Source organism: Micromonospora sp. USAFONa4, assembly GCF_057197825.1.
Genome location: NZ_CM170072.1, coordinates 3,637,711 through 3,693,797, shown reverse-complemented (window position 1 = coordinate 3,693,797; position 56,087 = coordinate 3,637,711). Strand labels below are relative to the sequence as shown.

52 protein-coding genes, 1 tRNA gene and 1 pseudogene (1 of these 54 running past the window's edge) are annotated in these 56,087 nt (G+C 72.9%); 16 read left to right on the top strand and 38 right to left on the bottom strand.

The features are described from left to right. Window positions 1–875: the 3' portion of a hypothetical protein gene (locus AC0OO9_RS16285; protein WP_484510992.1), read on the top strand. The gene continues 454 nt to the left of window position 1, outside the view; only the last 875 of its 1,329 coding nucleotides appear in the window; the start codon falls outside the window, past its left edge; it ends in the stop codon at window positions 873–875. A 180-nt stretch (window positions 876–1,055) separates the two neighbouring features. On the opposite strand, the gene ccsB is transcribed toward AC0OO9_RS16285, so the two are convergent. The 6 genes from ccsB to hemL are packed head-to-tail and all read right to left on the bottom strand — an operon-like array spanning window position 1,056 to window position 7,132. Then, window positions 1,056–2,033 carry a c-type cytochrome biogenesis protein CcsB gene (gene ccsB, locus AC0OO9_RS16280; RefSeq protein ID WP_484510991.1) on the bottom strand — a complete coding sequence of 326 codons (978 nt, stop codon included), beginning with the start codon at window positions 2,031–2,033 and terminating at the stop codon, window positions 1,056–1,058. Next, window positions 2,033–3,697, bottom strand: coding sequence for a cytochrome c biogenesis protein ResB (gene resB / locus AC0OO9_RS16275; protein WP_484510990.1), 1,665 nt, complete (start codon window positions 3,695–3,697; stop codon window positions 2,033–2,035). The genes ccsB and resB overlap by 1 nt, the downstream gene beginning before the upstream one ends. Next, complete coding sequence (locus AC0OO9_RS16270; RefSeq protein WP_484510989.1) at window positions 3,697–4,566, bottom strand: cytochrome c biogenesis CcdA family protein; 870 nt, start codon at window positions 4,564–4,566, stop codon at window positions 3,697–3,699. The genes resB and AC0OO9_RS16270 overlap by 1 nt, the downstream gene beginning before the upstream one ends. Continuing rightward, window positions 4,566–5,141, bottom strand: coding sequence for a TlpA family protein disulfide reductase (locus tag AC0OO9_RS16265; protein WP_421456871.1), 576 nt, complete (start codon window positions 5,139–5,141; stop codon window positions 4,566–4,568). The genes AC0OO9_RS16270 and AC0OO9_RS16265 overlap by 1 nt, the downstream gene beginning before the upstream one ends. Beyond that, on the bottom strand, window positions 5,141–5,788 hold the full coding sequence (locus tag AC0OO9_RS16260) for a histidine phosphatase family protein (protein WP_421456870.1): 648 nt from the start codon (window positions 5,786–5,788) through the stop codon (window positions 5,141–5,143). The genes AC0OO9_RS16265 and AC0OO9_RS16260 overlap by 1 nt, the downstream gene beginning before the upstream one ends. 6 nt (window positions 5,789–5,794) lie before the next feature. Next, the gene (hemL, locus tag AC0OO9_RS16255; RefSeq protein WP_484510988.1) at window positions 5,795–7,132 is read right to left on the bottom strand and encodes a glutamate-1-semialdehyde 2,1-aminomutase; all 1,338 of its coding nucleotides are present in this window, start codon (window positions 7,130–7,132) and stop codon (window positions 5,795–5,797) included. 342 nt (window positions 7,133–7,474) lie between these two features. On the opposite strand from hemL, the gene AC0OO9_RS16250 reads away from it, so the two are divergent. After that, window positions 7,475–7,810, top strand: a complete 336-nt coding sequence (locus AC0OO9_RS16250) for an STAS domain-containing protein (RefSeq protein WP_121397135.1) — start codon at window positions 7,475–7,477, stop codon at window positions 7,808–7,810. A gap of 171 nt (window positions 7,811–7,981) precedes the next feature. Here AC0OO9_RS16250 and AC0OO9_RS16245 read toward each other — a convergent pair whose 3' ends face one another. After that, on the bottom strand, window positions 7,982–8,536 hold the full coding sequence (locus AC0OO9_RS16245; protein WP_151455014.1) for a response regulator: 555 nt from the start codon (window positions 8,534–8,536) through the stop codon (window positions 7,982–7,984). Further along, entirely contained in the window at window positions 8,533–12,900 is a 4,368-nt protein-coding gene (locus AC0OO9_RS16240) for a HAMP domain-containing protein (RefSeq protein ID WP_132232224.1), read from the bottom strand. Before AC0OO9_RS16240 ends, AC0OO9_RS16245 begins: the two co-directional genes overlap by 4 nt. 275 nt (window positions 12,901–13,175) lie before the next feature. On the opposite strand from AC0OO9_RS16240, the gene AC0OO9_RS16235 reads away from it, so the two are divergent. Both AC0OO9_RS16235 and AC0OO9_RS16230 read left to right on the top strand, forming a co-directional pair. Beyond that, entirely contained in the window at window positions 13,176–15,251 is a 2,076-nt protein-coding gene (locus tag AC0OO9_RS16235; protein ID WP_484510987.1) for a SpoIIE family protein phosphatase, read from the top strand. A gap of 160 nt (window positions 15,252–15,411) precedes the next feature. Next, entirely contained in the window at window positions 15,412–15,843 is a 432-nt protein-coding gene (locus AC0OO9_RS16230; RefSeq protein WP_484510986.1) for a hypothetical protein, read from the top strand. 64 nt (window positions 15,844–15,907) lie between these two features. Here AC0OO9_RS16230 and AC0OO9_RS16225 read toward each other — a convergent pair whose 3' ends face one another. Further along, on the bottom strand, window positions 15,908–17,257 hold the full coding sequence (locus AC0OO9_RS16225) for an FAD-binding oxidoreductase (RefSeq protein WP_311412210.1): 1,350 nt from the start codon (window positions 17,255–17,257) through the stop codon (window positions 15,908–15,910). 90 nt (window positions 17,258–17,347) lie between these two features. Between AC0OO9_RS16225 and AC0OO9_RS16220 the strand changes: the two genes are divergently transcribed. Further along, window positions 17,348–19,444 (top strand): S9 family peptidase, encoded by a 2,097-nt coding sequence (locus AC0OO9_RS16220; RefSeq protein ID WP_484510985.1) that lies wholly within the window; start codon window positions 17,348–17,350, stop codon window positions 19,442–19,444. A gap of 89 nt (window positions 19,445–19,533) precedes the next feature. Here the strand turns inward: AC0OO9_RS16220 and AC0OO9_RS16215 are convergent, their stop codons facing one another. Genes AC0OO9_RS16215 through AC0OO9_RS16205 form a run of 3 tightly spaced genes read right to left on the bottom strand, consistent with a single transcriptional unit; the run spans window position 19,534 to window position 21,528 of the window. Beyond that, a complete protein-coding gene (locus AC0OO9_RS16215; protein ID WP_484510984.1) occupies window positions 19,534–20,475 on the bottom strand; it encodes a threonine ammonia-lyase in 942 nt (313 codons plus the stop codon). A gap of 29 nt (window positions 20,476–20,504) precedes the next feature. Then, complete coding sequence (locus AC0OO9_RS16210) at window positions 20,505–20,942, bottom strand: VOC family protein (RefSeq protein ID WP_484510983.1); 438 nt, start codon at window positions 20,940–20,942, stop codon at window positions 20,505–20,507. 1 nt (window position 20,943) lies between these two features. Continuing rightward, window positions 20,944–21,528, bottom strand: a complete 585-nt coding sequence (locus tag AC0OO9_RS16205; RefSeq protein WP_484510982.1) for a DinB family protein — start codon at window positions 21,526–21,528, stop codon at window positions 20,944–20,946. Between the two features lie 61 nt (window positions 21,529–21,589). Between AC0OO9_RS16205 and AC0OO9_RS16200 the strand changes: the two genes are divergently transcribed. Both AC0OO9_RS16200 and AC0OO9_RS16195 read left to right on the top strand, forming a co-directional pair. After that, a complete protein-coding gene (locus AC0OO9_RS16200; protein ID WP_484510981.1) occupies window positions 21,590–22,549 on the top strand; it encodes a helix-turn-helix transcriptional regulator in 960 nt (319 codons plus the stop codon). A gap of 23 nt (window positions 22,550–22,572) precedes the next feature. Next, window positions 22,573–22,761, top strand: a complete 189-nt coding sequence (locus AC0OO9_RS16195; protein WP_151452603.1) for a hypothetical protein — start codon at window positions 22,573–22,575, stop codon at window positions 22,759–22,761. Between the two features lie 25 nt (window positions 22,762–22,786). Here AC0OO9_RS16195 and AC0OO9_RS16190 read toward each other — a convergent pair whose 3' ends face one another. The 10 genes from AC0OO9_RS16190 to AC0OO9_RS16145 all read right to left on the bottom strand — a co-directional run bounded on the left by AC0OO9_RS16190 (window position 22,787) and on the right by AC0OO9_RS16145 (window position 31,854). Further along, window positions 22,787–24,310 carry an FtsX-like permease family protein gene (locus AC0OO9_RS16190; RefSeq protein WP_484510980.1) on the bottom strand — a complete coding sequence of 508 codons (1,524 nt, stop codon included), beginning with the start codon at window positions 24,308–24,310 and terminating at the stop codon, window positions 22,787–22,789. Continuing rightward, window positions 24,307–25,008 (bottom strand): ABC transporter ATP-binding protein, encoded by a 702-nt coding sequence (locus AC0OO9_RS16185; RefSeq protein WP_132232244.1) that lies wholly within the window; start codon window positions 25,006–25,008, stop codon window positions 24,307–24,309. The genes AC0OO9_RS16190 and AC0OO9_RS16185 overlap by 4 nt, the downstream gene beginning before the upstream one ends. Next, entirely contained in the window at window positions 25,005–25,541 is a 537-nt protein-coding gene (locus AC0OO9_RS16180) for a PadR family transcriptional regulator (RefSeq protein WP_484510979.1), read from the bottom strand. Before AC0OO9_RS16180 ends, AC0OO9_RS16185 begins: the two co-directional genes overlap by 4 nt. Before the next feature lie 84 nt (window positions 25,542–25,625). Next, on the bottom strand, window positions 25,626–26,201 hold the full coding sequence (locus AC0OO9_RS16175) for a TIGR03086 family metal-binding protein (protein ID WP_484510978.1): 576 nt from the start codon (window positions 26,199–26,201) through the stop codon (window positions 25,626–25,628). A 52-nt stretch (window positions 26,202–26,253) separates the two neighbouring features. Next, window positions 26,254–27,792: a SpoIIE family protein phosphatase gene (locus tag AC0OO9_RS16170; RefSeq protein ID WP_484510977.1), complete on the bottom strand. Its 1,539-nt coding sequence runs from the start codon at window positions 27,790–27,792 to the stop codon at window positions 26,254–26,256. 1 nt (window position 27,793) lies between these two features. Further along, window positions 27,794–29,122 carry an ATP-binding protein gene (locus AC0OO9_RS16165; RefSeq protein ID WP_484517965.1) on the bottom strand — a complete coding sequence of 443 codons (1,329 nt, stop codon included), beginning with the start codon at window positions 29,120–29,122 and terminating at the stop codon, window positions 27,794–27,796. A gap of 29 nt (window positions 29,123–29,151) precedes the next feature. Then, entirely contained in the window at window positions 29,152–30,180 is a 1,029-nt protein-coding gene (locus AC0OO9_RS16160) for a SpoIIE family protein phosphatase (protein ID WP_484510976.1), read from the bottom strand. Next, on the bottom strand, window positions 30,168–30,587 hold the full coding sequence (locus tag AC0OO9_RS16155; protein WP_484510975.1) for an ATP-binding protein: 420 nt from the start codon (window positions 30,585–30,587) through the stop codon (window positions 30,168–30,170). The genes AC0OO9_RS16160 and AC0OO9_RS16155 overlap by 13 nt, the downstream gene beginning before the upstream one ends. Then, the gene (locus AC0OO9_RS16150) at window positions 30,584–30,997 is read right to left on the bottom strand and encodes an STAS domain-containing protein (RefSeq protein WP_357576874.1); all 414 of its coding nucleotides are present in this window, start codon (window positions 30,995–30,997) and stop codon (window positions 30,584–30,586) included. The genes AC0OO9_RS16155 and AC0OO9_RS16150 overlap by 4 nt, the downstream gene beginning before the upstream one ends. Beyond that, window positions 30,997–31,854, bottom strand: coding sequence for an STAS domain-containing protein (locus tag AC0OO9_RS16145; protein WP_484510974.1), 858 nt, complete (start codon window positions 31,852–31,854; stop codon window positions 30,997–30,999). Before AC0OO9_RS16145 ends, AC0OO9_RS16150 begins: the two co-directional genes overlap by 1 nt. 162 nt (window positions 31,855–32,016) lie before the next feature. On the opposite strand from AC0OO9_RS16145, the gene AC0OO9_RS16140 reads away from it, so the two are divergent. Then, the gene (locus AC0OO9_RS16140; protein ID WP_092381119.1) at window positions 32,017–32,373 is read left to right on the top strand and encodes an STAS domain-containing protein; all 357 of its coding nucleotides are present in this window, start codon (window positions 32,017–32,019) and stop codon (window positions 32,371–32,373) included. 10 nt (window positions 32,374–32,383) lie between these two features. Here the strand turns inward: AC0OO9_RS16140 and AC0OO9_RS16135 are convergent, their stop codons facing one another. Continuing rightward, the gene (locus AC0OO9_RS16135; protein WP_484510973.1) at window positions 32,384–33,712 is read right to left on the bottom strand and encodes a CynX/NimT family MFS transporter; all 1,329 of its coding nucleotides are present in this window, start codon (window positions 33,710–33,712) and stop codon (window positions 32,384–32,386) included. A gap of 50 nt (window positions 33,713–33,762) precedes the next feature. Between AC0OO9_RS16135 and AC0OO9_RS16130 the strand changes: the two genes are divergently transcribed. From AC0OO9_RS16130 to AC0OO9_RS16115, 4 genes are all read left to right on the top strand, one after another. Next, window positions 33,763–34,446 carry a FadR/GntR family transcriptional regulator gene (locus AC0OO9_RS16130; RefSeq protein WP_357576876.1) on the top strand — a complete coding sequence of 228 codons (684 nt, stop codon included), beginning with the start codon at window positions 33,763–33,765 and terminating at the stop codon, window positions 34,444–34,446. Window positions 34,447–34,485: 39 nt separating this feature from the next. Then, the gene (mscL, locus tag AC0OO9_RS16125) at window positions 34,486–34,959 is read left to right on the top strand and encodes a large conductance mechanosensitive channel protein MscL (protein ID WP_484510972.1); all 474 of its coding nucleotides are present in this window, start codon (window positions 34,486–34,488) and stop codon (window positions 34,957–34,959) included. 81 nt (window positions 34,960–35,040) lie between these two features. Next, a complete protein-coding gene (locus tag AC0OO9_RS16120) occupies window positions 35,041–35,277 on the top strand; it encodes a hypothetical protein (RefSeq protein ID WP_132232264.1) in 237 nt (78 codons plus the stop codon). Between the two features lie 105 nt (window positions 35,278–35,382). Next, window positions 35,383–35,757 carry a hypothetical protein gene (locus tag AC0OO9_RS16115; RefSeq protein WP_484510971.1) on the top strand — a complete coding sequence of 125 codons (375 nt, stop codon included), beginning with the start codon at window positions 35,383–35,385 and terminating at the stop codon, window positions 35,755–35,757. Here AC0OO9_RS16115 and AC0OO9_RS16110 read toward each other — a convergent pair. Further along, a complete protein-coding gene (locus AC0OO9_RS16110) occupies window positions 35,699–37,090 on the bottom strand; it encodes a benzoate/H(+) symporter BenE family transporter (protein WP_484510970.1) in 1,392 nt (463 codons plus the stop codon). The two genes, AC0OO9_RS16115 and AC0OO9_RS16110, sit on opposite strands and share 59 nt — an antisense overlap. 148 nt (window positions 37,091–37,238) lie before the next feature. On the opposite strand from AC0OO9_RS16110, the gene AC0OO9_RS16105 reads away from it, so the two are divergent. After that, a complete protein-coding gene (locus tag AC0OO9_RS16105) occupies window positions 37,239–37,706 on the top strand; it encodes a helix-turn-helix domain-containing protein (protein ID WP_484510969.1) in 468 nt (155 codons plus the stop codon). A gap of 24 nt (window positions 37,707–37,730) precedes the next feature. On the opposite strand, the gene AC0OO9_RS16100 is transcribed toward AC0OO9_RS16105, so the two are convergent. Next, complete coding sequence (locus tag AC0OO9_RS16100; protein WP_484510968.1) at window positions 37,731–38,768, bottom strand: AAA family ATPase; 1,038 nt, start codon at window positions 38,766–38,768, stop codon at window positions 37,731–37,733. 63 nt (window positions 38,769–38,831) lie between these two features. Between AC0OO9_RS16100 and AC0OO9_RS16095 the strand changes: the two genes are divergently transcribed. Next, complete coding sequence (locus AC0OO9_RS16095; RefSeq protein ID WP_421456844.1) at window positions 38,832–39,551, top strand: PP2C family protein-serine/threonine phosphatase; 720 nt, start codon at window positions 38,832–38,834, stop codon at window positions 39,549–39,551. 126 nt (window positions 39,552–39,677) lie between these two features. Continuing rightward, window positions 39,678–40,862 carry a GNAT family N-acetyltransferase gene (locus AC0OO9_RS16090; protein ID WP_484510967.1) on the top strand — a complete coding sequence of 395 codons (1,185 nt, stop codon included), beginning with the start codon at window positions 39,678–39,680 and terminating at the stop codon, window positions 40,860–40,862. 28 nt (window positions 40,863–40,890) lie between these two features. Here AC0OO9_RS16090 and AC0OO9_RS16085 read toward each other — a convergent pair whose 3' ends face one another. The 10 genes from AC0OO9_RS16085 to AC0OO9_RS16040 form a co-directional block, all read right to left on the bottom strand. Next, window positions 40,891–41,973 carry an NAD-dependent epimerase/dehydratase family protein gene (locus tag AC0OO9_RS16085; protein ID WP_484510966.1) on the bottom strand — a complete coding sequence of 361 codons (1,083 nt, stop codon included), beginning with the start codon at window positions 41,971–41,973 and terminating at the stop codon, window positions 40,891–40,893. A gap of 78 nt (window positions 41,974–42,051) precedes the next feature. After that, complete coding sequence (locus tag AC0OO9_RS16080; protein WP_484510965.1) at window positions 42,052–42,354, bottom strand: hypothetical protein; 303 nt, start codon at window positions 42,352–42,354, stop codon at window positions 42,052–42,054. A gap of 200 nt (window positions 42,355–42,554) precedes the next feature. After that, the gene (locus AC0OO9_RS16075; RefSeq protein WP_484510964.1) at window positions 42,555–43,658 is read right to left on the bottom strand and encodes a Gfo/Idh/MocA family protein; all 1,104 of its coding nucleotides are present in this window, start codon (window positions 43,656–43,658) and stop codon (window positions 42,555–42,557) included. Window position 43,659: 1 nt separating this feature from the next. Further along, the gene (locus AC0OO9_RS16070; protein ID WP_484510963.1) at window positions 43,660–44,721 is read right to left on the bottom strand and encodes a Gfo/Idh/MocA family protein; all 1,062 of its coding nucleotides are present in this window, start codon (window positions 44,719–44,721) and stop codon (window positions 43,660–43,662) included. Beyond that, window positions 44,718–45,605, bottom strand: coding sequence for a sugar phosphate isomerase/epimerase family protein (locus AC0OO9_RS16065; RefSeq protein ID WP_484510962.1), 888 nt, complete (start codon window positions 45,603–45,605; stop codon window positions 44,718–44,720). The genes AC0OO9_RS16070 and AC0OO9_RS16065 overlap by 4 nt, the downstream gene beginning before the upstream one ends. A 30-nt stretch (window positions 45,606–45,635) precedes the next feature. Then, the gene (locus tag AC0OO9_RS16060; protein WP_484510961.1) at window positions 45,636–46,478 is read right to left on the bottom strand and encodes an ATP-binding cassette domain-containing protein; all 843 of its coding nucleotides are present in this window, start codon (window positions 46,476–46,478) and stop codon (window positions 45,636–45,638) included. Continuing rightward, on the bottom strand, window positions 46,475–48,256 hold the full coding sequence (locus AC0OO9_RS16055) for an ATP-binding cassette domain-containing protein (protein WP_484510960.1): 1,782 nt from the start codon (window positions 48,254–48,256) through the stop codon (window positions 46,475–46,477). Before AC0OO9_RS16055 ends, AC0OO9_RS16060 begins: the two co-directional genes overlap by 4 nt. After that, window positions 48,253–49,194 (bottom strand): ABC transporter permease, encoded by a 942-nt coding sequence (locus tag AC0OO9_RS16050; RefSeq protein ID WP_484510959.1) that lies wholly within the window; start codon window positions 49,192–49,194, stop codon window positions 48,253–48,255. Before AC0OO9_RS16050 ends, AC0OO9_RS16055 begins: the two co-directional genes overlap by 4 nt. Window positions 49,195–49,276: 82 nt before the next feature. Next, window positions 49,277–50,797: an ABC transporter substrate-binding protein gene (locus AC0OO9_RS16045; RefSeq protein ID WP_484510958.1), complete on the bottom strand. Its 1,521-nt coding sequence runs from the start codon at window positions 50,795–50,797 to the stop codon at window positions 49,277–49,279. 73 nt (window positions 50,798–50,870) lie between these two features. Continuing rightward, a complete protein-coding gene (locus AC0OO9_RS16040) occupies window positions 50,871–52,016 on the bottom strand; it encodes an ROK family transcriptional regulator (RefSeq protein WP_484510957.1) in 1,146 nt (381 codons plus the stop codon). A 521-nt stretch (window positions 52,017–52,537) separates the two neighbouring features. Here AC0OO9_RS16040 and AC0OO9_RS16035 point away from each other — a divergent pair. Beyond that, window positions 52,538–52,609 (top strand) — tRNA-Lys (locus AC0OO9_RS16035). Window positions 52,610–52,693: 84 nt separating this feature from the next. On the opposite strand, the pseudogene AC0OO9_RS16030 reads toward AC0OO9_RS16035, so the two are convergent. The 3 genes and pseudogenes from AC0OO9_RS16030 to AC0OO9_RS16020 form a co-directional block, all read right to left on the bottom strand. Next, window positions 52,694–53,913, bottom strand: a pseudogene (locus AC0OO9_RS16030) (tyrosine-type recombinase/integrase). Next, entirely contained in the window at window positions 53,913–54,110 is a 198-nt protein-coding gene (locus AC0OO9_RS16025) for an excisionase family DNA-binding protein (protein ID WP_113973362.1), read from the bottom strand. Before AC0OO9_RS16025 ends, AC0OO9_RS16030 begins: the two are co-directional and overlap by 1 nt. Beyond that, window positions 54,107–55,675, bottom strand: a complete 1,569-nt coding sequence (locus AC0OO9_RS16020) for a replication initiator (RefSeq protein ID WP_484510956.1) — start codon at window positions 55,673–55,675, stop codon at window positions 54,107–54,109. The genes AC0OO9_RS16025 and AC0OO9_RS16020 overlap by 4 nt, the downstream gene beginning before the upstream one ends. Window positions 55,676–56,087: the final 412 nt, after the last annotated feature.

The window sequence follows — 56,087 nt, the reverse complement described above, 5'->3', positions numbered from 1 at the left end:
CCTTCCTCGGCAACCGCGAGAACCGGCTGTGGCAGGCCACCGTCGCCGTGGCGCAGGCCGGCATCGAGGAACGCAAGCCGAACGTACGCAAGTACTTCGTCCGCACGCCCGTGCCGCCCGCGACCGGTGGCGCGCAGGCCATGATGGTCGCCGGTGGCATCGGGTTGGTCCTCGCGCTGATCCTCGTGATCGCGTCGTTGTCGGAGTCGGGTTACCTCTGCCTGGCGGTGCTCGTGGGTGTGGGCGGCCTCGTCCTGCTGGTCAAGGGATTCGGCCAGTACAACACGCTCACCTCGGCGTACGAGCGTGACCTGGCGGCGGCCGAGCCGAAGCCGAGCGACGAGCAGATGGACGTGTGGCTGCACTTCGACAAGTTCGGAGTCCTCGATCACGCCCTCCGGCACCTCGACCGCGAACTGGACGATCTGATCTGCGAGCCGCAACTCGTCATCGGTCCCGCCTCGCCCACCGAACAGGCGGTGGGAAAGGACGGCATCCGTCGGTTCTCGCGGTACAAGTTCGTCATCCTGCTCCTCGGACAGACCCGCATCTCGGTCTTCTCCTGCGAGTGGGACTTCGTCAAGTGCATCGTGTCGAACGCCGACGCCTTCGACTTCCGCTACAAGGACATCACCGGCCTGCGAATGCGGCAGTTGCACGAGGCGACGCACGGCAGCCGACTGGTGATGACCGGCGACGACGGCAAGGAGATGGAGGTACGGTTCGCCAAGATATTCGAGATGATCATCGCGGGTACGGACCGGATCGCGGTGACCATCGACGTCCAGGCGCAGAACGCCGGCGCCGGGTTGCAGCCCACGGGGGCCACCGCCACCGAACGGCTCGTCCGGCGGCAGTTGGACGACGCGGCCTGACCGCCCGGTCGCGGCTGCTCGGTCTCGCGCCTACGTGCCGGAGTAGAGCCGGTCAGGATCGACCAGCACCACACGCCCGCTGGTAGGACCAGGTGGGGCCGGCCCCGCAGCCGGCCCCACCTGCCTTCGCCGATGGCGAGCAGCGGGCGCGGACCGTCCCCGAGCGGTTGCCGGGTCGGCTCAGTCCAGGCCGCCGTAGGAGTGCAGGCCCTCGAAGAAGATGTTCACGCCGAAGAGGTTCATCAGCATGGTGAGGAAGCCGACGACGGCGAGCCAGGTCGCGACGTTCCGCTTCACGCTCGGCGTGGCCCGGGCGTGCAGGTAGCCGGCGTAGATCACCCAGGAGATGAACGACCAGGTCTCCTTCGGGTCCCAGCCCCACGGCCGCCCCCAGGCCGCCTCGGCCCAGATCGCCCCGGCGATCACCGCGAAGGTGAAGACCGGGAACGCGAAGGCGTGCAGCACGAAGGTCAGCCGCTCCAGCGCCGCCGCCGCCGGCAGCCGCTTCGCCAGCGTGTACGGGAAGCTGCGCCGACCCTGCTCGTAGCCGGAGCGCATCAGGAACGCCACCGCCGGCACCGCGCCCAGCAGGAAGATGCCGGAGGCGAAGACGATCGTCGAGACGTGGATGACGAACCAGTACGAGTTGAGCGCCGGCACCAGCGGCACGATCGGGGTGTAGAGCACCAGCTCGGCGGTCGCCACCAGCAGCACCATCACCAGCGACATGAACAGCCCGAGGCGGCGCAGCTGCGGCCGCTTCCAGAGCACCACCAGCCAGGCGGCGACCCCGATCCAGGTGCCCGTGAGCACGAACTCGTACATGTTGCCCCAGGGCATCCGGTCCGCGGCGAGACCGCGCGTGACCAGCGCCCCCAGGTGCAGCAGCGCCCCGAGCGCGGTGGCCGCGACGGCGACCAGGCCACCCAACCGGGCGCGTCGGGCCGTACGCTCGGCCGCCGCCGCGCCGGTGTCGACGGGCGCGTCGGGAGTGCTGCCCCCGGCCGCGCCGACGCCGGCGCCGACCAGCTCGCGGGCGGGTGCCGCGGCCATCCGGGCGCGGGAGTTGCCCAGCGCGTACTCGACGGCGTGGCTGATCATCGCGATCAGGTACGCCAGGATCGCGAACGACACCAGCTGGTCGGAGAGTGCGGACATCACTCGGCTCCTTCTCGCGCTCCGGCCCGGTCGCCGCCGTCGCGGTCGACACCGGCCTCCTCGTCCGACCGCCCGTCGCCGCCGATGGCGGCCACGAGCTGCGCGAACTCGTCGGCGAACCCGGGATGGTCGGTGCGCGGCAGGCCACCGGCCTCGACCAAACTACTACCGCTCGTCGGAGATCCACTCGTGGGGTCGGCGGCACCGGCCGGCAGCACCCGGAAGAAGACCCGGCGACGCCGCCCGAACAGCGAGCCCATCAGCCCGACCAGCAGGACGGCGGAGCTGACCAGCAGCAGCGTCGAGCCGGGGTCGTACCGGACCGACAGCGTGATGTACGGCACGGTGCCCAGGAACTCGAGCGTGGTGCCGTCGTCCAGCTTCCAGCTCTCGCCCTTGCGGAGCAGCTTGGTGCCGACCTCCTTGACCTTGCCGGCCTCCACCTGCCGCTGGTCCAGCTCGTAGACCGAGCCGGGGATGCCGGCGTCCATGCCCAGGTTGCCCCGGTAGGCGACGAGGTTCAGCGCCGGATTCCGCTCGGTCGGGTACTCGGAGCGGGCGAACGGCGCGGCGGCCGGCGCCGTCGGCAGGTAGATACCGGAGAAGGCCATCTGCGTGTTCGCGTCCCGCTCACCCGTGGCCGGGTCCACGTTGATGTCCGGGAACGCCGCCAGCCCCTCGCTGGTCAGCCCGACGTCGCCGGTCGTCAGGAACGGGAAGTTGCTGGTCTGGGACTGGCCGAACCGGTCGGTGTAGCGGATCACCGGGGCATAGCCGTGACCGAGCAGGTAGACGTTCGCGCCGTCGAGGCGCAGCGGGGAGTTGACCGAGAAGTTGGCCTGCCGCCGCTCGCCGTCGGCCTCGTCCACGGTCACCCTGGCGTCGAAGAACTCCGGCTGGCCGGACTCCAGGAACCGGGCGTCGAAGTCGTCGAGCTGGATGCAGAAGCCCGGCAGGTCGGCGCTGCTGACGCGGGGGCCGAGCTTGCTCTCGGCGTACTGCTGGCGGGTGTTGCAGAACGCGTTGTCCTTGCCGGCCACCAGCAGCTTGTTGCCGCTCCAGCCGTACCAGGAGCCGAGCGCGACGCCGACCAGCACGAGCACCAACGAGCTGTGGAAGAGCAGGTTGCCGGTCTCCTTGAGGTAACCCTTCTCGGCGGAGACCTCGTCGCCACGGACCACCACCCGCCAGCGCCGCCGGCGCAGCACCTCCGCGATCGCCGCCGCGCCCCCCTCGGGCGCGGACAGCACGGTGTGCTGCGGCAGCCGGTCCAGCCGCCTCGGCGCGGCCGGCGGCTTCGACCGCAGCGCCCGCACGTGGTCGCGCAGCCGGGGCGTGATGCAGCCGATCAGCGAGGTGAAGAGCAGCACGTAGATCGCGGAGAACCAGACCGAGCCGAACGCCTCGAAGGCGCCGATCCGGTCCAGCACCGGGGCCAGGTCGGGGTGCGCGGTGAAGTAGTCCCGCACGTCCTCCGGGTTGACCCCGCGCTGCGGCAGCACCGAGCCGGGAATGGCGGCCACCGCGAGCAGGAAGAGCAACACCAGGGCCGTACGCATGCTGGTGAGCTGCCGCCACGAGTTGCGCAGCAGGGCCAGCAGGCGGTTGGGCCGGCGCCGTGGGGTCTCGGCCGGCGGTGCCGGCCGCTCGTCGACGGCGGTCATCAGATGCTCACCTCGCCCACCCCGACGGTGGTCTGCAACCAGATCACGAAGTTCGTCCAGCCGCCGGTGACCAGCGCGAGGCCGATCAGGATCAGCAGCGCCCCGCCCACCCGGGTGACCCAGCGGCTGTTGCGCCGGACCGCGCGGAACACCCCGAGCAGCCGCTCGAAGCCCAGCCCGAAGACGACGAACGGTATCCCCAGCCCGAGGCAGTACGCCACGGCGAGCACCGCGGCCCGGTCGGTCTGCCCGCCGACGGCGGCCATGCCGATCACCGCGCCGAGGGTCGGGCCGACGCAGGGCACCCAGCTGAGCGCGAAGACCGCGCCGAAGACCGGCGCGCCGAGCAGCCCGGCGGCGGGCAGCCGCTGGAAACGGAACTCCCGCTGCAACCCCGGGACCAGCCCCACGTAGCTCAGCCCGAGCACGACGATCAGCGCGCCGATGACGATCTCCAGCGTCCGCTCGTACTCGAAGAAGACCCGGCCGACGCTGGCGAAGAGGATCGCGGTGGCGGTGAAGACGACGGTGAAGCCCGCGATGAAGAGCAGCGTGCCGGCGAGCACCCGGCCCTTGACCGCGGCCCTCGTCGGTTCGGTGCGCTCCCGCACCGCCACCCCGCCCTCACCGCCCTCGGTGTGAGGAAGGGGCCCTTCCGCTACCGAATCCGTTGACGGAAGGCCCTTCCCGACCTGCCGGCGGCGGGTTTCGAGGTCGGCGCCGGCGAGGCCGGTGACGTACGACAGGTAGCCCGGCACCAGCGGGAGCACGCACGGGGAGAGGAAGCTGACCAGCCCCGCGAGCGCCGCCGCGCCGATGGCGAGCAGCAGCGGACCCGACTGGGCGAGTTCGGAGAACGTCTCGCCCATCAGCGGGAACCGTTGGGGGCGGGCTTCTCGGCCGCGATCCGCTCGACGATGGGCTGGAGGCCCTCCTGCTTCACCGCGGCGCGGATCACCACAGCGATCCGGCCGTCCCGGTCCAGCACGACGGTGGCCGGGATGGTGTTCGGCGGGATGTCCAGGGCCAGCGCCAGCCGGCTCGGCGGGTCGAAGAGGCTCGGGTAGGTGACCTTGAAGCTCTCCTCGAAGGCGAGCGCCTTGTCCCGCTGGTCCTGGATGTTGATGCCCAGGAAGGTCACCCCGGAGGCCTTCGTGGCCTGGTACGTGTTCTCCAGGTCGTCCGCCTCCGCCCGGCACGGCGCGCACCACGAGCCCCAAAAGTTGACCACCACGACCTGGCCGCGGTCCCTCGCCACGTCGTGGCTGCCGCCGGTGAGCAGCTCACCGGCGAGCTTCGGGGCGGCCGAGCGCTGGTCGGGGGCGCACTCGATGATGCCGCCGGAGTTGTCGCACGCCTCCTCGCCGTCGCGCGACGAGCAGCCGGCCAGCGCCACCGTCACGACGGCGGCGAGCAGACCCGCGGTCAACCTCCGGGCGTTCATCAGGCCCCCTTGGCCGTCCTGGCTGTCGGCGACATCGCGATCAGGTGCGCGGCCGGCTCGGAGTAGCCGATGCCGACCACCTTGGCGCCGTCGAAGTGGAAGGAGGTGAGGCTGGCGAGCCCGCACTGGCGCTTGCGCGGGTCGTGCCAGAGCCGCTTGCGCTCGACGTGGCGGCGCAGCGTCCAGATCGGCAGCTGGTGGGAGACCAGCACGGCCTCGCGCCCCTCTGCGGCAACCCGGGCGGCGTGCAGGGCGGCGAACATCCGCTCTGCGATGGCCCGGTACGCCTCGCCCCAGGACGGGGTGACCGGGTCCCGCAGCACCCACCAGTTACGCGGGTCGCGGAACGAGCCGTCGCCGGGGGACACCTTCTTGCCCTCGAACCAGTTGGCGCTCTCGATGAGCCGCTCGTCCACGCCGACCGGCAGCCCGAACTGCCCGGCGATGGGCTCGGCCGTCTGCTGGGCGCGCTCCAGCGGGCTGGCCACCACGTGCACGACCTCCCGCTCGGCCAGCCCCTGCGCGGCGGCCTTGGCCATCTGCACGCCGAGCTCGGAGAGCCGGAAGCCCGGCAGCCGGCCGTAGAGGATGCCGTCCGGGTTGTGTACCTCGCCGTGCCGCAGCACGTGGACCACCGTCTTGCTCACCGTAAGCTACCCCCCGTGACCGGCCGCTGCCGCAGCGTTGGCCGCCACCGGCAGGGCGGCGGCGATCTGCTCCAGAGCGGCGTCGTCCAGCGCCGCAGACACGAACCACGCCTCGAACGCGCTCGGCGGCAGGTAGACGCCGCCCGCGAGCATCGCGTGGAAGAACGCCTTGAACGCCGGCACCTGCTGGGTGCGGGCGCTGTCGTAGTCGACCACGTCGGCGTCGGTGAAGAAGACCGAGAACATGTTTCCCGCGTACGACAGCCGGTGCGGGACCCCGGCGGCGGCCAGCGCGTCCGCGGCGAGCCTGCCCACGACGGCGGCCGTGTCGTCGAGCCTGCGGTAGAGCGCGTCGTCGGCCAGCCGCAGGGTGGCCAGGCCGGCGGCGCAGGCCAGCGGGTTACCGGAGAGGGTGCCGGCCTGGTAGACCGGGCCGGCGGGGGCCAGTCGCTCCATGATCTCCGCGCGCCCGCCGAACGCCGCGGCCGGCAGCCCACCACCCATGACCTTGCCGTACGTCCACAGGTCGGCGTCGGATGGGTCGAGGCCGTGCCAGCCGGCGCGGGAGACCCGGAACCCGGTCATCACCTCGTCGACGATGAGCAGCGCCCCGTGCGCGTGCGCGATCCGGGCGAGCTGGGAGTTGAAGCCGTCGCGCGGGGCGACCACGCCCATGTTGCCGGCGGCGGCCTCGGTGATGATCGCGGCGATGTGCTGACCCTCGGCGGCGAACGCCTGCTCCACGGCGGCGACGTCGTTGTACGGCAGCACGATCGTGTCGCCCGCCGCCGCCCCGGTCACCCCCGGCGAGTCGGGCAGACCGAGGGTGGCCACCCCCGAGCCGGCGGCGGCCAGCAGGCCGTCGGAGTGCCCGTGGTAGCAACCGGAGAACTTGACGATCCGGGAGCGGCCGGTGAAGCCGCGCGCCAGCCGGATCGCCGACATCGTGGCCTCGGTGCCGGAGTTGACCAGCCGGACCTGCTCGACCGGCGTGCGGTCGACGATCTCGGCGGCCAGCTCGACCTCGCCCGGGGTGGGGGTGCCGAAGCTGGTGCCCCGGGTCGCGGCCGACCTGATCGCGTCCACGACCTCCGGGTGCGCGTGACCGAGGATCAGCGGGCCCCAGGAGGAGACCAGGTCGACGTAGCGCCGGTCGTCGGCGTCGTAGAGCCAGGGCCCCTCCCCCCGGACCATGAAGCGCGGCGTGCCGCCGACGGCACGGAACGCGCGCACGGGAGAGTTCACCCCGCCGGGCACGATGGCCTTGGCGCGGTCGAACAGGGCCTCGGAGGCCGGTGCTTCGGCCGGGTAGCGGCCGGATCCGGCGGGAAACATATCGGTCACGATGCCGCCATTGTGTCAGCGTCGGGCGGCGAATCGGCAGGCACCCCGTACCGGGGTTACCAGGCTCACCCGGGCCGGCCCTGACCGCCGTCCCGGCGGCGTCACGTCCGGCAGCCCGGGGCATCCCCGTTCCCGACGCCCTGGGAGCGCCTCCGGTCCTGCCGTGCGGGCGTTTCCTGCTCCCACGGCGCGAGGCGTGTCCGCTCCCGGGTGTGCGGGACGGGCCGCTGTCGCCCTGGTGCGGGGGCGCTCCCGTGCGCGGGAGCGCGGTCGCCGCGCCCGGCCGGGTCGACCGCCAGCGCTCGACGGGCCGGGTGGCCCGGATCGCGCTAGGCTGACCCGGTGGATCGTGCCGAACTGTCCATCACGCTACACCGGACGGGCGACGAAGCTGTGCTTCGCCTGGCCGGTGAGATCGACATGCTCACGGCCGCCCAGCTGTCGACCGTCGTCAACGAGGTCCTCGCCGACCCGCCGCCGCGCATCGTGCTCGACCTCGGCGGGGTCACCTTCTGCGACTCACAGGGCCTGGGCACCCTCGTCGTACTCAGCCGCAAGGCCAGCCACGCGCAGAGCCTGCTGATCCTGACCAACGTCGGCGACTTCCTGCTCCGCGTCCTGGACATCACCGGCCTGCGCAGCGCCCTGATGATCCGCAACGACCAGACCACGGGCTGACTCAACCGCCCGGCCCTGCCCTTCCCCGCCCGGCCCTGCCTTCCTGGTGTTGATCATGAGGTTAGCCCGGACAATCCGGCCATTCCACACAGCTAACCTCATGATCACCGGACGGAACCCCGGGGCGGGAGCCCAGGGGGACCGGGCCGGGCGGTGGGGTGGGTGGGTGGGTCAGGGGGTGTTGCCCCAGCGGGCCTGTTCCAGGAGCTGCACCGCGCGGTCGCGGGAATCCTGATCGTCGAGGCGCAGCATCGCGGTGGCCTCGTCGACCGCGTCGGTCAGCACCCGCAGCTGCGCGTCCCGGTCCCGCACCAGATCCGACTGGGCGGCGAGCTGCCGGGTCTTCACCCACAGCTCGACGAAGACCGACACCTTGGCCCGCAGCACCCACGGGTCGAACGGCTTGGTCAGGTAGTCGACCGCGCCGACCGCGTAACCGCGCAGCGCGAGCTGGGCGTCCCGGTCGGCGGCGGTGAGGAAGATGATCGGCACGTGCCGCGTACGCTCGCGGCGCTTGATGTGACTGGCCGTCTCGAAGCCGTCCATGTCCGGCATCTGGGCGTCCAGCAGGATCACCGCGAAGTCGTCGACCAGCAGCTGCTTCAGGGCCGCCTCGCCGCTCTCCACGGCGACGGACTGGACCGGCAGGCCCTGGAGAATCGCCTCCAGTGCCATCAGGTTCTCCCGGCGGTCGTCCACCAGCAGCGCCTTTGCCATCTGGGTCACGAACTCTCCTCGGTTCGGCTGCCGCTGATCCAGGACGACATGAGTTCGATCAACTCGTCCAGGTCGACGGGCTTGGTGATGTAGTCACTTCCCCCGGCCGCCAGCGCCGACTCGCGGTCGCCGGGCATGGCCTTGGCGGTCAGGAAGACGATCGGCAGGTCGGCGAACCGGTGGTTGCGCCTGATCTGTCGGGTCGTCTCGTATCCGTCCTGATCGGGCATCATCGCATCCATCAGGACGATGTCCACCTCCGGATGCTCGGCCAGCAGGCGGACGCCGTCCGCCCCGTTGTCCGAGTACAACACGGTCAGGCCGTGCAGTTCCAACGCGCTGGTCAGCGCGAAGACGTTCCGGACGTCGTCGTCGACGATCAGCACGGTGGTGCCCTCCAGCCGCCGGGTGGCCGGCGTGGAGGCCGGCTCGGGCAGCTCCGGCGGGGGCATGAGCAGCGAGGACGGCAGCCCGGCCCGCGCCGGTGACGGCGGCAGCGGCGCGACCACCGCGTCCGGGGCGAGCACGTCCGGTACGAAGAGGGTGAACGTCGAGCCCTGGCCGGGTGCCGACGCCACCACGATGCTGCCGCCCAGCAGCCGGGCCAGGTCCCGGCTGATCGAAAGCCCCAGCCCCGTACCGCCGTAGCGACGGCTGGTGGTGCCGTCGGCCTGCTGGAACGCCTCGAAGATCAGCGACAGCTTGTCGTCGGAGATGCCGATGCCGGTGTCGACCACGGTGAACGCGATGACCTGCTGCGCGTTGGTCAGGGCCGGCACGTCGAAGACCGCGTTGTCGGGCGCCGGCGCGATCCGCAGCGTCACCGCCCCGTTGTCGGTGAACTTGACCGCGTTGGAGAGCAGGTTGCGCAGGATCTGCTGGAGTCGCTGGGCGTCGGTGACCAGCGCCTCCGGCAGGTCCTTGCTGATCCGTACCTGGAAGTCCAGGCCCTTCTCCTCGGCCTGTGGCGCGAACGCCTGCTCCACGTACCCGCGGATCTCGTCGAACCGGACGGCGGTGGGCTCGACGTCCATCCGCCCCGCCTCGATCTTGGACAGGTCCAGGATGTCGTCGATCAGCGACAGCAGGTCGGAGCCGGCGCCGTGGATCGTCCGGGCGAACTCGATCTGCTTCGGCGTGAGGTTCTGCTCCGAGTTCTCGGCCAGCAGCCGGGCCAACAGCAGCAGCGAGTTCAGCGGCGTACGCAGCTCGTGGCTCATGTTGGCCAGGAACTCCGACTTGTACGCCGACGCCCGCGTGAGCTGCTGGGCCTTCTCCTCCAGGCCGAGGCGGGCCAGCTCGATCTCCCGGTTCTTCGTCTCGATGTTGCCCTTCTGCTCCGAGAGCAGCTGCGCCTTGTCCTCCAGCTCGGCGTTGGTGCGCTGGAGTTCCGCCGACTGCTCCTGCATCTCGTGGGCGAGCCGCTGCGACTGCGCGAGCAGTTCCTCCGTACGCCGGTTGGCCTGGATGGTGTTGACGGCGACGCCGGTGGTGAGCACGAGCCGCTCCAGGAACGACAGGTGCAGCTCGGAGAAGGCCGCCACGCTGGCGAACTCGATGACCCCGAGCAGCTCGCCCTCGAAGAGCACGGGCAGTACGACCAGGTCGGCCGGCGGGGTCTCGGCCAGCCCGGAGCGGAGCATCAGCTTGCTGTCCGGCACCCCGCCCATCCGGATGGTGCGGCGGGACAGGGCGGCCTGCCCGACCAGCCCCTCGCCGGGGCCGAAGGTGACCTCGTGCCCCCGGGCGACGTAGCCGTAGGAGGCGGTCAACCGCAGCCGCATCACGCCCTCGGACGTGTCCGCCAGGAAGAACGCGCCGAGCTGCGCGTCGACCAGCGGGGTCACCTCCATCATGATCATGCGGCAGACCTCGCCGAGGTCGCGCTGCCCCTGGAGGAGCCCGCCGATCCGGGCCAGGTTCGAGTCGAGCCAGCCCTGCTCGGCGTTCTTCTTGGTCGTCTCCCGGAGGGTGACGATCATCTGGTTGATGTTGTCCTTCAGCTCGGCGACCTCGCCCTGCGCCTTGACCGCGATCCGCTGGGTCAGGTCGCCCCGGGTCACCGAGGTGGAGACCTGCGCGATGGCGCGCAGCTGGGTGGTGAGGGTCGAGGCGAGCTGGTTGACGTTCTCGGTGAGGTCCCGCCACGTGCCGGAGACGCCCTTGACCTGGGCCTGGCCGCCGAGCTTGCCCTCGCTGCCGACCTCGCGCGCGACCCGGGTGACCTCGTCGGCGAACGACGAGAGCTGGTCCACCATCGTGTTGACCGTGGACTTCAGCTCCAGGATCTCGCCCTGGGCGTCGACCGTGATCTTCTGCGACAGGTCACCCTTCGCCACGGCCGTGGTGACCGAGGCGATGTTGCGCACCTGCGACGTCAGGTTCGACGCCATCGAGTTCACGTTGTCGGTCAGGTCCCGCCACGTGCCCGAGACGCCCTTGACCTGGGCCTGACCGCCGAGCTTGCCCTCCGTGCCCACCTCGCGCGCGACGCGCGTGACCTCGTCGGCGAACGACGACAGCTGGTCCACCATCGTGTTCACCGTCGACTTCAGCTCCAGGATCTCGCCCCGGGCATCAACGGTGATCTTCTGCGACAGGTCACCCTTCGCCACGGCCGTGGAGACCTGGGCGATGTTCCGCACCTGGGCGGTGAGGTTCGAGGCCATCGAGTTCACGTTGTCGGTCAGGTCCCGCCAGGTGCCGGCGACGCCCCGCACCTGGGCCTGACCGCCGAGCTTGCCCTCCGTGCCCACCTCGCGGGCCACCCGCGTCACCTCGTCGGCGAACGACGAGAGCTGGTCCACCATCGTGTTGACCGTGGACTTCAGCTCCAGGATCTCGCCCCGGGCGTCGACCGTGATCTTCTGCGACAGGTCGCCCTTCGCCACGGCCGTGGTGACCGAGGCGATGTTGCGCACCTGCGACGTCAGGTTCGACGCCATCGAGTTCACGTTGTCGGTCAGGTCCCGCCACGTACCCGAGACGCCCTTGACCTGGGCCTGGCCGCCGAGCTTGCCCTCCGTGCCCACCTCGCGCGCGACGCGCGTGACCTCGTCGGCGAACGACGACAGCTGGTCCACCATCGTGTTGACGGTGTTCTTCAGCTCCAGGATCTCGCCCTGGGCGTCGACCGTGATCTTCTGCGACAGGTCGCCCTTCGCCACCGCGGTGGAGACCTGGGAGATGTTGCGCACCTGGCTGGTCAGGTTGCCGGCGAGCTGGTTGACGTTCTCGGTGAGGTCCCGCCAGGTGCCGGAGACGCCGCGCACCTGGGCCTGGCCGCCCAGCTTGCCCTCGATGCCCACCTCACGCGCGACCCGCGTGACCTCGTCGGCGAACGACGACAGCTGGTCCACCATCGTGTTGACGGTGTCCTTCAACTCCAGGATCTCGCCCTGCGCCGCCACGGTGATCTTCTGCGACAGGTCGCCCCGGGCCACCGCCGTGGAGACCTGGGCGATGTTGCGCACCTGGGCGGTCAGGTTCGACGCCATCGAGTTGACGCTGTCGGTCAGGTCCTTCCACGTGCCGGCCACGTTCGGCACGTCGGCCTGCCCGCCGAGCTTGCCCTCGGTGCCCACCTCGCGGGCCACCCGGGTCACCTGCTCGGCGAAGAGCCGCAGGGTGTCGGTGAGGTAGTTCATCGTGTCGGCCAGCTCGGCGACCTCGCCACGCGCGCTGACCGTGATCTTCTGCGACAGGTCGCCCTTGGCCACCGCCGTCGCCACCTGGGAGATCGACCGCACCTGGCCGGTCAGGTTCGACGCCATGGTGTTCACCGAGTCGGTGAGGTCCTTCCAGGTGCCGGCGACGCCGCGCACGTCGGCCTGGCCGCCGAGCTTGCCCTCGGTGCCCACCTCCCGGGCGACGCGGGTGACCTCGTTCGAGAAGGACGAGAGCTGGTCGACCATCGTGTTGACCGTGCGGCCGATGCGCAGGTACTCACCGCGCAGCGGCCGGCCGTCGATCTCCAGCGCCATGTGCTGGGAGAGGTCGCCGTCGGCTACCGCGACGATGACCCGGGCGATCTCGGTGGTCGGCCGGCCCAGGTCGTCGATGAGCGAGTTGACCGCCCGCTGCCCCTCCGCCCAGGAGCCGTCCAGCCCCTCGTCGTCCAGGCGCTCGGTGAGCCGGCCGTCCCGGCCCACGATCCGGCTGATCCGCCGCAGGTCGAGGTACTGCTGCTCCTGGAGCGACACGACCTCGTTGAAGGCGTCCGCGACCTCACCGGCGCGGCCGGCCCGGCGGGGCAGCCGCACCTTCAGGTCGCCCCCGCGCACCCGCCGCAGCGCCTCGGTCAGCTCGCCGAGGAGCGCCTCGTGGTCGGGCGCGGACTGGTCCACGGTCGCCGACTGTTTCGTGGTCATCATTCCTCGCTCAGCTCGGGGCCACCGGCTCCTGCCGACACCGGCCATGCCCCCATTGTGCCCGTGGCCCCGTCCGCGCCACGCCCACGCGCCCGACCCCGCCCCCGGGCCTCCGCCCCCCGGCGCCGATCATGCAGTTGTGGTGCCTGACGGATCGGGTCGAAAGCCGTCGATCGCCCACCACAAATGCATGATCGACGAGGCGGGAGGGTGGGGCGGGGGGCGCCCGTCCGGGGATCGGCTTGGCACCCGCACGGGTGGCGGTGGAGGATACGGGGGTGTCAGCGGAGACGGGGCCCGCGGCGACCGGGGGCCGAGACGAGCACGTCCGGCGCGTCCGGCTCCCCGCAGACCGGCGTACGCCGGCCGCCGCGCGGGCCCTCGTGCGGTCCGTCCTCACCGAGGCCCACCTGGACCAACTGGCCAACGAGGCCATGCTGCTCACCACCGAACTCTCCACCAACGCGGTGGAGCACGCCCGCACCGAACTGGACGTCGAGGTGGTCGCCGACCCGGTCGGGATCACCGTCACCGTGTCCGATTTCGCCGCCGGCCCGGTCGAGGAGCTGACCGTCGGGGTCCGCAACGACGCCACCGACATCGACGAGGTCTCCGAGCGCGGCCGGGGGCTGCTGCTGGTCGACCACTTCGCCAGCCGCTGGGGCACCACCTACCTGCCCACCGGCAAGGGGGTGTGGTTCCGGCTGGACCTGCCCGGCCCGGCCACGGGCAACCGGCACGCGCGGATGCCCGGCGCGGCGACCGCCGGCGGCGGCGCACCGGCGACCCCGGAGAGCTCTGCGCCGAGCGCCGGGGCCATGAGCGAGCTGATGCAGACCACCCCCGACCCGTACGCCGAGGATCCGCTGCCCGACTTCGCGACCAGCCTGCTCACCCGGGTAGCGGAGATGGTCGGCGCGGCGGGCGGGGTCGTGCGGCTGGACCGGGGGGACGGGCAGGGCACCCAGGTGCTGGCCCGGTACGGCCGCCAGCCCCGGACCGGCAACGAGCTGCTCCGGGTGGCGCTGGCCGTGCACCGGCCCTACACCGGTGAACTGGTGCTGGACGCGGCACCGTCGGCGTACGCGCGACCGCTGGCCGTGCTGATGGCCGAGCGGCTCTCGCTGCACCTGGAGAACGACCGGCTGCGCCGGGCGGACGTCCGCCGGCAGGCCTGGCTGACCTTCCTCGCCGAGGCCAGCGAGCTGCTCGCGCAGTCGCTGGACGTCGAGTTGACCATGGCGCTCGTCCCCCAGCTCGTGGTGCCCCGGCTCGGGCAGTGGTGCGCGGTCCACACGACCGACGAGTGGGGCCGGCTCCGCCTCGCGGCAGCCAGCCACGCCGACGAGTCGGTGCTGCCCCAGCTGCACCAGGTGCTCGCGGAGACCGGCCCGGACTCGGTCCAGGCCCGGCTGCGCGAGGCGTCGCGCAACGGCACCCAGATGCCGCTCGGCGCGCCGATGGAGGGCTTCGCCGTCCCGCTGATCGCGCGGGGCCAGCGGCTGGGCACCCTGGCCGTCGGCCGGCACCAGCGGCACCGGCACGACCCGGACGAGGTCGCCGTGCTGGAGGACGTCGCCCGGCGGGCGGCGCTGGCGATCGAGAACGCCCGGATCCACGCCGAGCGCCGGCGCGTCGCGCACACCCTCCAGCAGTCGCTGCTGCCGCCGGTGCTGCCCGTGGTCGAGAGCATCGGCTTCGCCGCCGAGTACGTCCCGACCGGCGGCGACGTCGATGTCGGCGGCGACTTCTACGACGTGGTGCCCCTGCCGGACGGCCGCTGGCTGGTGGTGATCGGCGACGTCTCGGGCAAGGGGGTGCAGGCGGCGACGGTCACCGGCCTGGTCCGCGACGTCATCCGGGTGCTGGTGGGCGACGGCAAGCCGCTGCCGGAGGCGCTGGCCCGGGTCAACGAGACGCTGCTCGAGCGGGGCGGCGGGCGCTACTGCACGCTGGCCCTGGCGGCGGTCGGCCCCGGCGACGGCGACCGGCTCGACGTCTCCCTGCACCTCGCCGGCCACGACCGGCCGGTGCTGCTGCCCGCCGGCGGTGGCGCGCGTTTCGTCGGCACCGGCGGCACCGCCCTCGGCCTGCTCGACTCGATCGCCTCCCCGACGGCCGAGGTGCCGCTCGCCCCGGGGGACTCGCTGGTCTTCTACACCGACGGGGTCACCGAGCGGCGGCGCGGCCGGGAGCTGTTCGGCACCGACCGGCTGCGCGACGCCGCCGCCCCGCTGGCCGGCTACCCGGCCGACGTGATCGCGGCCCGGCTCCGCTCGACGGCGATCGGCTTCTCGGCCGAGGCGCCCCGCGACGACATCGCCATCCTGGTGCTCCGCAACGACGCGACCTGAGCAGCGGTGGCCGGGCCGGCACGGGTCGCGGCACCGTCGACGCGAGGGGCCGGCACGCCGCGATCGGGCCGGACGATCGCGGCGGCGGGCACCGGTGCGGACGGCCGGTCGAGCAGGCGGACCGGCCGGCGCCGCCGGACGAGTTGGCTAGGCTGACCGCATGTCGAGCACCGTCGATGCACCCGCCGAGCGTCCGCCGCTGCTGCGCAGCACCGTCGCCGCCCAGTCGGCGCTCACCGCCGCCTTCGTCGTCGTCCTCGCGCTCTGGGTCGGCCGGATGGCCGCCGCCGGGGTCGGCCCCGAGGAGATGCGCAGCGGGGCGTACGACCCGAAGGACGTGGTGCCGTTCGGCCTGAGCGGAGCGAACCCCCTCATCTGGCTGTACGGCGCGGTGTCGCTGCTCTACCTCGCCGGCCTGGTCGCCGGGCCGCTGCTGGCGGTCCACGCCGTGGTCCTGCTGGTCCGGGACCGGTCGGCCATGTCCCGCCGCACGTGGCGGATGCTGCTCGCCCTGACCCTGGGCGCGGTGGTCGTGGCCGCGAGCCGTTTCACGCCGGTCGGCGCCGGCCTGCACCGCTGGTGGATGGACTGAGCCGCGCGCGACCCCGGCCACGCCGCCCTTCCGCCCCGCTCGCGCCCGGAGCTGGCCGGAGCGGTCAGAGGCCGCCCGGGAGGCGGCCCGGGGCGAGGCGGCGGTGGGGATCGAGGTGTTCCTTGGCCGCGCGCAGCCGGGCCAGCCCGGCCAGCTCGCCCCAGAGGTCGACGGCCCGCCGGACGGCCGCCGGCGCGGAGACCACCACGCACCGGCCCTGCCGGGCGAGGAGCACGCCACGGACGGCGGCCAGGATCGACGCCACCCGGTCGGGGGACATGGCAGCGGGCAGGGCCGCGTGCACCACGCCGAGGCCGGCGGAGCCGCGCACCGGGACGGGGCCGCCGGCGGCGTCCCGCAGCGCGTAGACGGCGGCGTGCAGGTCGGCGATCGGCACCTCGATGCGCAGCGCCGTGTCGCCCGGGCCGAACGGATAGCGCCGCCACCACTCGGGCGCGGCGTGGCTGGCGGCAGCGCCCGGGCCGAGGAGCGCGACGAGCCGGTCGGCGCGCTCGGCGACGTCGGCCGGGCCGCCCTCCAGCAGCACCACCAACCGCCCGGCGCCGGCCGGGCCGCCGCGGACGCGCCCCGCCATGGACGGGTGCGCGGCCATCGCGGCGGCCCGGCTGCCCTGGCGCGGCCGGGGTCCCGCGCCGGCCGGCAGGTCCAGCTCGACCGCCGCCGGGTCGAGGCGCGCGGCGAGCACGGTGCGGACCAGGTCGTGCACCTCCAGCGGGGTCCACACCGGTCGGCTGACCCAGATCCGGCCGGCCGGGACGGCCTGCACCCGCAAAGTCGCGGAGACCAGCACGCCGAGCGCCCCCTGCGAGCCGCAGAGCAGCCGGGCCAGCTCCAGCCCGGCCGCGCCGCCCCCGGCGTCGACGAGCTCGCCGTCGGCGTCGAGGTAGCGCACCCGGACGAGCTGGTCGCAGGGGCTGCCGTGGCGGTGCCGCAGCGGTCCCGCCTCGCCGGCGGCGAGCACGCCGCCGAGGGTGGCCCCGGGCGAGGGGGCGTCGAGCGCCAGGCGCTGCCCGGTGCGGTCCAGAGTGGCCTGCACCGCGCGCAGCGGGGTGCCCGCCCCCACCTCGGTGGTGGGCGCGCCGACCGGCTCGTGCCCGATCCCGGCCAGCCGGCCGGTGTCGAGCATGATGTCGACCCGGTCGGGGGCGGCACCCCAGTCGATCTTCGTGCCGGCGCCGCGCGGCACCACCGTCAGGTCGTGCCGGGCGGCGAGCCGCAGCACCTCGGCCGCCGCGCGCGGACCGCCCGGGACGGCCACCCAGCGGGCCGGGCGGCCGGCCACCTCGTCGGCGGGGCCGGCGAAGCGGGCGAACGGCGGGCCGCAGATCTCCGTCAACCGCCGCGTGATGTCGAGGGCTCCGGGCCGGTCCGTGGAACTCGCTGCAGCCGCCATGCCGGCCATCGTACACATGTTCGAAAGGTGTGGCGGCGGGTCGCTGACGAGGCCGCGCGGCGGGCGGGGCGCGGCCGGTAACGTGACGCCGTGACCACCGAGACCCCCGTGCCCACGGCGAAGCGGGTGCCCAGCGAGCGCACCCACCACGGCGACACCGTCGTCGACGAGTACGCCTGGCTCACCGCCAAGGACGACCCGGAGACGATCGCCTACCTGACCGCCGAGAACGCGTACACCGAGGCCCGGACGGCGCACCTCGAAGGGCTGCGCGCCGACCTGTTCGAGGAGATCCGCCGGCGCACCCAGGAGACCGACCTGTCGGTGCCCGGCCGCAAGGGCGGCTACTGGTACTACACCAGGACGGTCGAGGGCCAGCAGTACGGCGTGCAGTGCCGCCGGGCGGTCCGCGACGGCGAGACCGAGCCCCCGGTCAGCGCGGACGGCGCGCCGCTCGACGGCGAGGAGGTGCTGCTCGACGGCAACCTGCTCGCCGAGGGGCACGACTTCTTCGCGCTCGGCGCGTTCGACGTCAGCCCGGACGGGCGGTGGCTGGCCTACTCCACGGACTTCTCCGGCGACGAGCGGTTCACGCTGCGGGTCAAGGACCTGTCCACCGGCGAGCTGCTGCCCGACGAGGTGCCCGACACGTTCTACGGCACCGCCTGGTCCACCGACGCCTCCGTGCTGTTCTACGTGACGGTGGACGAGACGTGGCGTCCGAACCGGGTCTGGCGGCACACCCTGGGCACGGCGTCCACCGAGGACGTGGTGGTCTACCAGGAGGACGACGAGCGGTTCTGGGTCGGCGTGGAGCTGAGCCGCTCGGAGCGGTTCGTCCTCATCGACGTGCACAGCAAGATCACCAGTGAGGTGCTGGTGATCCCGGCCGGCAACCCGACCGGCGCGCCGGCGTCCGTGGCGCCCCGGCGGCAGGGCGTCGAATACACCGTCGAGCACCACGGGCACCGCTTCCTGATCCTGCACAACGACGGCGCGGAGGACTTCGCGCTGGCGTACACCTCGGCGGACGCGCCCGGCGACTGGGTGCCGCTCATCGAGCACTCCCCCGGCACCCGGCTGGAGGCCGTCGACGCCTTCGCCGACCACCTGGTCGTCTCGCTGCGCACCAACGGGCTGACCGGGCTGCGGGTGCTGCCCGTCGGCGGCGGCGACGCCTTCGACATCGACTTCCCGGAGCCGCTCTACAGCGTCGGCCTGCACGACAACCCGGAGTACCGCACCGGGCAGATCCGGCTCCGCTACGCCTCGCTCGTCACCCCCGACTCGGTCTACGACTACGACCTGGTCACCCGGCAGATGGTGCTGCGCCGGCAGAAGCCGGTGAAGCCCGGGCCGGACGGGCGGGCGTACGACCCGGCCGACTACGAGCAGCACCGCGACTGGGCGCTCGCCGACGACGGGACCCGGGTGCCGGTCTCGCTGGTCTGCCGGGCCGGCACGCCGAAGGACGGCTCCGCCCCCTGCGTGATCTACGGCTACGGCTCGTACGAGGCGAGCATGGACCCGTGGTTCTCCGTCGCCCGGCTCTCCCTGCTGGACCGGGGCGTCATCTTCGCCGTCGCGCACACCCGGGGCGGCGGCGAGCTGGGCCGCAGCTGGTACGACCAGGGCAAGCTGCTGGCCAAGAAGAACACGTTCACCGACTTCGTGGCCTGCGCCCGACACCTGGTCAAGGCGGGCTGGACGACCAGCGACCGGCTCGTGGCCCGGGGCGCCTCGGCCGGTGGGCTGCTGATGGGGGCGGTCGCCAACATCGCCCCTGACGCGTTCGCCGGGATCGTCGCGCAGGTGCCCTTCGTGGACGCGCTCACCTCGATCCTCGACCCGTCGCTGCCGCTGACCGTCACCGAGTGGGAGGAGTGGGGCAACCCGCTGGCCGACCCGGAGGTCTACGCCTACATGAAGTCCTACACGCCGTACGAGAACGTGCGGGCCGTGGACTATCCGGCGATCCTCGCGGTGACCAGCCTCAACGACACCCGGGTGCTCTACCACGAGCCGGCGAAGTGGATCGCCCGGCTGCGGGCGGTCGCCCCGCAGGGCGACTACCTGCTGAAGACCGAGATGGGCGCCGGCCACGGCGGCCCCAGCGGCCGTTACGACTCCTGGCGCGAGGAGGCGTTCGTCAACGCCTGGATCCTCGACCGCCTCGGCCGCGCCTGACCTGCAGGTCAGGAAGGGCACCTTCTTGACGGATTATGCATAGGAAGGTGCCCTTCCTGACGCCTCAGCGCAGGACGCCCGTCGCCCGCTCAGCGCAGGACGCCCGCAAGCACCGCCGGGTCGACGTTGCCGCCGGTGACCACGGCGACCGTACGGCCGGGCGGCAGCTCGGCGGCGCGGAACAGCCGAGCGGCCACGGCCACCGCGCCGCTCGGTTCCACGACCAGGCGGGCGTCGGAGAGCAGCCGACCCATCGCGGCGCGGATCTCCTCCTCGGTCACGGTGACGATGCGGTCGAGCCGGGCCCGCAGGTGGGCGAGGGTCAGCTCGGACGGCGGCAGGCGCAGCCCGTCGGCCATCGTCCGGTAGGTGCGCTCCTCGCCCCACACCACCACCGACCCGGCCGCCAGCGACTCCCGCGCGTCGGCGGCGAGTTCCGGCTCGACGCCGATCACCGTCGCCGCCGGGCGCAGGGCGGTGACCGCGGTCGCGACGCCGGAGGAGAGCCCGCCGCCGCCCACGGGCACCAGCACCACGTCGACGTCGGGCAGGTCCTCGACGATCTCCAGCCCGACCGTGCCCTGCCCGGCGATGACGCGCCGGTCGTCGAAGGGCGGCACCAGCACCGCACCCGTCGTCGCGGCGATCCGCTCCGCCTCCGGCCCGCGTCGCGGCGGCGGCACCAGCAGCACCTCGACGCCCAGCGCCCGGATCCGGTCCACCTTCGCGGCCGGGGCGCCCTCGGGCACCACGATCCGGCACGGCACCCCGGCCGCGCGGGCCGCGTACGCCAGGGCCAGGCCGTGGTTGCCGGAGGAGTGGGTGACCACACCGCGCGCCCGCTCCTCGGGCGTCAGCCGGGCGACCGCGTGGGTCGCGCCGCGCAGCTTGAAGGACCCCACCGGTTGCAGGCTCTCCGGCTTGAGCCACAGCTCCGGATCCCACCCGGTGCGCAGCAGCGGGGTACGCGACACGGTGCCCGCGATGTCGGCGGCGGCGGTTCGGACGTCGTCGATCGAGACCAGCTCCATCGGCCCATCCTGCCCGATCGCGCGGCCGGTCAGTCGAGGCAGAACTCGTTGCCCTCGGGGTCGGCCATCACGATGTGCCCGGCGCCGAGCGGTGGCTCGGGCTCGTGGCGCCGCAGCCGGGTGGCGCCGCGGGACACGAGCCGCTCGGCCTCCGCCTCCAGGGCCGCCATCCGCGCGTCACCCTCAAGGCCGGGGGCGGCCCGCACGTCGAGGTGTACGCGGTTCTTGGCCTGTTTCCCCTCCGGTACCCGTTGGAAGAACAGCCGTGGCCGGGCGCCCTCGGGGTCGACCAGCCCCGAGGCGTCGTTGCGGTTCTCGGGCGGCACGCCCATCGCCTCCAGTGCCTGCTCCCACGACTCGAAGCCTCCGGGCGGGGCCTGCAACCGGTAGCCGAGGACGTCGGCCCAGAACGCCGCCAGCCCGGCCGGGTCGGCGCAGTCGAAAGTGATCTGGACGTCGCGCGCCATCTCAGCTCGCCTCCTGTCGGGTCTGCCCATGAGTGTGCAGGTGGAGGTCGCGCAGCAGGCACACTTCGGCCAGATGGTGGATCATCTCGCGGTTGATGTGCAGCACCAGCTCCGCCAGGGAACGCTCGGCGTACGGCCCCTCGGCCTTTCCGCAGCGCCGGGCGAGGCCGCTCTCGCCGAGGGACTCGACCCCGGCCTGCCAGGCGGCGTACTCCGTGTCGAGCTGGTCGAGCGCCTCGGTCGCGGTCGCGGCGTACTCGAACGACTCGTAGTCGGTGGGCACGCGACCGAAGTGCGTGGCGTTGCGCATCGCGAGCACGCCGACGATCACGTGCCCGAGTCGCCAGGCGATCGTCGTGAACGGTGCCGGGTCGGGTATCGGCATCGCGAAGTCGATGGTCATCGCGCCGGCCCCCGCCCGCACGGGCGCGGTACCGGTGCCGCGCGGGCGCACGTTCCAGCAGCCGGCTACCGGCTCCCAGAAGTACTCGTCGTCGGTGAGCCCGTCGAGGCGGTCGCGCAACTGGTTGGCCCAGTGCCAGGCGAGCTGGTCACGGAGCAGGGGGTTCCAGGTCTGGTCGGTCATGGCCCCAGCCTCCCGTAGATAGCGGACAGGATCGTTCCGTTATCCGTGCAACGATGAGCGGGTGACTGTGGAGGCGACGACCGAGCGGGTGCTGCGTCTGCTGGCGCTGTTGCAGCGGCGGCCGTCCTGGACCGCCACCGAGCTGGCCGCCGAGCTGGGGGTCACCGACCGCTGCGTACGCCGCGACGTGGAGCGGCTGCGCGCGATCGGCTACCCCGTGCACGCGACGGCGGGCGTCGGCGGCGGCTACCAGCTCGGCGCGGGCACCCGGCTGCCGCCGCTGCTCCTCGACGACGAGGAGGCGATCGCGACGGCGGTCTCCCTGCGGTTGGCGTCGGGAGGCACGGTCGCCGGGGCGGGCGAGGCGGCCCTGCGGGCCCTCACGAAGCTCGACCAGGTGATGCCGGCCCGGCTGCGCGCCGAGGTGCGGGCGGTGCACGGCGCCACCGCGACCCTCGTCGGCCCCGGGGTCGAGATCGACGGGGAGCTGCTGGTGACGCTCGCGCGGTCCTGCCGCGACGCCGTACGGGTCCGGTTCCGCTACGCCGGCCGCGACGGCGGGGAGCACGAGCGGACGGTCGAGCCGGTGCGGATGGTCACCACCGGCCGCCGCTGGTACCTGATGGCCTGGGATGTCGACCGCGCCGACTGGCGCACCTTCCGGCTGGACCGGATGCGCGAGGTGACGGCGACGACCTGGCGCTTCCAGGCGAGGGAGCATCCGGATCCGGTCGCCTACGTGCAGCGGTCCGTGACCGGGGCGCCGTACCGCTATCTCGCCCGGGTGCGGGTACGCGCCCACCCCGACCAGGTGCGGAAGCTGGTGCCGCCCCAGGTGGGGCGCGTCGAGGACGATCGCGACGGGTGGTGCGTGCTCGCCATCGGCGGGGACGACCTGGACTGGCTGGCCATGCACGCGGCCCGGCTGGGCTTCGAGGCGGAGGTGCTGGAGCCTCCGGAGCTGCGGGAGTCCGTCGTCCTGCTCGCCCGCCGCCTCGCGGCGATGGCCGGCACCGGCTGACCAGCAGCACCTAGACTGCCCGGGTGACCGGGGCCGGCGAGGTGGACGACGACGAGCCGGCCGAGGGCGTACCGGCGTCGGGGTGGCGGGCGGCGGCGCGCGACCGGCGCGTCTGGGCGATCCTCGCGGTGGTCGCGTTCCTGCTGGTCTGCTGCTGTTCCGCCGCCGCCGGGACGCTGCTCGCGCTCTCCGCCGGTCTGTTCGCCGCCTGACGCGGCACGGGGGCCGTCCCCCGGCTCAGGTCACCCGCAGCTCCTCGACAGCCGTGCTCGCGCGCAGGAAGAGCAGGCCGACGCCGACCGTCGCCAGCACCCCCGCCAGGGCGCCGGCTCCGAGCAGGGCCAGCTGTTCCAGCGGTACGTCGGGCGGCACGGTCACGTCCGGCATCGCCACGACCCGGGTGTGGCGCGCCCGGGTGGCGGGGTCGGCGCAGAGCTGGGCGGTGGCGTCGCAGACCTCGTCGTAGTGGCGGGCGGTCGGCGTGCGGAAGAGCCCCCGGGCCAGCAGCAGGCCCACGGCGAGCGCGACGGCCACCGCCGGCACGGCGGGCGCCAGCGACTGCCAGGCGATGGACCGGCCGAGCGTGGGCCGGGGCACCCCGGTCGCCACCAGGGCCGCGTACGCGCGCCGCCGGGCGGTGATCCCCTCCACCATCGCGACGACCAGCCCACCGGCGGCGACCAGCATGGCCACCGCCACCGCCAGGTCCACCAGGTCCATGGTCCGCAGGTAGAAGCCGTCGTCGCCGGCCAGTCCGCCGCCGGTCCGCCGGCTCAGCTCGCCCGCCGCGACGAAGTACTCCCGCAGCCCGGCCGCGCCCGCGCCGAGGAGCACCGCCGCCAGCAGTGCGGCGAAGGTGCGGCTGCCCGCCCACGGGTCGGCCGTCAACCGGCGGGCGGCGAGCAGCGCGGCCGGCCCCCGGGCGTAGCGGTGCAGCATCCGCCCGGCGGTCCAGGAGATCCAGCGGGTGCCGACGACCACCCCGATCATCGCGGCCAGCCCGCCGCTGACCAGCAGCGCCGGCACCAGCCACGACGGCGGGTCGGTGGCGCGCCGGTCGTAGAGGCGGGTGACCGGTTCGACGGCGACGAAGGCGGCCAGCCCGGCGCCGATGAGGACGCCCGCCCACGGTCGGGGGCCGCGTTCCCGGCGGTGCGTACGCAGCACGCCGAACGGGGTCGTGCTCACCCGGCGCAGCATCAGCGCGGTGGCCAGCGCCGCCACGACCGGCAGCCCCGCCAGCACCGCCACCAGCACGCCGGGGGTGGGCAGCACGTCGGTGGGCAGGACGAGCCGGCCCCGGGCGTCGGGCCGGTCGAGCAGCTCCCGGCCGACGAAGTGGACCGACGCGCCGGCCAGCGTGCCGAGCAGGCTCGCCATGCCGGCCTCCAGCACGGCGATCCGGGTCACCTGGCCGGGGGTGGCGCCGGCCAGCCGGAACGCGGCCAGCCGGCGGTCCCGCGCCGGCGCGCCGAGCCGGGCGCACTGCCCGGCCAACGCCAGCACGGGAATCATGAGCAGCAGCAGGGCGAAGGCCGTGCCGCCGCGCAGCCCCGGCTCGACGAGCAGCTGGTTGGCGTACTGGTGGGACCAACGGCTGCCGTTGCCGTCGGTGGCGGGCGGGGTGGGGATCGCGAGCACGGTGAGCGCGGCGAGGGCGACGAGGGTGGCCAGGGCGGCGCTGAGCGCGGTCAGCGCCACCCGGGCGGTGTCGGTGCGGGTGCCGGCCAGGGCGAGGCGTACCAGCGTCGACGGCCTCACCGGCGGCTGCCCGGCAGCGGGGTGTCGAGGCCGAGCCCGGTGTGGTCGACCATGCCGTCGCGGAGGATGACCTCGCGGTCGGCGTACGCGGCGATCTGCGGCTCGTGGGTGACCAGGACGACCGTGGTCCGCTGCTCGCGGGCGAGCCGGACGAGTTGGACGAGCACCTGCTCGCCGGTGAGCGTGTCCAGCGCGCCGGTCGGCTCGTCGGCGAAGAGCACCCGGGGCTCGGTGACCAGCGCCCGTGCCATCGCGCAGCGCTGCTGCTGCCCGCCGGACATCTCGCCCGGCCGGACGTCGGCCAGGTCGGCCACGCCGAGCCGCTCCATCCAGGACAGCGCCGCCGTCCGCGCCTCCCGCCGCCGGGTGCCGGCGAGGAGCAGCGGAAGGGCGACGTTCTCGGCGGCGGTCAGTTCGGCGACGAGCTGGCCGAACTGGAAGAGCACCCCGAACTCGGTGCGCCGCAGCCTGGACCGTGCCGCCTCGGACCAGGTGTCGATCCGGTGCCCGTTCCAGCTCACCTCGCCGGCGTCCGGACGCAGGATGCCGGCGAGGCAGTGCAGGAGGGTGGACTTGCCGCAGCCGCTCGGGCCGGTGACGGCGACGATCTCCCCCTCGGCGACGTCGACGGTGACGCCGCGCAGCGCGGGTGTCCGCCCGTAGGCCTTGACCACGCCGCGAGCCTGAAGTTGCGTCACGAGTGCACCTCCCGGTGCCAGTCGGCGACGCGGCCCAGGGTGGTCTGCAACCACCGCAGGTCGGCGTCGAGATGGGCGATGGCGAAGTCGGCCGCGACGATGTCGTCGAGGCTGGCCGAGGGCGCCGTCTTCACCGCGGTCAGCTCGCGCAGCCGCTCGGTGTGGGCCTGCCGCTGGGCGACGAGGTAGGTCCGGGCCCGGTCCGCGTCGGCCACCAGCAGCGCCACGACCACCTTGGCGAAGAGCGTGCTGGCGACGTACGGCATCGGTGGCTCGACCTCGGCGAGCCACCGCTGGAGCGCGGCCCGGCCGTCGGCGGTCAGCGAGTACGCGGTGCGGTCGGGACCGCCCTCGCGTTCCTGCCCGGCGGGTGCCACGAGGCCGTCCCGCTGCAACCGGCCGAGGGTCGAGTAGACCTGCCCGAAGGCCAGCGGCTTGGCGCGGGGCAGGCGCTCGTCGTGGGCGCGCTTCAGCTCGTAGCCGTGCCGGTTGCCGGCGGCCAGCAGGCCCAGCAACACGTGCGGGGTGGACACCGCGTCACTATTCACCCGGTGAATAGTGACTGTCAAGGAGGCCCGCGCGGCGGGGTGCCGCGCGGGCCTGGTGGCGCTCCGAGGTCAGGCGCCCGCCGACCAGCCCGGGTCCCGGCCGGTCAGGGCGAGCAGACGGTCGATCTCGGCGGCGTCCGACGACGACGTCCCCACCGGCGCCGCGAAGACGCCCTGTTCCCGGGCCGCCGGCCCCATCTGCTCGCACAGGGCGCACAGCGGGGGCAGCGCCTCCGGCGCGGGGCGGTACGGCTGCCCGGTGGCGACGGCCAGGTCCCAGGCGTGCACCGTCAGGTCGAGCAGCACCATGGTGCCGACCGTCTCCTGCGGCAGCCCCATCCCGGGCGAGACCCCCTCCAGCGCGGCCGGGTCCGACCACGCCTCGACCAGTTTCGCGGTCTCCGCCTCGAACCGGTCCCGCCAGCCCTCGGTCAGGTGGTCGGGCTTCTCCGCCCACTCCGGCTGCCCCCTGCCGGCGAGGGCCTGGAAGTTGACCACCACGTCGTAGAGGTGGTTGAGCAGGTCGCGCACGGCGTAGTCGCTGCACGGGGTCGGCAGGTCCAGTTGGTCGTCCGAGACGCCCCGGACCACCGCGACGGCACGGGGCGCCGCGGCTGCGAGCAGATCACCAGTCTTCGTGGCCATCAGCTCAGGGTACGAGGGTGGCCCCGCCGTCGCCGCCCCGCGCGGGGCCGGCTCAGTTGCGGCGGAGGGCCACCACGGCGACGTCGTCGTGGATCTCCGGCGGAGCCAGCTCGACCAGGAGCCGTTCGCAGAACCGGTCCAGGTCGTCGTCGACCCGGGTGGCGGCCACGGCCAGGGCGGCCAGCCCGTCGTCGATGGTGGTGTCCCGCCGCTCGATCAGTCCGTCGGTGTAGAACACCAGCGTCGCCCCGGCCGGCAGCACGAACTCCAGGTCGGACGGCCGGGGCGCGCGGACCCCGAGCAGCGGGGCCGAGTGCTGCACGAACTCCACCTTGCCGTCGATGCTGAGCGCCGGCGGCAGGTGCCCGGCGCTGGCCAGCCGCACCCGGCCGCTCGGCGGGTGCAGCAGCAGCACGCAGATCGTGGCCAGCTCGTCGGGGAGCAGGGTGCGCATGAGTTCGTTGACCCGGTGCAGGATCTCGCCCGGCTGGTGCCCCTCCACCGCGTACGCCCGCACCGCGTGCCGCAGCTCGGCCATCACCGTCGCGGCGTGCAGCGAGTGACCGGCCACGTCGCCGATCGCCAGCAGCAGGTGGCCGTCGAGCATCACCAGCTCGTAGAAGTCGCCCCCCACCTCGGTCTGCGCGCTCGCCGGCTCGTAGCGCACAGCCAGGTCGAGCCCGTTGACCTGCGGTATCCGGCGCGGCAGCAGGCTGCGCTGGAGGGTGACCGCGATGCGGTGCTCCTCGTCGAAGGAGCGCTGCGCCTCCACGGCCGCCGCGACGGCCTGGGCGAGCTGCCGCAGCACGGGGGTGTGGGCGGTCTGCGTGGCGGTGGGCACGACGACGTAGAGCGGCGCCCGGTCCTCGCGCAGCCGGGCGGCGACCACCGTGACCGTGTCGTCCGCCGGCCATCCGACCAGGCCCCAGGAGGCCGGATCGTCCACCCGGACCGTCGTCCCGGTCGGCACCCCGGTGTCGTCGACGATCCACGGGACGATCGTGGCCGTGCCGTCGGGGCCGTCCGCGATCCCCGCGAGGCAGTCGCCGTCGAACGTCTCGGCGACCACGGCGGCCGGGCTCCTGAAGATCCGCGCGGCGCCGGCCGCCGCCGCCTCCAGCAGCCGCGCGAAGTTCGGCGCGGAGTGCACCGCCATGGTGGTGTCGGCCAGGCCGAGGAGCCGTTCGGCGAGCAGTTCCGCGCGCTGCCGGGCCCGGTAGTAGCGCAGCACCGCGTGGGAGGTGGCGACCAGTTCCTCCGGCTCGATCGGCTCCGCCAGGTACGCGTCCGCACCCCGGGTGAGCCCCTGCGCCCGGTCCACCACGTCCACCGCGTGCGCGGACACGTGGATCACCGGCATCGCCGGGTGCGCCGCCTTGATCCGCTCGCAGACCTCGAAGCCGTTCAGGTCGGGCAGCCGCACGTCGAGCACCACGAGGTCGATCGGGTCCACCCCGACCCGGGCCAGCGCCTCGGCGCCGTTCTCGGCCTCCAGCACCGCGAAGCCCGCCCGGGACAGCCAGCTCACCAGGAGGTAGCGCTTGGTGGGGCTGTCGTCGACCACCAGTACCGTCGCCGGGCCGCCGTCCACGTCACGCTCCGCCCGCGGGCAGTGTGACGGTGAACGTGCTGCCCCGGCCCGGCTCGCTGGACACCACGAGGCTGCCGCCGAGCAGGGTCACCAGCCGCCGCGCGTACGGCAGGCCGAGGCCCGTTCCGCCGACCCGGGTCGCGCCGGGCACCTGGTAGAACTCCTCGAAGATCCGCTCCTGCAACTCCGGGGGGATGCCCGCGCCGGTGTCGGAGACGATGAGCGACCAGCGCTCGTCCTGCCGCTCGGCCCGCAGCCGCACCTCGCCGCGCTCGGTGAACTTGAGCCCGTTGTGCAGCAGGTTGCGCAGGACCTGGGCGAGCAGCACCTCGTCCGTACGCAGCGTCGCCGGGACGGGCGGCTCCTCCACCACCAGCTCGACGTCGGGCCGGGTGGCCAGGGCCCGCAGCGTGCCGCGCAACTGGCCGAAGACCGGCCGCAGGTCGACCTCGGCCCAGTCGGGCTCGATCCGGCCCGACTCGGCCTTGGCCAGGTCGAGCAGCTCGTTGACCAGCGTGAGGAGGTCACCCGCCGAGGAGCGGATCAGCCCGACCTGGCGGGCCTGCTCGGCGGTGAGCGGGTCGGAGGCGGAGTCGCCCAGCAGCCGGCCCAGGCCGATGATCGCGGTGACCGGGGCCCGCAGCTCGTGGCTGACGTTCGCCAGGAACCGGCTCTTCGACTCGCTGGCCGCGCGCAGCTGCGCCGACTTCTCGTCCAGCTCGGCGTAGAGGGCCACCACGCCGCGGTTGGTCTCCTCCAGCTCCTCGGTGAGCTGGTTGTAGAGCGCCATCACCCCGCGGTTGGTCTCGGCCAGCTCCTCGTTGAGGACGGCCAGCTCGTCGCGCTGGCTGCGTACCTCGTCCAGGGCGGCGATGAGCTGGGCGTTCTGGGCGGCCAGCTCGTCCAGGGCGCTGCCCGGTGCGTTCCGGTCGAGCTCGGACCGCAGCTCGGCGAGACGCTCGGGGGTCAGCACCTCTGCGGTGACCGGAACACGTCGGGACATCCTCACGACCGTATCCCCCTCGCGTGTCACCACGCCCAGCTTGTCCACCAACCGCGCCACCGCACCGGACTGCGGCTCGTAGCGCCCGTCGGGCAGCGGGCCCACGGGGACGAGGTCCACCCGCAGGTGCCGCCTGCCGTCGACGGCGTCGTGCACGAGGACGAATGCCACCTCCGCCCCGCCGACCGAGTGCAGCAGGTCGCGGGCGACCTCGCTGAGCGCCGTGGCGATGCGGACCTGGTCCTGGTGCTCAAGGCCCACCGCGGCGGCGACCTCACGGCCCCGCTGCCGGACGACGAAGATGTCGTGTTCGACCCGCAGCGCCATCTGCAGCAGCGGCGCCCCGGCGGACCCGGTCACGACCAGGCCCGGGCGGCCAGGACGCAGGCGTCGTCGCGGCGCGTGCCGGCGTCCCGCAGCACCGTCGCGGCCACCACGAGGGGCGACCGGTCGGCGAGACCGGGATAGTCGGCGAGCTGCCAGCGGTCGACCACCCCGTCACTGTGCATGACCAGCAGGGCTTCGGCGTCGAAGGGGTAGTCGTACTCCCGGACCGAGGGTCGCTGGTGCCCGGCGATGCCGGGCAGCGAGACCAGGCCCCGCCGCTTGCCGTCGCCGCCGATCACGGCGGCGGCGATGTTGCCCAGCCCCGAGTAGCGCAGCACCCCGGCCGACGGGTCCGGCTCGGCCACGGCGAGCGCCGCGCCCCGGGTGTGCGACATCGAGCGGTGCAGGTGCGCGACGACCGCCGACGGGGGCCCCGCCGGCGCTCTGCGGAACGCGTCGAGCGCGGCGTCGGTGGCGGCGGAGGCGAGCGGACCGTGCCCCAGGCCGTCGCAGACCAGCACCTGGCGCCGGCCCTCGACGATCCGCCAGGCGTAGCCGTCACCGCTGACCGACTCCCCGGGTATCGGCCGGCTGAGCGCGCCGGCCCAGGGCCGCTCGTGCCCGCCGTCGGGCTTCGGCCAGACCTGGACGGCGAGGACGGTGCCGCGCGGCGGCCGGGAGTAGCCGTCGAACCAGCTCGCCTGCCGGACGATCGCGCCGAGGCCGATGCCGAGCGTCCCGACGGTGGAGTGCCCGTCCTCGACGGAGGCGGTGAGGTCGGCCATTCCCGGCCCGGAGTCGAGGGCGACCAGTTCCACGCCGGCCTCCCCGTCGCGCCGCACCGGCCGCAGCAGGAGGACACCGTCGTCGGCGTGCTTGACCAGGTTGCTGGTCAGCTCGGCGGCGACGATGGACAGGTCGGCGATCCGGGCGTCGCCCAGTGCGAGCTGGGCGCCGAGCCGTTCGGCGGCCCGACGCGCCGCGCTCGCCGCGCCGCCGCTCTCGACCCGGTACCAGACGCCGCGGTCGGAGACCGCGTCGTCGTTCACCGGGCCCATTTGGTGACCGTGATCCGGGTTCCCTCACCCGGAGCGGTCTGGATGTCGAACTCGTCGACCAGCCGGCGGGCGCCGCTGAGCCCGAGGCCGAGCCCGCCGCCGGTGGTGTAGCCGTCGGTCAGCGCCAGGTCGAGGTCGGCGATGCCCGGGCCGGAGTCGGCGAAGACGATCCGCACGCCCCGCCGCCGGCCGTTGTCCACGGTGGCCACCTCGACCGAGCCGCCGCCGCCGTACACCAGGGTGTTGCGGGCCAGCTCGCTCGCCGCGGTGACGACCTTGGTCTGGTCGACAAGCGAGAGCTTGACCGCCACCGACACCGTACGCACCAACTGCCGGACGCGTACCACGTCCTCGTCGCTGCGGATCGCCTGCGCCTGCGGCTGGCCCAGGTCGACTCCGGTGGTCATGACAACGCCGTCGTCTCGGCGTCCGGTTCGTCGTCGAACGCGAGCTCGCGCTCGTCGGCGTGGGCCGCCGCGATCAGCTCCATGCCCCGCTCGACGTTGAGGGCCGTCCGGATGCCGTTGAGCGACAGGCCCAGCTCGACCAGGGTGATGGCGACGGCGGGACGCATCCCGACCACGACCGTCTCCGCGTCGAGCACCTTGGAGATCGACGCGATGGTCGACAGCATCCGCCCGACGAAGGAGTCGACGATGTCCAGGGCGGTGATGTCGATGATCACGCCGTGGCAGCCGGTGGCGACGATCCGCTCCGCGAGGTCCTCCTGGAGCTGGACGGCCGTCTGGTCGGACATGTCGACCTGGATGGAGACCAGCAGGATGTCGCCGATCTTGAGGATCGGCACCCGTTCCATCAGGCCTCCCGACGCTGGCGGCGCCCGGTCTCGACCCCGGTGAGCCGGAGCACGTGCCGCAGCGCGTCGGCGAGGCTCGCCTTGGTGGCGATGTCGCCGAACTCGATGCCGAGGGCCACGATGGTCTGGGCGATCTGCGGCCGGATGCCGGAGATGATGCAGTCGGCGCCCATCAGCCGGGCGGCCACCACGGTCTTGAGGATGTGCTGGGCGACCTGGGTGTCCACCGCCGGTACGCCGGTGATGTCGATGATCGCGTAGGGCGAGCCGGTGTCGACCAGGGTCTGGAGCAGCCGCTCCATCACCACCTGGGCCCGGGCCGAGTCGAGGGTGCCGACCAGCGGCACGGCGACCACGCCCTCCCAGAGCTTCACCACCGGGGTGGACAGCTCCAGCAGTTGCTCCGCCTGGTCGGCGATGAGGCTCTCGCGGGTGCGTACGAAGCTCTCGAAGGTGAAGAGGCCCATCTGGTCGATCAGCCCGGAGAAGGCGACGTAGTCGCGCAGCGTCTGGGCGCCGCCGTCGGCCTCCAGCAGCTCCAGCAGCACCTCCTTCAGCGAGAACACGCTGATCGCGGTCTCGGAGGCGGAGAAGCCCTGCCGGGCGCGTCCCCGGGACAGCTCCGAGAGCACGGCGCGCAGCTCGGCGGCCGGCTCGGCGTCGAGGTCGATGGCACCCTGCCCACTGGCAGTGATCATGCTAGAGTGCAGCTCCTGCAGCTGCCGGCGCAGCTCGCCCTGGCTGAGCCGCCCGCGCAGGGACCCGGCGACGATCTCCGTCCAACGCTGCATGATCCGATCGGCATGACCGGTCAGCAGACCGGCCAGCCGGCTGCTTTCCTCGGCGCTCAACGCCATGGTGAACCCCCTTCGACCTCGACGGCGGACTCTATCACCGGGGGTTGGAGCGCTACTTGTCGCAGGGCAAACGAATGAGGACGGCCACCGGATACCGCATCCCGTTCTGCGTACCACCCCGATAGTGGGATACCGTTTCCCCGATAACAGGAGGTCTGGCGAATGTCCTTGACGGTGCACACGGAACAACGCGGCGACGTGGTCGTCGTATCGGTCGCGGGCGAGCTGGACATGGCGACCGCACCGCAGCTCCAGGACCAGATCACCGACCTGCTCGACAAGGGCCGCAGCCGGCTCGTCTTCGACCTGGCGAACGTCTCGTTCTGCGACTCCACGGGGCTGTCGGTGTTCGTCCGGGCCAAGAACAGCTGCGACGAGGCGGGCGGCGTGGTACGGCTGGCCGCCCCGCAGCGGGGCGTGCTGCGCATCCTCGAGGTGAGCGGTCTCGTCGAGGTGCTGCACACCTACCCGACGGTCGACCAGGCCGTGGCCGGCGATCCCACGCCGGCCTCCTCCTGACGGTTCCCCCTCACGCCTCGTCCTCGATGTGTCGGGGACGGGCGATCACCATGCCCGCGCCGGTCTGCACGGCGAGTGCCGCCAGCAGGAACCCGATCGGGACGGTCCACCCGCCGGTCGTCCCGTAGAGGATGCCCACCAGCAGTGGCCCCAGCGCGGCGATGAGGTAGCCGACGCTCTGGCTGAACGCGGAGAGCGCCACCGTCCCCTCGGTCGTCCGGGCCCGCAGCCCGATGGTGGCCAGGATCATCGGGAAGGCGCTCTGCCCGATCGCGAGCAGCACCACCCAGAGCAGCGCCCCGTCGTGCGGCGCGACGGCCATCCCGACGTAGGCGAGGGCCATCGCGGCGGAGAGCGTCAGCACCAGCGGGTGCAGGGTGCGCAGCCGCCCGGCCAGGGTCGGCATCAGCAGGGCGATCGGCACGCCCAGCGCCGTCACCCCGGCGAGCAGCAGGCCGGCGTCCTGCGGCCGGTAGCCGGCGTCGCGGAAGAGCTGGGCCAGCCAACCCATGATCGCGTAGGCGCCCAGCGACTGCGTCCCGAAGTAGACCGCCATCGCCCAGCCGAGCCGGCTCCGCCCCGGCCGGATCCGGCCGGAACGGGGGGCCACCGCCGCCAGGGTCGCCGCCCGTCGGGCCGCGCGCGCCCGCAGCGCCAGCGGCACCCACGGGAGTACGGCCACCAGGGCCAGCCCGGCCCACACGGCGAGCCCGGCCCGCCAGGTGCCGAAGAGGTGCGCCACCGGCACCGCCGCCGCGGCGGCCACCGTCGACCCCACCGTCAACGTCATCGAGTACGCCCCGGTGACCAGTCCGACGCGGTGCGGGAAGTACTGCTTGACCAGCAGCGGGAGCAGGACGTTCGCCACCGCGATCCCGGCCAGCGCGAGGGCGCTGCCGGCGATGAAGACCAGCGCGGAGTCCGTGCCGACCCGGACGAGCTGCCCGGCGGCGAGGATCAGCATCGCCACCACCAGCACCCGGGCCGGGGAGTTCCGGCGGACCAGCCGGGGAGTGAGCGACCCGAAGACGGCGAAGGCCACCGCGGGCAGGGTGGTCACGACCCCGGCCAGCGCCCCGGAGAGGGCCAGGCCGCCGCGTACCTCGTCGAGCAGGGCGCCGAGGCTGGTGATCGCGGCCCGCAGGTTGAGCGCCACGAGCAGCATGCCGACGAGCACGAGCAGCCCACCGGCGACCGGTCCGGCCGGCTTGGGGGTGGGACCGGTGGCAGGAGCCGTCGCATCCGCCGGCGCGGGCACGTCGTCCGGCCCGGCGATCGTCTCCCGCCCGGAACGTGGTGAGGTTCCGGCGTCGACGGCGGCGGTGGCTGGCGGGGTCATGTGTCCGAACCTACAATCATGGGATGAATTTCAGGCAGGTGTTGTAACCAGTGCCACCGTCGGTTGATTCCGCCGCCGCGCCACCCAGGGGCCACCGGGTGCGGCAGACCATCGCCCAGCTCAGGGAGCGGATCCTCGGCGGCGAGTGGCCGGTCGGCGGACGGATCCCCACCGAGCCGCAGCTGGTCGCGGCGCTCGGCGTGGGCCGCAACACGGTCCGCGAGGCGGTGCGGGCGCTGGTGCACGCCGGGGTGCTGGAGTGCCGGCAGGGCTCCGGCACGTACGTGGTGTCGACCGACGAGCTGGCGCCGGTGGTGGCCCGCCGGCTCACCGCCGACCGGATGGCCGAGGTGGTCGAGGTGCGCCGCGCCTTCGAGGTGGAGGCCGCCCGGCTCGCCGCGTTGCGGCGTACGACCGAGGACCTGGCGGCCCTGGACGGCGCGCTCGCCGCCCGCGAGGCGGCCTGGCGCGACGGCCGGTTCGACGAGTTCGTGGCGGCCGACGCGGCGCTGCACACCGCCGTGGTCGCGGCGGCGCACAACGGCATGCTCGCCGAGCTGTACGCCTCGGTCGGGGCCGCGCTGCACAGCACGATCGCCCAGTCGATGGGCGGCGCGCTGGAGCCGGACCGCTACGTCGACCACTCCCGGCTGGTCGAGGCGATCCGGGCCGGCGACCCGGGCCGCGCGGCGATCGAGGCCGGCGCTTTTCTGGAGCCCTCGCCCGGGGCATAGGTTGTGCCGGACGGAAGACCGGACACCTCGGGAGTACGGATGCTCAAGGGCTTCAAAGACTTCATCATGCGCGGCAACGTCGTCGACCTGGCGGTCGGTGTCGTCATCGGCGCCGCGTTCACGGGCGTGGTCACCCAGCTCACCAAGTCGTTCCTGGAACCGCTGATCCGGGTCTTCGTGCTGCTCATCACGGGTAGCGACAAGGGCCTGGCCGGCACCGCCCCGATGTTCCGCGGCATCGCCTTCGACTGGATCGCGTTCGTCAACGCGCTGATCACGTTCCTGCTCACCGCGGGGGCGCTCTACTTCCTCGTGGTGTTCCCGATGAACAAGCTGGCCGAGCGGCGCAAGCGGGGCGAGGAGCCGCCGCCGAAGGCGCCGAGCGAGGAGGTCCGGCTGCTCACCGAGATCCGCGACGCCCTGGTCGCCGCCGGCCACACCACCCCCGGGCAGCGGCGCGGGGCGCTCGACGAGGTGCTCGGCCGCCGGGAGGAACCGCCCACTGCGCGCTGAACCCGGCGCACGCACACCGGCCCCTGCGGGAATCCCGCAGGGGCCACACATTTTCGTACGCCTGTTCGATAGAGTCCCGCCATGGAGCAGCGGAAGCACTGGTGGAACGGGAAATGGGGCCGGCTGGCCCGGCGCGACGTCTTCCTCCGGGTGGACGCCGACCGGTGGCACGTCGAGCAGCGCGCCGGCGGTTCCGAGGGCGTCTCCCGGTTCTACGAGTACGGCACCGCCGAGGAGGCCGAGGAGACGGTCCGGGCGCTGCTCCAGGGCACCGACACGTGGCGCGAACTCTCCCCCCGCCCCCCAACTGCCTGGTGAGGGACCCCGCCCGAGATCTTGGACAGTTGGCGTTCGGCCCGAGCGACAACTGTCCAAGATCTCGACGGTGGTTTAGCCGGAGCGGGGGCCGGGAACCGCCCCGGGATGGAGCAGCAGGGCACCGAGCGGCAGGCGACAGTTTCCCGGGTCACCACGGGCATGCGGGTGATCGACGTCGACGGCACCGAGTTCGGCACCGTCGACCTGGTCCAGCGGGGTGATCCCAACGCGGTGACCGTGCAGGCACCGACCGCCGACCCGGGCAGCAGCCTGGACGAGCTGATCGAGTCGACGGCCGTGGAGGAGCCGGACGTACCGGCCGACCTGGCGGCCCGGCTGCTGCACAGCGGCTACCTGAAGGTCTCCACCGACCTGGTCCGCACCGGCGCGGTCTACGTGCTCGCCGAGCAGATCGCCGACGTCACCGACGGCCAGGTACGCCTCGACGTCCCGGCCCGCGACCTGCCGCCCGAGGAGTGACATCGACCCGCCCGGCCCCGGTCCGCCCCGGCGACCCGGTCGTGACGGGTTCCACCGCCGGGCCCGGCGACCCGGCTGTGACGGGTTCCACCGCCGGGCCCGGCGACCCCGTCGCGGCAGGTGCGGACGCCGGCTCCGTCGCGGCGGGTGCGGGCGCCGGCTCCGGCGCGGTCGGCCCGCCGGAGCGGTGGCGGAAGAGCAGGAGCATCACCCCGCCCGCGACCAGACCCCAGAACGCGCCGCCCACACCGAGCAGGGTCACCCCGGAGGCGGTGACCACGAAGGTGACCACGGCGGCCTCCCGGTCCGCCGGTTCCGCCAGCGCCGAGGTGAGCGCGGTGGCCAGCGCGCCGAGCAGCGCCAGCCCGGCGACCGCCTCGATCAGTACCGGCGGGGCGAGCGCGACCAGCGCGGTGGCCGCCCCGGCGCCCAGCCCCAGCAGTGCCAGCCCGGTCCCGGCGGTGACCGAGGCGATCCAGCGGCGGTCCGGGTCGGGGTGGGCGTCCGGGCCGGCGGCCAGCGCGGCAGTGATCGCGGCGAGGTTGACCGCGTGCCCGCCGGCGGGCGCGGCGAGCACGGTGGTCAGTCCCGTGGCGCGCAGCGCGGCGCCGAAGGGCGGCCGGTAGCCGTAGCCGACCAGCACCGCCATGCCCGGTACGTTCTGCGCGGCCATGGTGACCAGGAAGAGCGGCAACGCGAGGCCCACCATCGCGGAGACGTTCCAGGCCGGCGCGGTCAACTCGACCACGGGCAGCAGCCGCGCGCCGCCGAGCCCGGAGACCGGGGTGGTCAGCGCGATCGCCGCCACCGCGACGACCAGCGCGCCCGGCACCGCCCACCGGCGGGCGAACCGGTGCAGCAGCAGCCAGGCCAGCACCACGGGGACGGCCAGCCGGGGCACCTCGACCAGCGCGCGGACGGGGGCGGTGCAGAGCGGCAGCAGGACCCCGGCGAGCATCGCGCCCGCGACCGGCCGGGGGATCGCCGCGACGGCCCGCCCGAGGGCGGGGAACAGCCCGGCGGCCACGATCAGCGCACCCGAGACGAGGAACGCCCCGACGGCGACGGGCCAACCGCCGGGCACCGTGCCCGTGGCGACCAGCAGCGCCGCCCCCGGGGTGGACCACGCGACGCTCATCGGGATCCGGTGCCGCAGGCCCAGCCACACGGCGGAGATCCCGGAGGCCACGCACACCGCCAGCAGCCCCGAGGCGGCCTGGGCGTCCGAGGCGCCGACGGCCCGCAGGCCGGCCAGCACCACCGTGAACGAGCTGGCGAACCCGACCAGCGCGGTCACCACACCCGCCAGCACCGGTTGCGAACGTCCCGCCATCCCGCCTCCCCGACCGTTCCGTTTACGGAACAAGAACCTGTAGCACCATAGCGGGGTGCCGCAGACGTCACCAGTCCACCGATCGGCCCCCGACCCGGGCGCCGAGGCCGTCGGTCGCCGGGTACGCGCCCTGCGCGAGGAGCGCGGGATGTCGCTGTCCGCCCTCGCCCGGCTCGCCGGGGTGGGCAAGGCGACCCTCTCCGGCCTGGAGAACGGCACCCGCAACCCGACCCTGGAGACGCTCTACGCGATCACCGCGCAGCTCGGCGTACCGCTGACGGCCGTGCTCTCCGGCCCGGCGGCCGGGCCGGTCGTCCGCGGCGCCGCGGTCAGCGCCATCCTGCTGGAGGTCTTCGAGGACAGCGACGCCACCTACGAGCTGTACCGGATGCTGGTCGCGCCCGGCGCGGAGCAGCTCTCCCCCGCCCACCAGCGGGGCGTCACCGAGCACGTCACCGTCTTCTCGGGTGTGCTGCGCGCCGGCCCGGTCGACGCGCCGCTGACCGCCGCCGCCGGCGGGCACCTGCGCTGGACTTCCGATGTGCCGCACGTGTACGCCGCCGTCGGCGACGAGGAGGTCGCCGCCAGCCTCCTGCTCCGCTACCCCCGCAGGTGAGCACCTCAACCCGGCGGCGGGGGCTCAGCCGTCGACGGGGGTCGGCACCGGTAGCCGCCGCTGCACCGCCCAGATCGCCGCCTCCGTACGCGAAGCCGAGCCGGTCTTGCGCAGCAGGTTGGACACGTGCACGGTGACCGTCCGCACCGAGATGCCGAGGGCCCGCGCCGCCTGCTTGTTGGACATCCCGGCGACCAGGCAACCCAGCACCTCGATCTCCCGCCCGGTCAGCTCGGCGTCCACCGGATCCACCGGCCGCTGCGACGCCACCCTCGGCGGGCGCGGGGCGGGCGGCGGCCGGAGCAGCGCCTCGGGCCCCCGGCCGGCGTGGGCGGCGAGCAGCTCGGTCAGCGCGTACGGGTTGCCTCCGGTGCGCTGCCAGACGGCGCGCACCAGCCGGCCGGACGGGCGCGGGTCGGCGTACACCTGGGTCAGCACCTCGGCGACCTCGGCCGGAAGCAGCGGTCCGAGGTGTTGGCGGACGGCGCCCCGGACGCCGCAGAGCCGGGCCAGCGCGCGGACCGCGAGGTCCGGCGCGACGGCGTCCTCGGCGGGCCGGCTCGCCACCACCAGCAGCGCCGGCAGGTCGGCGGCGGTCGCCAGCTCGCCGATCAGGTTCAGGCTGGCCGGGTCGAGGGCGTGCAGGTCCTCCACCACCACCACGGCCGGGCCGGCGCCGACGAGCAGCCGGACGACCCGCACCGCGAGGCGGAGCAGGGTGCCCGGCGCGTAGCGCTCGCGCGGCGCGGTCGGCTGCTGGGCGAGCCAGGCCAGCGCGTCCGGCGGCAGGTCGAGCCGGCTCGTGTCCCGGCCCGTGAGCACGGCGGCCAGCCAGTCGTACGGGGCGGGGCTGTGCACGCGGGCGGCGCCGGAGAGCACCACCGCCGGTCGGGGGGCGAACGCGTCGAGGGCGGCCGAGACCAGCAGGGACTTGCCCACCCCGGCCGCTCCGGTGATCACCGCGACGGCCGGCGCGGACCGTCGGCCGGCGACCACGGTGGACCACGCCCGGTCGAGCTCGATCAGCTCACCGGCGCGTCCGACCATCGACACCGGCATCATTCCCCAACCCTACGCAGTAGTGCGTAGAGACGGCGGGAGGGTGTTCTTGGCAAGCTTGACCCCATGACGCTGATCCTCCGCTCGGCCATCCTCAACGACATCGGCCTGGTTCGCACCAACAACGAGGACTCCGCCCTCGCCGGTGACCGCCTCGTCGCGGTCGCGGACGGCATGGGCGGCCTGCCCGCGGGCGAGGTGGCGAGCGAGATCGTCATCCGCATCCTGGACGAGCTGAGCCCGCCGACGACCCCCGACGAGGCGGCCGCGGCGCTGCGCGCCGTGGTGAGCACCGCCAACCGGCGCATCCACGCCGCCATCACCGTCGACCCGGCGCGCGACGGCATGGGTACGACGCTGACCGCCGCCCTGCTCGCCGGGGACGCGCTGGTGCTGGCCCAGGTGGGTGACTCCCGCTGCTACCTGCTACGCAACGGGGAGCTGACCCAGCTCACCCGCGACGACACCTTCGTGCAGGCGCTGGTGGACCAGGGGGCGCTCTCGCCCGAGCAGGCACGGCACCACCCGCAGCGGTCCCTGGTGACCCGGGCGGTGCAGGGCTCGGACACTCCCCCGGCGGTCGGGGTGCTCACGGTGGTCGCCGGCGACCGGCTGCTGCTGTGCAGCGACGGGCTCTCCGACTACGTCGAGGACGGCACGATCGCCGCGACGCTGATCACGTACGGCGACCGCCACCACTGCGGCGAGCAGCTCGTCAAGCTCGCCCACCAGGCCGGCGCGCCGGACAACGTGACCGTCGTGGTCTCGGACGTCGTCGCCGGCTGAGCGCGTCCCGGCCGCCGGCACCTTCGACACCTGCCGATCGGCTGACCGGGCGTCGCCGTCTCACCGGCGATTGCGGTTGCGGCGACCGCCGGGCCGGGATGGGATGGGCGGATGACCGTCCGCCGGGTGAACGCCGAAGAGAGACTGTCCACCAGCTTCGCGCTCGGCGCGTACGCCTTCGAGGCGTCGCCGCGCAGCACGGCCCGGGCGGAGGAGTTCCGCGGGTACCTGCCCTACAACAAGGGCAACCGGACGCTGATCGTCGAGGAGGGCGGCACCACACTGGCCGCCGCCTCGGCCATCCCGATGCGGCAGAACCTGCGCGGCGAGGTGCTGCCGATGGCCGGCGTCGCCGGGGTGGCGAGCCATCCGCTGGCCCGCCGGCAGGGGCACGTACGCACGCTGATGCACCAACTCCTCGACGAGATGCGTGACGAGGGGCACCAGCTGAGCGCGCTCTACCCGTTCCGGCCGTCGTTCTACGCCCGGTTCGGCTACGTGGGGCTGCCGAAGCCGCGTACGGTCACGTTCTCGCCGGCCGACCTGGGCGAGCTGCTCGGCGCCGACCTGCCCGGCGAGGTGGGCTGGGAGCGGATCGGCGAGGGCTACCGGGACTGGCGCGCGTTCACCGAGCGGTGCCTGAACGAGCGGCACGGCTTCGCGATCTTCCCCGGCTACCGGGACGTGGGGTTGCGCGACCGCGACGAGCACTGGCTGCTCACGGCCCGCACGGGCGGTACGGTCACCGGCGCGGTGCTCTACCGCATCGACGACCACGGCGGCACGCTCGCCGCCGGCGACCTGCTCGCCGCCGACCCGCTGGCCCGGGCACTCATGTTGCAGTTCTTCGGCCGGCACGTCGACCAGGTGGAGCGGGTGACCGTGCAGGTGCCCGTCGACGAGGTGCCGGAGCTGTGGCTGACCGACCTGGCCGTGCACGTCGAGGCGCGGGTGGCCCGACCGAGTTACGCCGCGCCCATGGCCCGGCTGCTGTCGATCGACGCGCTGGCCGGGCTGCCCGTCGGGGCGGGCCGGGTGCGGGTGGAGCTGACCGGCGACCGGTGGCTGACCGGGTCGTACCTGCTGGACGGCACGACCGGCGCGCTGGAGCTGGTCACCGGGGCCTCCGCCACCGTCGGCTCGCCGCCGACCGCCACGCTGACGGCCGCCGGCCTCTCCGCCCTGGCGTACGGTGTCCTGGACCCGGTCGAGGTGGGCCTGCGGGGGCTGGGCGACGTGTCGACCAACGCGGCGGCGGAACTGCGCCGCCTCTTCCCCCGCCAGAACCCGTACGTCTTCGCCGACTTCTGACTCCCCGCCCGCCGCCCGCGAGCGCAGGTCAGTAGGGGTTGCCGTGGCCGGCGGGGCGACCGCGCAGCAGGGCGGTGGGGCGGCCCGGCAGGTGGCGCGCCGCCGACATCGGCGGGCTGGCGGTGTGTGCCCGGTCGGCCATGCCGGCGAAGAGTTCCTTCAGCGCGCTGAGCGCGTCGTGGCGCGGGTGCCAGCCCAGCTCCGTCTCGGCGCGCTCGCTCGACATCAGCGGCGCGTGCAGCGCCAGCTGCACCCAGCCGGCGTCGATCGGTTGCAGCCGCGCCCGCCAGGTCAGGGCCGCGGCGACGCGCAGCACCGGGGCGGCGACGGGCACCGTCCAGCCGTGGAAGTGCCGGGCCACCAGCTCCGGGGTCAGCACCGGGTCCGCGGCGACGTTGAACGCGCCGCGCGCGTCACCCAGGACCGCCCGGGCGTACGCGTCGGCGACGTCGTCGGTGTGCACCGCCTGCATCCGCAGTCGCGGGTTGGTCGGCACCAGCGGGATCCGGCCGAAGCGCAGCAGCCGGACGGGCGCGAACGGTCCGAGGAAGTAGCGGGTGATCTCGGTGGCCGCCGCCCGCTGGAAGTTCAGGCCGGGCCGCAGCCGCACCACCCGCAGCTCCGGGTGCTCGCGCTCGGCCCGGTCGAGCAGCGCCTCCACCTCGGCCTTGTCCCGGCTGTACGACGAGCCGGGCACCCCGGTCGCCGGCCAGCGCTCGGAGATCGGGTGGTCCTTCGGGCCGGACGCGTAGACGCCGACCGACGACGCGTACACCAGGGCCGGCACGCCGGCGCGGACCACGGCGTCGATCACGGCCGCGCTGCCGCCCACGTTGGTCCGGTGCAGCACGCGCTGGTCGTGGCTGGGCTGGATCTGCCAGGCCAGGTGCACCACCGCGTCGGCGCCGGCGAAGACCTCGGCGAGCTGGTCGGCGGCGCCGGGCAGGCCGACGTCGCAGGAGTGCCACTCCACCTGGTCGTACGGCTCGCCGCAGTCCGGCCCCGGCAGCCGGCGGGCCACCCCGGCGAGTTCCACTCCGCGTTCCCGCCGCAGCCGGCGCAACAGGGCGGTGCCCGCGTTGCCGGTCGCCCCCACCACCACGATCCGCATGCCCGCCCCGTACCCGGTCAGCTCCGGCTCAATCGCCGATCACGCCCACCGTCGGGAGTACGGCGAGCGGCGCGCCCGTCAGGGGCGGGGCGAGTGGCGGACCCAGTTCTTCTGCCCGCCCCGGCGGCGGCCCTGCGAGGCGGCGAGGCAGCGCGGGCAGATCCGGCCGACGGGGTCCGCCTCGGTGAGCACGTCCGTCGAGGCGTACTCGAACCGCACGTGCGGGAAGCGGCGCAGCCGGGTCCGGCTGAGCGGGAGCCCGCAGACGGTCTGGTTCTGCCCCGGCAACCAGGCGTGCACCTCGCCGGCCGGCTCCCGTACCCCGTCCGGCCCCGCCCTCTCGCTCGACGCCGCCACGGCCGGGACGCTGCTCATCCTCATACGGCCACGATTCCCCCACCCCACCCCCGCCATGCCTGCCCACACCCGCCCTCCGCCGGGTCGATCATGCAGTTGTGGTGGGCGAAATGAGTCTGTGCGCGGCTTTTGCGGGGCACCACGACTGCATGATCGGCGCCAGCGGAGGGGTGGGGGGTGGCGGAGGGGTGAGGGTGGGGTGGGGGCAGTCTTGCGGCCGGCCCTCACCCGACGGCACCCGTGTCACGTCGACCGGGGGTCTCCAGCCGCGAACTGATCGTCGTGAAACCCCCGCCGGAGCGGGCGGCTTCGGCGATGGCCGTGAGCACCTCGAGGACGTGCAGCCCCCGGGTCGCCGCGGCCAACGCGGGCCGCCCCGCCAGGATGGCCCTGGCCATCTCGACCAGGCCCATCCCCATGAATCCGTCGGAGTCGCGTGGGCCCGGGAGCACCTCGACGAAGTCGGTGCTGCCCGCCGCCCTGAGCAGCACGGGGCCGCCCCACGAGTTGGCCTGCGCCGCGACGATCGTGCCCTCGGTGCCGTGGATCTCCAGGTGCGGCGTACGCGTCGCCACGACGTCGAAGCTGGTCACCAGCGCGCCCATGGCCCCGCTGGCGAACTCCAGGACGCTGTTGATGTGGGTGGGTGTCTGCACGCTGAAGGTCGACCCCGCGCGGGGCCCGGCCAACACGACGCGTTCGGTACGCGCGGTCGCGCCCAGCGCCCCCACGCGGACGACGGAACCCATGAGTTCGGTCAGCACCGTGAGGTAGTACGGACCGATGTCGAACAGGGGCCCGGCGCCCTCCTGGTAGAGGAACTCCGGCTCGGGGTGGAAGCGTTCCGGCCCGGCGTTCATCATGGCGGCGTTCACCGAGGTCGGGGTGCCGATCGCGCCGTCGGCGAGCAGCGCCGCGCAGGTCTGCGCCCCGACGCCCAGGAAGGTGTCCGGCGCGGTGCCGACCTGCAACGACCGCGCCCGGGCGGCCTCGACGATGCGGTGACCGTCGGCCATGGTGGTCGCCAGGGGCTTCTCCGTGTAGACGTGCTTGCCGTGCTCCAGGGCGCGCAGGGTCACCTCGGCGTGCGCCCTGGGTGGGGTCAGGTTGAGGACCAGGTCGATGTCCGGATGGGTCAACAGGGCGTCGACCGGGTGCACCTGCGGCACCGCGTGGGCGGTGCCGAGCGCCCGCGCGCGCGCCGGGTCGGCGTCGGCGCAGGCGACGACGGTGACCGCCGGGTCCCCGGCGAGGTTGGCCAGGTAGCGGGAACTGACGTTTCCGCACCCCACGACCCCCACCCGCACGGCCCCTCCGTCGTGGACCATGTCAGGAGAGCCTGATCTCGTGGCCGGCCCGCGCCGACTCGTAGATCCCGTCGAGCATGCGCATGACCTCCGTGCCGTGGGAGACGGGAGCCACCGGCTCGGCCTCTCCCAGGCACAGCGCCACGAAGTGCGCGATCTCGTTGGCGAACCCCTCGGCGAAGTCGAAGCTGAGGTGGTCGATCTGGGGTCCCACGTTCAGGACGGTGTCGTGCATCTCGGTGGCGATCCGGAGCTGGGGTTCGAGTTCCGCGCCACCGCGCTCGCCGAAGACCGCCACTTCGAGGCGGTCCTCGAGGGCGTGCAGGGAGTAGCTCGTCTCCAGCGTCAGGGACGCCCCGTTGTCGAACCGGATGAAGGCCGCGGCGAAGTCCTCGACGTCGCTCTGGGTCGGGTCGTAGTCCGCGACCTTGTACCGGGACAGCGACGTGACGTTGGCCCGGTTGCCCAGCCGGGCGTGGGTGACGGCGCTGACCGTGACGGCCTTCGGGGTGCCCATGAAGTACCAGCAGAGGTCCAGCACGTGCACGCCGATGTCGATGAGCGGTCCCCCGCCGGACCGCTTGTGGTCCGCGAACCAGCCACCGGGGTTGCCGAGCCGTCGGATGTTCGTCGCGCGGGCGTGGTAGATGTCGCCCAGCAGCCCGGCGTCGACGAACGGCTTGAGGACCCTGGCGTTCGCGCCGAAGCGCCGGACGAAGCCGACCTCCAGGTGCCTGCCGCTGCGCTCGACGGCCTCGATGAGCGCCCCGGCCTCGCCGGCCGTACGGCTCAGGGGCTTCTCGACCAGGACGTGCTTGCCGGCGTCGAGCGCCGCCGTGGCGATCTCCGCATGGCTGTCGTTCCACGTGCAGATGCTCACCGCGTCGATCTCGGGGTCGGCGAGCAGGCTGTCGAGCGTCGGGTGCACGCGGGTCACGCCGAAGGTCTCGGCCTTCTGCGCGCTCCGCTCCTGGTTGACGTCGAACACCCCGACGAGGTGGACGTCCGGGTTGGCGGCGTACGCGCCCAGGTGCATCTCCGCGATGCTCCCGACGCCGATCACGCCCACGCCGAGCCGGCTCACTTCGCCGCCTCCGCCTCGGCGAAGAGCCGCTTCGCGTTGGCCAGACCGATCGGGTTGGCCATCAGGCACTCCTCGATGCCCTCGAACTCGATGGACACGAAGCCGTCGTAGCCGGCGTCGACGATGCCCCGCACGATCCTGCGCATGTCGAGGTCGCCGTAACCGACGATGGAGCCGAGCAGGTAGGTGCCGCCGGGGGTGTGGTGCCAGCCCTCGCCGGGGTACTGCGAGCGGACGTAGAAGTCCTTCAGGTGCACGATGCTGGCGTACGGGGCGTTCTCGGCGACCGACACCACCGGGTTGTCGTCGACCGACATGAAGTTGCCGACGTCGAGGGTGGTCTTGAAGTTCGGCTCGTCGACGAGGTGGATGAGCCGGCGTACGCGCTCACCACCGTTCATCAGCAGCCCGTGGTTCTCCACGCTGGTGGTGATGCCGTACGGGGCGGCGTACCGGGCGATCTCCTTGCACGCCTCCACCATCCGGGGCAGCAGCGCCTCGAACTCGGCGATGTCCTTCGCCCGGTGGGCCCACCTGGCGACGTCGTGGCGGAAGAGCTTGATGTCCAGCGCGGCGGCCACCTCAATGTGCCGCTTGACCCGCTGCATGCTCTTCTCCGCGTCCGCGCCGAGGAGGTCGGCCGGGACGACGAGGTTGGACAGGATGACGCCCTGGTCCGCCGCGCGGGTCTTGATCTCCTGGACGAACCCGGGGTCCTGGTCGAGGGTGGAGGTGTCGTTGGAGATCTCCGGGGAGAGCGACACCGTCGCGATCTCCATGTGGGTGGCGTCGCTGGCGCCGATCCAGTCGATGACCTCGAGGAGGCTCATCCGGTTGGTGCGTAGCTGCTGGTAGAAGGAGTAGGAGCTGAAGCCGAACTGCACGGGTACTTCCTTTGGTCGGGGTTGCAGGGGTCAGGAGGCGAGCGCGGCGTACTGGCGGCGTCGTTCCGCCTGCCGCGCCGGGTCGGGGATGGGCGACGCCATGAGCAGCCGGTTCGTGTACGCATGGCTCGGTCGTGACGTGACGGTGTCACCGTCACCGGTCTCCACGATGCGGCCCTTGAGCATGACCGCGACCCGGTGGCAGATGTAGCGGACCACCGACAGGTCGTGGGAGATGAAGAGGTACGCGACCCCGGTCTGCTCCTGGATGTCGATGAGCAGGTCGAGGATGCGTGCCTGGGTGGAGAGGTCGAGGGCGCTGACCGGTTCGTCGCAGACGATGAGTCGGGGCTTCAGCGCGAGGGCGCGGGCGATGGCGATGCGCTGCCGCTGCCCGCCGGAGAACTCGCGCGGGTACCGGCGCCCGGCGTCGGCTTCCAGACCGATCTGGCCCAGCAGCTGACCGATCCGCGCGGAGGCTTCGGCCCCGGGCACCCCCTGCGCCCTGAGCGGCTCGGCGAGGATGCTCTCCACGGACATCGCCGGGTTGAGCGACGAGTACGGGTCCTGGAAGACGACCTGGATGTCCCGGCTCAGGGCCCGGCGGGCGCGCCGGTCCGCGTGGGTGATGTCGGCGCCGTCGAACGTGACAGTGCCGGCGCTGATCGGGGCGAGCCCCAGGAGCGCGCGGCCCAGGGTCGTCTTTCCCGAGCCGGACTCGCCGACCAGGCCGACCGTCTCGCCCGCCCGGATCTGCATCGAGACGTCGTGCAGCGCGTGGAAGGACGGACTGCGCCACCGGGACCCGCGATAGACGACGTTGACGTCGCGGACGTCGAGCAGTGGGGGGTCGGATTCGTTGCGGGTGCTCATGACTGCACCTCCTGAAGGTCGTCGCGCGACCGCCGGGGAGGGGCGTCCTCCAGGGTCGCGTCCAAGAGCATGCGGGTGTACTCGTGCTGCGGGTTGGCGAAGAGTTCGGCGACGGGTTGCTGCTCCACGACGAGGCCGTCCCGCATCACCGCGACCCGGTCGCAGAGGTCGGCGACCACACCCAGGTTGTGGGTGACGAGGATGAGGCCCATGTTGCGCTCCCGTTGCAGGTCACGGAGGAGTTCGAGGACCTCCGCCTGGACCGTGACGTCGAGGGCGGTGGTCGGCTCGTCCGCGATGAGCAGCTCCGGATCGCAGGAGACGGCGCCGGCGATGAGCACGCGCTGTGCCATTCCTCCGCTGAGCTGGTGGGGGTAGGCGGCGAGCGTGCGGGCGGGGTCGGGAATGCCGACGCGTTCGAGCAGGTGCAGGGCCCGCTCGTGCGCGGCCTTCTTGGAGAGGTTGAGCTTGCGTCGCATCGGCTTGGCCAGCTGGGCGCCGATGGTGAAGGACGGGTCCAGGTTGGACATCGGCTCCTGCGGCACGTAGGCCATCTGCGGCCCGCGCAGCTTCTGCAACTCGCCCTCGCGCAGCCCGATCAGGGACCGCCCGTCGAGGGAGAGGTGCCGGGCGGACACGGAGGCGTCGGGTGGCAGGAGTCCGAGGATCGCGAAGGACGTCTGGGACTTCCCGGAGCCGGACTCCCCGACCAGGCCGAGCACCTCTCCCCGCGCGACGTGCAGCGACACGCCCCGCACCACGTCCTTGGTCGCTCCGTCCTCGGCCACGTACCGCACCGACAGGTCCTCGACGCGGAGCAGGGTGTCCGCGGGGAGGGCGGTCTCGGGCGTACGGTCGGCTTCGCCCTGGACGACCGTCGTGTCGTCCCGGCCGGCGGACCGCGCGGCCCGCTTGGCCTTGGGCCTGCGGCTGACCCCCAGCGAGTCCGCCAGGGCCGTGCCGAAGAGCACGAGTGCCATGACCGTGAGGCCGATGGCGACGCCGGGCGCGATGACCAGCTCGGGCGCGCGGTGGAAGTTCTGGAAGGCGTTGCTGAGCTCGCCACCCCAGCTGGGGCGCTGCGGGTCGCCGAAGCCGAGGAACTCCAGGCCGGACTGGACGATGATCGCCATGCCGAAGATGAACGACGACCGCACGAGGACCGGCCCCAGCACCACGGAGAGCACGTGGCGGAAGATGATGCGCAGGTCGGACAGCCCTGCGACGCGGGCGGCGTCGAGGTAGAGCTCCTCGCGCACCGCGATCACGGCGCTCCGGGTCAGCCGGAAGATGTCCGGCGACGCCAGCACGCCAAGGGTGATCATCGTCGGGGCGAGGCCGCTGCCGAGGGAGGCGATCACCACGATGATGATGAGGATCTCCGGCAGGGACATCAGCATGTTGAAGATCCAGCTCGACACCCCGTCGAACAGCTTCGCGCGGTAGCCGGCGAGCAGACCTGCGGGAATCCCGCACAGGAGGGCGACGGCGACCATGATCGCGCCCGCCTGGAGGCTCACCCGGCCGCCGTACAGGAGGCGGCTGAGGATGTCGCGCCCGTTGCCGTCCGTGCCGAGCGGGTGGTCGCCGCTCGGCGGCCGGAGCGCCTCCGAGAGCACCACCAGGTTCGGATCCTGCGGGGCGAGCAGCGGCGCGAGCAGGCTCGCCGCGACGATGGCCAGCAGGACGCCGCCCGCCACCACGCCCATCGGGTTACGCAGGAAGGAGCGGAATCTCCTGGCTGTCAGGCCCGCGCGGGGCGTCACGTCGGCGCTCATGCGTTCCGTACCTTCGGGTTCAGGGCGGCGTAGAGGATGTCGACCGCGAGATTGACGAGTACGACGACGAGCACGGTGAAGAGCAGGACGCCCATGATCACGGGGATGTCGCTGTTGCCCGAGGCGTTGATGGCGACGGCGCCGATGCCCTGGAGGCCGAACACGCGCTCGATGATGGCGGCGCCGCTCATCGCCGCGATGAACTGCAGGGAGAGCATCGTCAGCGCCGGCGGAGCCGCGTTGCGCAGGACGTGGGTGAGCAGGATCTCGCGCTGCGAGAGGCCCCGGCTGCGCAGCGTACGGACGTAGTCCTGGCTGTTCACGGTGATCACGGAGTTCCGCAGCTGCTGGGCGATGGCGGCGATCGACCCGATCGACAGCGCGACGATCGGCAGGGTGATGGACCAGAGCCAGCCGCCGGGTGAGTCGTTCAGGTGCACGTAGCCCGTGGCGGGGAACCAGCCCAGTTGCACGGCGAAGACCAGGGCCAGGATGATCGCGACCCAGAAGTTCGGCAGGCTGAAGCCGAGCACCATGAACACCTGGAGTACGCGGTCGAACGTCCCGGGCCGGGTCGCCGCGAGCAGCCCGAGCACGATGCCGAGGACGGCGGCCACCAGGACGGCGCCCAGCGCGAGGGAGACGGTGACCGGCAGCCGCGTCACGATGAGCTCGCTCACGTCGGTGTTCTGCGCGGACGAGACCCCCAGGTCACCGCGTACGACCCCGCCCAGCCAGCTCAGGTACTGCTCGACGAGCGGCCGGTCGAGGCCGAGCTGCTCCCGCTTGACCGCGACCTGTTCCTCCGTGGCGTAGAGGCCGAGCGCGCCCCGGGCCGGATCGGAGCCGGTGAGCATGAGGAAGAAGAACATCCCCGTCACGACGGAGAACGCCAGCAGCAGGCCCGTGGCCAACCGCCGACCGATGAAGCCCAGCATGCCTGCTACCTCCTAGATGAGCTGTAGTGATCCACCGGATGGGCCGGACCGGTCGCCCGACCCATCCGGGGTCGATCGGCGGTTACTTCGCCGGGGCGAAGAACCGGAGACTCGGCATGAGCTGCGCCTGCTGCATGGTCACGTCGATGTCCGACTTGAACAGGTAGACGTTCTCCTGCGTGACGATCGGCGCGAACCAGGCCTGCTCGACGAGGTGGGTGTTCAGCTCCTTGTAGAGGGCGGCCTGCTTGTCACCCTGCGCGGCCGGGATCTCCTTGAGCAGCCGGGTGACCGTCTCGTCGGTGTACTTGAAGTTGTTCCACAGCGACGTCGGGGTGAGCTTGTTCAGCACGTCCGTCCACGCCGGGATGTTGGTGGAGAACGAGAGCATGAAGGCCGGCTGGCCCTTCAGGGTCTCCAGGCCGCCGTTGGCGAAGCCGTTGACCGGCACCTGCTCGACCGTGATGCCCACGTCGCCCAGGTACTGGACGACGATCGGCACCAGCGGGGACATGAAGCCCTCGCTGTACGAAACCTTGATCTTGAAGCCGCTGCCGTAGCCCGCCGAGGCCAGCAACTCGCGCGCCTTCGCCGGGTCGTACGGGTAACGCGCGTTCAGCTCCGGCACCCACGCCTCGCTGGCCGGGTTGAAGGTCTGCGTGGAGACCTGGCCGAAGCCGCCGTAGTGGGTTTCGAGGATGGCCTTGCGGTCGAGCGCGTGGTTGATCGCCTGCCGCACCCGCACGTCGCCGAGTGCCGCCGACGCCTTGCCGGCGCGGTCCTGGAGGATGATGCCCTGCCACTCGCCGGGCACCGTCTTGACGGTGAGCCCGTCGGTCTTGGCCTTCGGCACCATGTCGGGGGTGCCGTACATGAACTGGATCTGGCCGGTGGCGAGCGCGTTGTACCGGGCGGTGAACTCCTCGTACGGCCGGATCACGACGTTCTCGAAGGGGAACGCCTCGCGGTTCCAGTAGCCGTCGCGCGCCTTGAACGTGTACTTGACGCCCTTCTCGGAGGCACCCGCGTCGTACGTGTAGGGCCCGGAGCCCACCGGGTTCGAGGCGATGGTGCCCGCGCTGAGCGCCGTGGGGCTCACCATGTACCCCGTGTACGTCGCCAGGGCGGCCAGGAGGCCGGGGCTGGGCTCGCTGAGGTGCAGGCGCGCCGTGGCCTTGTCCACGACCTCGACGCGCTCGATCGCCCGGGCCCCCTCGGAGGCGCTGCCCGCCCCCTTCTTGCGCGCCTCGAGGTTGACCTTCACCACGTCGGCGTCGAAGGCCGCGCCGTCACTGAAGGTGACGCCGTCGCGCAGCTTCAGGGTGAGCTCGGTGAGGTCGGCGTTGTACTCGTACGAGGTGGCCAGGTTGCCCTCGATCTTCGACTCGGACGTCTTGCGGAGCAGCGGGTCGTAGACGGCCTCCGCGTAGTGGATGACCGCGCCTTCCTTCATCTCGGCGGGGTCCCAGGTCAGCAGGTCGCCGTTGTTGCCCAGGACGAGCTGGGACGAGCCTGCTTCATTCGCCTGCCCGCCACCGCTACAACCGGCGAGGGCGAGAGCGACAACGGCAAACGCTGCCGTCAGCGTGCGTGTCAGTTGCACCGTGTTCCCTTCTATTGCTGCAAAGCCAGCGCCGGTCGGCGTCGCTATGAGTGACGGGGATCGGATCAGCGGATCAGGCGATCCCGAGTTGTTGGCTCATGACCATGGCGGTCGCGCCGCGCAGGACGATGTCGTCGCCGAGCTCCGAGAGCCGCAGGACGATGTCGCCGTGGACCTCTGTCAGGGCGCGCTGCCGGATGGTTTCCATCGCCGCGGCGGCCAGCGGTCCTTCCAGCACCCGGTGCGGCCCGCTGAGGACGATTTCCGAGACGTTGATGGCGGCCACGATCGGGGCCAGCACCGAACCGAGCGCCTCGCCCGCGGCGGCGAGGACCCGGGTGTGCTCCGCGTCGGTACGCGCTTCCGAGAGGTCTTCCTGGATGCGCCGGGTCGACAGCCAGGTCTCGAGGCAGCCGAACTTCCCGCAGACACAGGCCCGCTCGCTGCCGGTGTCCACGACCACGTGGCCGATCTCGCCGGCCGCGAACCTGCTGCCCAGGACGGGCGTGCCGCCGAGCAGCAGACCCGCTCCCACGCCGACACCGACCCGCACGAGGAGGGTGTCGGCCGCGCTCTCGCCGTAACTGCGCTCGGCGAGCGCGGTGGCGTTGGCGTCGTTCGACACGACCACGGGGCAGCCGAACTGCTCGGTCAGCACCGACCGGAGGTTGAGGTCCTTCCACCCCAGGTTGGGTGCGCTGAGGACGACGCCGCCGAGGTCCACGATTCCCGGGGTGCCGATGCCGATGCCGAGCAGCGGCGCCGTCACCTGTTCGCGCAACGCCCCGACGAGACCGACGACCTTCGCCAACGCGTCGGCTCCGGTGCTGCCCTCGTTCTCGACCTGCTGACGAGCCACCACCGAGCCGCCGAGGTCGAGCACGGCCCCCCGGTAGAGCGTCGAGTGGCTCAGGTCGACGGCGATCGCCTGGTAGGCGTGCTCGTTGAACTCGAGCATCATGGCCGGCTTTCCGGGCCGCGTCCCCGCCCGCGTACCGACCTCGACCACGAGGTCGTCCGCCAGGAGGTCGCTCACGACGTCCGAGACCGAGACCCTCGTCAGCCCCGTGCGTCGCGCCAGATCCGCCCGGCTGTGCGGCCCTTCCCGGTACAGCGTGCGCAGCAGCAACTCGCGGTTGTGCACGCGGGCCTGCTCCGGGAGCACCTTCTCGCCGGAGCGGACCCGGGCCGGAACCTGGTCTCGCCGCAGGGTCCCCACCGCGCGGTCCTGGGGCTCCGGCGGTGTGGTTCCCGTCTCATCAATGCAGGTCACCCGGTTAGTACAGGCGGCTAACAAACTGCCGACAAGAACGCGGCTCGCGTTGTTCCCAAGTTGTTACATTCCCATGGCCCGCTTTTTGCGGCGACTTCGGCCAGTTAACACCCCTGGTAGAGCCGCTGACCACGGCGCTGGACGGGCCCGACAGCACGCCGGCAAGCCGACACGGCGGCGAGGAGGGACACCACGGGCGCCGGCTCTCCGATAAGGTCCGACCGGAGGCCCGCCAGCCTTCTTCGGGACCGCCCGCCGGACCACGACCGGCCCCGGACTCCCAAGATCAACGCCCCCCGAGGGCCGGGCAGTCGACCTTCCGGCACCCTCCGCGCCGCCAGGCCTGATTCCTCCCGTACGCCCGGAAGCGCCGTCACGGACGGGCGCTCCCGCCTGAGCTGCCGGTTGCGTCCACGGCACGAAAGCCGAGAGTCGCAACCGGCCGCCTTCCGGTAACCTGAGCGCGCGGGCCGCTAGCTCAATGGCAGAGCTGTGGACTTTTAATCCATAGGTTCAGGGTTCGAGTCCCTGGCGGCCCACTCCTACGCAGGTGAGCGGCCTTCCTGGGGTCGCTCTTGCCATGATCCGGGCCGGTACAGCAGTGAAGTACAGCAGTAGGGCCTTCACCGGTCGAGTGCGCTGCCGAGCCGCTTGAGCGCGTCGCGGGTGGCCGCCGACGACACCACCGTGTAGATCTCCATCGTGATGGCGAACTGGGCGTGCCGGAGGATCTGCATCGCCACCCGGGGGTGCACGTCCAGGTCGGCCAGGAGCGAGGCGCAGGTCCGCCGGGCGTCCCGGACGGTGATCCGCCGGACCCCGGCAGCATCGCAGCGCCGGTCCCAGAAGCGGTTGAAGTTCCGTGGTTCGAGCGGCCGGCCGTAGCGAGTGGTGAAGATCAGTTCGGAGGGGTGCCAGGCCGGGCCGGCGGCGTCCCGGGCGGTGGTCTGGGCGGCGCGGCGACGGTCGAGCGCCACGGTGCAGATGTCCGGCAGCGGCAGGGTGGCGTCCGAGGCGGCCGTCTTCGTCTCCCGGTGCAGCAGTTCGGCACCGACCCGCTGGAGCTGCCGATCGATGGTCAGCTCCCCGTGTCGAGGTCAACGTCAGCCCAGGTGAGCCCCAGCATCTCCCCCTTGCGCAGACCGAGCACCAGGACCAGGACGTACGCGGCGTAGAGCGGATCGTCGTCGGCGCGGGCCGACTCCAGGAAGCGCCGCGCCTCGTCACTCGTCCACGCCTTCCGCTTGCGCTTCCGTACCGGTGGCAGCTTCACCAGGGACGCGACGTTGCGGGTGATCAGCCCTTCGGTGATCGCATGGGAGAGCAGCGTCCGGAGCACGGTCCGCAGGTGGGTGACGCTCGTTGCCGAGGGCAGATCCTTGCAGCAGCGGCCGAGGGCACAGCAGCGACGTTGGGCGGGTTTCCGCCGCTCGTCCTTGCCCTGGGCGCAGCACTGGCAGGTCCGCCCCACCTCGTTGATCCAGGTCTGCACGTCGCTGACCCGAAGCTTGTCGAGCCGCTTCCGGCCCAGCCCCGGCACCAGATAGAGCCGGACCACCACCTCGTAGGTGACGTAGCTGCCCGGGGCGAGGTTGGGCTTGACGATCTCCCGCAGCCAGTAGCCGGCGTACTCCCCCACGGTCGGGGACCGCGTCGCCACCGGGCCGGCTTTGGCCTGCCCGTGCAGCTTGATCCACTTGTCGTGGACCTCCTCGCGGGTCTTGCCATAGACCCACTTCCGGCCCCGCTTGCCGTCGGGCTTCTCGACCCAGACGTACGCGGCGAAGCCGTTGCGGTACGGGAAGATTGAGCCTTCGCCGTTGGCTCGACTGCGTCCGGGCATCAGGCCGCCTCCTGCCGCTCGACCTGGTCACGGATGTAGTCGTCGACCCATTCGGGGAGGATGCGGCGGTACTTGCCGTCCTTGATGGAGCGCAGCTCGCCGGTGGCGATCTTCATCTTGACCTTGGAGATGCCGAAGCCGAGCAGAACGGCGACCTCGGCGGGCGAGTACCAGCGCGGGGTGAGGTCTCTGCTCATGCGGCGGCCCCGACGAGCCAGGCTTCGTGGGCGAGTTCTTCCCGGCCGATGCGTCTGGCCTGCCGGCGCTGGGCGGCGGCGGTGTTGGCCAGGAGCGCGTCGCCTTCGGTGAGCCACCCGGAGCCGGCGTAGGTGAGAACGCCAACCGTCACGGTGTCGATGGGGTCGTCGTCCTCGGCGCGGCGGAAGGTCGCGCGGACATCCCGGAGCAGGCCGAAGGTGACGGAGTAGCGGCGGGCCTTGGTGAGGAAGTGACCGCCGAAGCCGAGCATGTGCGCCCAGCGACGCAGCCCAGCGTAGGCGTTCGGTTTGGTGTCAAGGCTGCCTTGACGGTCGTCGGCCGTTGCGGCGCCGCTGGCGGTGTCGGTGCCGGCGGGCCGTCCGAGGTGCCAGCAGGCGTCGATGAGGCGGGCGAGGTGGTCACCTTCCGGATCGGCGTAGTCGTCGATCGTGGCAGGGGTGAGCCGGGTCGATTGGTGGCCGGTGGCTTCGGTTGCCTTGGTGGCGTACTTGGCGAGGTAGGCGGCCACCTTGCCGTCGGTCAGTTCGCCGCTGGCGCTGTTGATGCGCCGGACGTCGACCTGCTCGCCCCAGGCGACCGCCCAGCCCTGCGGCCGGTCGCGGTGCGGAGGTGCGGTCACGATGATCTGGCGGGCGGCGGCGTGGACGGCGGCCTCCAGGTCATCGACGGTGATGCCGGCCGGCGGCGGCACGAGCGCGTCCAGGTCGTCGGGGTCGACGCCGTCGAGGCGCAGCAGGACGTGGAAGTGCACGGCTGCCCGCCGCTGCATCTCGGCGACCTTCCCGTGCGACACCCGCACCGGCGGCAGCCGGCGCACCTTGCCGGAGTCCGTGACGACCTGGACGAAGGGGATGCCGCGTCTGCGGCAGAGGCCGGCGAGGTGGCGTTCGATGGCCTGCTTCGTGCGCCGCCACAGTTCGCCCGAGAAGTAGTTCCAGACGACCTGGTGGCCGTGGTCGTAGCAGTCCAGGCACAACGGCTGTCCGAGCCGCGGATCGTCGGCGTCGTGACGGGCGAAGCAGGCCGCCGGCTGACCGTGCCGACAGGTGCCGGCGCGGCTCCGGGCACGGCAGGGAGCCGGACGGCAGTCGCAGCGCTGCCGGTTGGTGCAGGTGTGGCGGGGGACGTGGCGGTGGTGGACCGGGCCGAAGGACGGCGCGGTGAAGGTGGCGAAGACGACCGGGTGCCGGCCGACCGAGGCGGGGACGCCCTTTCCGCCGGTCAGGCCGCAGCGCACAACTTGGTAGGCGTCGCCCTGGTAGACCCAGGCGCAGTCGGGGCATTGCGATTCGCGGCGGTTGCCGCACGCCTTGTAGAGCGCCCCGTCGGGCAGCTCGTCGGTGTGCTGCTCGCCCAGGACCCGGCCAGTCTGTCGCTCGACGGCGGCGATCGTGCCGGTAAGGCGGATCGGGCGGGTACAGCCGCCGGCGGTGCGGGTGTGCTCCATCCAGCCGGAGAACTCCGGCATGGCGGCCCGGTGCAGGGCTTGGGCGTCACGGCCGCTGGCAACGCCGGGACGGAACAGGTCGAGGGGTGTGGACACGACTCTCCTCACGGGGTGGCAGGGACGGAAGACGAAACATCACCAGCCGTGGACGTCTGTCCGCTGGTGGTGTTCGTCGTGTCTCCTGGCACCGCCGAAAGGGCGGCTGACGCCGGAGGGCGGAGTCGTGGTCGTGCCACTTCCCGCCGATGGGTCGTGTCCTTTCGCGCTCATGGACCTGACGAGTGAGGCTGGCACGGGTGGGGAGCCTGGAATGCCGGCACCCGGCGGGTTGCCGCAGGCTGCCCCCACTCGTGGAGCTGAGCGAATCCGGGCCATCGTGGACGGCAGGGAAGGAGTACTGAGCCGCTCAGCGGATTCGGGGAACCGGCACAGCGGCCGGTGCGATTGAGAGCCGGCGGGACGTGGCCTGCATCAGCGGCAGGAAGACCGCTCGGCATCTCCGACGTCG

Coding starts and splice junctions, on each gene's coding strand:
- ccsB (WP_484510991.1), bottom strand. CDS start 2,033: ATGTCCGCACTCTCCGACCAGCTGGTGTCGTTCGCGATCCTGGCGTAC.
- resB (WP_484510990.1), bottom strand. CDS start 3,697: ATGACCGCCGTCGACGAGCGGCCGGCACCGCCGGCCGAGACCCCACGG.
- AC0OO9_RS16270 (WP_484510989.1), bottom strand. CDS start 4,566: ATGGGCGAGACGTTCTCCGAACTCGCCCAGTCGGGTCCGCTGCTGCTC.
- AC0OO9_RS16265 (WP_421456871.1), bottom strand. CDS start 5,141: ATGAACGCCCGGAGGTTGACCGCGGGTCTGCTCGCCGCCGTCGTGACG.
- AC0OO9_RS16240 (WP_132232224.1), bottom strand. CDS start 12,900: ATGATGACCACGAAACAGTCGGCGACCGTGGACCAGTCCGCGCCCGAC.
- AC0OO9_RS16230 (WP_484510986.1), top strand. CDS start 15,412: ATGTCGAGCACCGTCGATGCACCCGCCGAGCGTCCGCCGCTGCTGCGC.
- AC0OO9_RS16225 (WP_311412210.1), bottom strand. CDS start 17,257: ATGGCGGCTGCAGCGAGTTCCACGGACCGGCCCGGAGCCCTCGACATC.
- AC0OO9_RS16215 (WP_484510984.1), bottom strand. CDS start 20,475: ATGGAGCTGGTCTCGATCGACGACGTCCGAACCGCCGCCGCCGACATC.
- AC0OO9_RS16210 (WP_484510983.1), bottom strand. CDS start 20,942: ATGGCGCGCGACGTCCAGATCACTTTCGACTGCGCCGACCCGGCCGGG.
- AC0OO9_RS16205 (WP_484510982.1), bottom strand. CDS start 21,528: ATGACCGACCAGACCTGGAACCCCCTGCTCCGTGACCAGCTCGCCTGG.
- AC0OO9_RS16175 (WP_484510978.1), bottom strand. CDS start 26,201: ATGGCCACGAAGACTGGTGATCTGCTCGCAGCCGCGGCGCCCCGTGCC.
- AC0OO9_RS16165 (WP_484517965.1), bottom strand. CDS start 29,122: ATGGCGCTGCGGGTCGAACACGACATCTTCGTCGTCCGGCAGCGGGGC.
- AC0OO9_RS16160 (WP_484510976.1), bottom strand. CDS start 30,180: ATGGGCCCGGTGAACGACGACGCGGTCTCCGACCGCGGCGTCTGGTAC.
- AC0OO9_RS16155 (WP_484510975.1), bottom strand. CDS start 30,587: ATGACCACCGGAGTCGACCTGGGCCAGCCGCAGGCGCAGGCGATCCGC.
- AC0OO9_RS16150 (WP_357576874.1), bottom strand. CDS start 30,997: ATGGAACGGGTGCCGATCCTCAAGATCGGCGACATCCTGCTGGTCTCC.
- AC0OO9_RS16145 (WP_484510974.1), bottom strand. CDS start 31,854: ATGGCGTTGAGCGCCGAGGAAAGCAGCCGGCTGGCCGGTCTGCTGACC.
- AC0OO9_RS16140 (WP_092381119.1), top strand. CDS start 32,017: ATGTCCTTGACGGTGCACACGGAACAACGCGGCGACGTGGTCGTCGTA.
- AC0OO9_RS16135 (WP_484510973.1), bottom strand. CDS start 33,712: ATGACCCCGCCAGCCACCGCCGCCGTCGACGCCGGAACCTCACCACGT.
- mscL (WP_484510972.1), top strand. CDS start 34,486: ATGCTCAAGGGCTTCAAAGACTTCATCATGCGCGGCAACGTCGTCGAC.
- AC0OO9_RS16120 (WP_132232264.1), top strand. CDS start 35,041: ATGGAGCAGCGGAAGCACTGGTGGAACGGGAAATGGGGCCGGCTGGCC.
- AC0OO9_RS16115 (WP_484510971.1), top strand. CDS start 35,383: ATGGAGCAGCAGGGCACCGAGCGGCAGGCGACAGTTTCCCGGGTCACC.
- AC0OO9_RS16110 (WP_484510970.1), bottom strand. CDS start 37,090: ATGGCGGGACGTTCGCAACCGGTGCTGGCGGGTGTGGTGACCGCGCTG.
- AC0OO9_RS16105 (WP_484510969.1), top strand. CDS start 37,239: ATGTCGCTGTCCGCCCTCGCCCGGCTCGCCGGGGTGGGCAAGGCGACC.
- AC0OO9_RS16100 (WP_484510968.1), bottom strand. CDS start 38,768: ATGATGCCGGTGTCGATGGTCGGACGCGCCGGTGAGCTGATCGAGCTC.
- AC0OO9_RS16095 (WP_421456844.1), top strand. CDS start 38,832: ATGACGCTGATCCTCCGCTCGGCCATCCTCAACGACATCGGCCTGGTT.
- AC0OO9_RS16085 (WP_484510966.1), bottom strand. CDS start 41,973: ATGCGGATCGTGGTGGTGGGGGCGACCGGCAACGCGGGCACCGCCCTG.
- AC0OO9_RS16080 (WP_484510965.1), bottom strand. CDS start 42,354: ATGAGGATGAGCAGCGTCCCGGCCGTGGCGGCGTCGAGCGAGAGGGCG.
- AC0OO9_RS16075 (WP_484510964.1), bottom strand. CDS start 43,658: ATGGTCCACGACGGAGGGGCCGTGCGGGTGGGGGTCGTGGGGTGCGGA.
- AC0OO9_RS16060 (WP_484510961.1), bottom strand. CDS start 46,478: ATGAGCACCCGCAACGAATCCGACCCCCCACTGCTCGACGTCCGCGAC.
- AC0OO9_RS16055 (WP_484510960.1), bottom strand. CDS start 48,256: ATGAGCGCCGACGTGACGCCCCGCGCGGGCCTGACAGCCAGGAGATTC.
- AC0OO9_RS16050 (WP_484510959.1), bottom strand. CDS start 49,194: ATGCTGGGCTTCATCGGTCGGCGGTTGGCCACGGGCCTGCTGCTGGCG.
- AC0OO9_RS16025 (WP_113973362.1), bottom strand. CDS start 54,110: ATGAGCAGAGACCTCACCCCGCGCTGGTACTCGCCCGCCGAGGTCGCC.